A 55,539-nucleotide genomic window follows, 5' to 3' on the forward strand; every position below is an offset into this window, starting at 1 on the left:
GCCGATTGCAGGCACTGGCGCTGCCTCGGCGCAGGCAAGGCATGCAAGCAGGCTGAGCAGCTTGAGCATGGCAGGCTCCGACCTCGCCGGGATTCTTCCCGGCGATCGCGGCAAAATAAAGCTATTTCCTGGCGCGCGCGGCAGTTGGTGGCGGTTCGATCGCCCCGGCGCGGAGGCGGGCCGGCTTGAGCGCCGATCGGCCGCTGTCCTTGACGATGGTGAGCGCGCGCGGGAAGAACTGGTTGCTGTGCAGGCCGCGCCCGATATTGACGATGGCGGCGTCCGGCAGCCTGGCCTGCAGCATCGCCAGCACCCGTCGCAGCGTGGCGCCGTCGAACGTATCCAGCGCTTCGTCGATGATCACCCATTTCGGCTTCCTCAACGCCAGCCGGGCAAAGGCGAGCAGTCGCTGCTCGTCGTCCGCCAGTTCATGCTCCCAGCGCGCCGACCGGTCGAGCTGGGACGACAGACGCTCCAGGCCGACTTCGCCGAGCACCGAGGAAATCTCGGCGTCGTCGATCTTGGCGCCTTCGGCATGGTTGAGCACGTCGCGCAGCGTGCCGAGCGGGAAATAGGGCATGCGCGGCACGAAGAACGGCCTCTCCCCGGCCGGCATGCCGATGCGGCCACCTCCCCACGGCCAGAGGCCGGCGATGGCGCGGAAGAACAGCGTCTTGCCGGCGCGCGGATCGCCGGTGATCATGACGCGCTCGCCGGCCTTTATCTCTACGTCCGTCTCGGCAAGCCTGGTGCAGCCGTCGGGAGAGGCGACCTCGAGCTCCTCGAACGTCAGCTTGCCATTGGCGTTTTCGCCGAACGCGATGCGCCTTTCCTTTGCATGCAGGACGTCCGTTTCGCCGAGCGCGATGCGGAAGTCGGCGACGCGCATCAGCGTTGCCCGCCAATCGGCGATGGCGCCGATATTGTTGATGAACCAGCGCAGCGAGGAATTCACCTGGTTGAAGGCGCCGACCGCCATCATCAAGCCGCCGAAACTGATATCGCCCGCGAAATAGACCGGTGCCGCGACGAGGATCGGCGCCACCACGGTGATCCAGCCATAGGCATCGGTGACCCAGGACAGGTTGATCTGGGCGCCGTAGATGCGCCTCATGGCGCCGAGCACGCCGCCGAGGTCGAGCTCCAGCTGCCGCCTGGCGTCCGCCTCGCCATGGGCGAGCGCGATGGCGTCGACATTCTCGTTGACGCGGACCATTGAGGAGCGCAGCACCGCCTCGCGCGTGTAGCGATCGCTGTTGAAGCGGATCAGCGGCCGACCCACCAGCCAGCTCAGCCAAGAGGCGATGCCGGCATAGAGAATCGCCGCCCAGACCATGTAGCCGGGTATCGCCAGCGAATGGCCGCCAACTTGGAAGACGAAGCCGGAAGAGAGCTCCCACAGCACGCCGATGAAGGACACTAGCAGGATGAAGGATTGCAGCAGGCCGACGCCGAGATCGGTCGACAGGTCGGAGAGATGCCCGGCGTCCTGCTGCATGCGCTGGTCGGGGTTGACGCCGATGGCGCCCGCATGGGTGAGCCGGAAGGCGCGCGCCGGCCGCATCCATTCGTCGATGAGGTCGAGCGTCAGCGCCTCGCGCAATTTCAGCCGGATCGTCTGGTTGAGCCATGTCTGGCCGACATTGAGCACCAGGAGGCTGCCGGCGATGGCGGCAAACACCATCAGCTGATGCAGGAAGCCAGGCAGGTCGCGCCGCGCCAGGGCGTCGTAGAAAGGCTGGTTCCAGCGATTGAGCAGGACCTGCCCGATCGAGGTTGCGACGACGACGCCGACAATGCCGATCGAAACCCATAGGAGCTGCCTGCGCACCGGCGACGTCTTCAGCGCCAGCCTGATCGCCGCCAGCTGGTCGGAGAGGCTGCTCGACTCGACCGAGAACGCAGCCTGTTCGATACTTGGCGTGTCATCCATATGCGATATCCCTGATGCCGAGAATGATCCTCGGCGATGATGCCGCACCCCAACCTGCCCTGAGATAGGTGACGACCGCCAAGCGGCGCAAGCCTTGGCCTTGGCCTCGATCACGAACGCGTCATCCACCTGCCCGGCGGCATCGGGGCGGCTGCCTGGCGCCCGAGTGTTGTCGCACCCTGCGGCGAAAACACGGGAACGAAGACACGGCGCGAGGCGCGCTGCGCGACGGGCACACCCTGGTAGAGCCGCTTCTGCGCCTCGACGACGATGACGCCGGAAAAGATCGGCCACAAGCGCCGGCCGGCTCGCTCCAGCACATTGTGAAACTGCATCATAAAGCGCCGTGGCGACGGCGGGAAGAACAGCGCGTCGGACCATGCGGCCGGCGTGAAATTCGCTTCGCGCAGCAGTTCGGTGAGCTGGCCGCGCGAGAACGGCCGGCCGTTGCCGAAGGGCGTGTGCTCGAAGCGCGCCCAGACGCCGCGCCGGTTGGGCACCACAATGACGACCCTGCCCGCCGGCGACAGCACGCGCCAGATCTCGTTCAGCGTCTCGCGCGGATTCTCGACATGTTCGAGCGAGTGGACCAAAAGCATGCGGTCGATGCAGGAATCGACCAGCGGCAGCTCTTCGTCGAAGACCAGCGCGGTCGCCGTCGGCCCCGTCGCCGGCCACACCACCGCCCCTTGCGTCGCCGGCATGAAGGCAAAGACCCGCTCGGCGTCGGTGCCGAACCGCTCCAGCCAGGGCAGCGTGTAGCCGAGACCGACCAGGCGTTCGTTCGGAACGGTCGCCCATATCGACGACAGCGCCATGGTGATCGCGCGCTCGGCCAGGCGCCCGAGCGTGGTCGAATAGAAGGAGCGGAGGTCGACGATATCGGAATGCATGGCCGGGACGGTAGCCGCGATATCAGACGAGTTCAACAAAGGCGGATGACATCGGCGGCTGGGCGCCCTATGTCTGCGGCGACTCCTGCATCGGCCCGAAATCGGTTTCGATTTCGGAAAGCACGATGCAGCAGGTAACAAGTGTTGGAGCGTCCTTTTGTGCATCCACCAGGACGCACGACGCTCTAATGGAGAGCGCCGAGATGCCGGTCGAAATCGAACAGTTCATGTGCCGCACCGACAATTTCGGCGTGTTGGTTCACGACCCCGAAAGCGGCCAGACGGCGATCGTCGACGCTCCGGAGGAAGCCCCGATCCTGGCCGCGATCAAGCGCACCGGCTGGACGCCGACCATGATCCTGACCACGCATCACCATGGCGACCATGTCGAGGCCAATCTGGCCCTGAAGGACCGTTTCAAGCTCACCATCATCGGGCCGGAAGCCGAGAAGGCGAAAATCCCCGGCATCGACGAGACCGTCAGCCAAGGCTCCGTCATCCGCCTCGGCGATGAAAGGATCGAAGTCATCGAGACGCCCGGCCACACCGCCGGCCATGTTTCCTATTATCTGCCTGGATCGAAAGTAGCCTTCACCGCCGACACGCTGTTTGCGCTGGGCTGCGGCCGGTTGTTCGAAGGCAAGCCGCCGGTGATGCACGAATCGCTGAAGAAACTTGCCGCCCTTCCGGCCGAGACCGTCATCTATTGCGGCCACGAATACACTTTGGCCAATGCCCGCTTCGCGCTGACCGTCGACCCCAGCAATTCGGCGCTCAAGGAACGCGCCGCCAGGATCGAGGCGCTGCGCGCCGACAACAAGCCGACCCTGCCGACGACGATTGGCGAGGAACTGTCGACCAACCCGTTCCTGCGCTGGCACGATCCGGCGATCCGCAGGCATCTTGGCATGGAGAAGGCAAGCGACGTGGAAGTGTTCGCCGAAATCCGCAAGCGCAAGGACAATTTCTGAGCGCGCCCAGATGACCAGCGCCGCCGAAATCATCGCAACGCTGGGTCTCCAGCCGCATCCCGAAGGCGGCTGGTATGCCGAGACTTTTCGCGATGCTTCGGGAGGCCCGCGCGGCCATTCCACCGCGATCTATTTCCTTTTGGAGAAAGGCCAGCTTTCGGCCTGGCACCGGGTCAAGGATGCGGCGGAGGTCTGGCATTTCCACGCCGGCGCGCCGCTGGCGCTCGCCATGCATGAGGAAGGCTCCGGGGCCGTCATCGAACAGGTGCTGGGCGCGGCACTTGCTGCAGGCGAGCGGCCGCAGATCGTCGTGCCGGCCGGCTGGTGGCAGTCGGCGCGCAGCCTCGGCGAATGGACGCTGGTCGGCTGCACGGTGGCGCCGGGCTTCGACTTCGCCGCCTTCGAGCTGGCCGAGCCGGGGTGGCAGCCGAAAACCTTAGGTTAACAAGAAGCCCAAAGTGATCGCCAACTGGGCGGCATAGTAGAGCACCCAGACCGCGTAGCGCATCCAGACGCGATGCGGCGAGATCGCGGCAAGCAGGAAACGCTCCGCTGCCAGCAAGCCGTCCGAGGCGATGAACAGCACGGCGCCGATGACAACCCAGGGATGGAAGGTCGTCAGCGCCGAGATGCCCATGGCCAGGATCGCCGCGACATAGACGGCGATCGGGATACGCAGCGGTGGACCGACGCGTCGCCAAAGGGCTGCGAGCATCACGATAACGAAGACCGCCAGCGCCAGTGCGATGACGCCGCGCCAGGATTCGCCGGTGAGCAGCCCGATCCCGCCGCCTGCCTCCAGGAACAGGGCGACATAGGCGATATGCGCGGCAAGAAAGCTTACCAGGCCGCCAAGAAAGGCCTTTTCGCCGTCGCCCGACAGGAACGCATCGCCGGCGGCGCTGAGCGCAAGCGCTGCGACGAGCAGAAGCGGCCCGCCCTGCATGACGGCGAGCGCCGCCAGCAGGCCGACGGCCAGCGTCTTTGCGGCGGAACGGGCCAGCCGCGGCGAAAGCTCGAGCGCAAGGACGTAAATCGCGGCTGCGGCGATCGAGAACAAAAGCGTCGCGTTCGGGTTGGCCTCGATGCCGCCCGGAAACGGCATCATGCGCTTGCTCCGCCGGTCGCCGCCTTGCGCAGCAGGAGCGATTTCGCGGCGAGCGCCGCCCCGCCGGTGATGAGCACGCAGGCCAAAAGGATGCGGAGCGACGGCTCGGCCACGCCGGCCGCGATCAGCACCAGCGTCGACAAAAGCGGCGCGGCATAGCTTGCCGCCCCCAGCACCTGGATGTTGCCGCGCTTGACCCCGATATCCCAGGCGTAGAAGGCGGCTCCGACAGGCATCAGGCCGAGCCCGACGACCGCCAGCCACTGGCCCGGGCCGTCGGGCAGCACGGTCTTTTCGAGCAGCAGGTGGCAGGCGAGCGAAAGCACCGACGTCGCGGCGCAGAACCATGTGACGATCGAGGTCGGCACCGACGGGAAGCGCCGCGACAGGAGCGAATAGGACGACCACAGCAGCGCGCAGACGCCCGCCATCGCATAGCCGAAGGCGTAGCGCGCGTCGAAGGCGAGCCCGCCGCCCTTGGTGACGATGAGGAAAGTCCCGGCAAGGCCGAGCAGCGCGCCGACGACATGGTTCCAGGCGAGCCGCTCGCCCGGCATCAGCGCCGAACCGAGCACGATGAACAGCGGCCACAGGTAGGCGATCAGGCTCGCCTCGACGGCCGGCGCGTTGCGCAGCGCCGTGAAGTAGAAGAAATGGTAGCCGAACAGCCCGGCAATCCCGATCAGCCACACCTGCGGCGGAATCTTCCGGCTCTTGTCCGGAGCCGGCATCACCAGCCTGGCGGCGAGCCCGACGCAGGTGCCGATGGCGAAGGTGATGGCCGACAAAAGGAACGGCGGCACCTGCCCGGAAGCGTCGGTGAGCAGGGCAAGCAGCGCCCACATGGCGACCGCCGAGAAGCCGATCAGTGTTGCGCGCCCCATACCTGCCCCCGGCGGCGCGCCGTGGCGCCCTTAGCAATTCCAGGAAAAGTGCCTAGCGGTTTTCCGTCCGGAATTGCGTAAAAACAAACTAGTTCACTGCTTCGAATCGCCTCGCGCTGATGGTCAGCGGACCGATCTGGGTCCCGACCGTGGCGCGGATCGGCGCATATACGCCGGTTTGGCCGAGCGGTGCAAATGTCACCATCATGCGGCTCTTGTTCTTGAGGAACTCCAGCGCCTTGCGGCCCTTGCGATAACCCGCCACCGGCTCGAAGCCCATCTTGCAGGTGACGGTGTCGCCCTTGTAGCCCGGCACCGAGATCGAGCCTTTCGAGGCATAGGTCAGCGACAGGTCGGCGCGCATCTCGCCATCGTAGAATTTGACGGTCCGGCCGCAGACCTTGTCCAGGCTGTCGGCATGGATGACCGTGGCCGCCATCGGGTCGAGCACCGATTTCAGGTCGCCGTCGCCGACGGGCACCCAGCTCTTGGGATCGCGCTTGCCGGGCTCGGGAACGACTTTCGTCGAGGCGACCCCGCCATTGGCGAAGCGTATGTCGACCACGGAGGCCTTCTTGCCGGAGGTGTAGTCGGCCCGGAAGGCCTGCGGCCGCATCTGCTGGCCCGAAATCGTGCCTTTCGACGAGATCGTGCCCTTGGTGTCGTCGAACAGCTTGGCGATGCCTGCGGCGGAGACGGTTCCGTTGATTGCGTAGTTGTCGCCGTCGTAACGGCTCGAAAACGTCGCTCTGGCGACCGAAAGGCCAAGGAACGACACCGTATATTCGCCCTTGAAGGACTGCGGCGAGGCTGCGGCGAAGCCCGTCGTCGGCACGGTGACGGCAAGCAGGGCGGCTAAGGCTTGGGATGATCGAAGCATGGCGGGCGGCAAGTCCTTGATACGGGCCGGAAACGCAAGGGTTTCAGCCTGGCAATCCCTTCGCGAAGGGCTTATAGGGCGAAATCCGGCCTTTATATGGAGCGCGCTTCGCTATCGCGCACCCGCCGGAGCTTGACGCCGTAGCGAAATGCAACTATGGAACGCCAACTTTTTCCAAAGGCCGCCTGATCGAGACCGCGCGCCGCCTGGCGCGGGCAGAATGGTTTCGCAGGTTTAGAACTGAAGGTTTAGACAAGATGTCCCGTACCTGCGAGCTCACTGCCAAGGCAGTCCAGACCGGCAACAATGTGAGCCATGCCAACAACAAGACCAAGCGTCGCTTCCTGCCGAATCTGGTCAATGTGACGCTGATTTCCGAAGTGCTGAACCAGAATGTTCGCCTGCGCATTTCGGCCAACGCGCTGCGTTCGGTCGAGCATCGCGGTGGCCTCGACGCCTTCCTGGCCAAGGCCGACGCCAAGGAGCTGTCGCAGCGCGCCCGCCTCCTGAAGAAGCAGATCGCCAAGAAGCTGGCCGAGCAGTCGGCCGCCTAAAGCGGCTTCAGGCGGGCACGACCGCCTCGAGCACCGGCCCCAAACCGGTGCTCTGAATGAGCGAGCGTCGACGTGACGCTCAGCTGGTTCCATTACCCAGGATAAAAAAATGAGCTTCCTCACGCGATACTTGCCCTTCGTGGTCGCGATGGCGTTCGTCGTCGTGGCGTCGAACATCCTTGTCCAGTTCCCGATGCAGGGCCAGATCGGCGGCCTGTCGCTGGCCGACCTGCTGACCTGGGGTGCCTTCACCTATCCTTTCTCCTTCCTGGTCACCGACCTCGCCAACCGCCGCTATGGCCCGGCCGTGGCTCGTAAAGTGGTGTTCGTCGGCTTCATGACGGCGGTGATCTGCTCGATCCTCGTTCCGCCCTTCCTGTTCCGCCACGGCCTGATCGAATTCGAGACCGCCGCCGACCGGCTGGTGCGCATAGCGGCCGCTTCCGGCGCCGCCTTCCTCACCGCGCAATTGCTCGACGTGACCGTGTTCAACCGGCTGCGCCGGCAGAGCTGGTGGCGCGCGCCGATCGTCGGCACGCTGGTCGGCTCTATCTTCGACACGGTCGTCTTCTTCGGCGTCGCCTTCTCCGCCGCCTTCGCCTTTGTCGGGCCGAACGACGGCTTCGCGCTGGAGACGGCGCCGCTGATGGGCGTGCTGCCTGTCGAGACGATGCGCTGGGTCTCCTGGGCGCTGGGCGATCTCTCGGTCAAGCTGATCATCGCGGTGGTGGCGCTGATCCCCTACCGGCTGATCGCCGCCCGCTGGATGCAGCCGGCAGTCGCGGTCTAACCCGTGATCCCCTGGGTTCAGCTCGATTCAGCCCTCACGCCCGACGGCGCACAGGAACTTCGCCTGAAGCGGCGCGGCGATGAATTCTCGATCATGCTGGGCACCAATGAGCTGATGAACAGCCGTCTCAGCGGCTCCGAGGAGGCACTGGCAAAGCTTTCCTGCGAGAGGATCGCTGGCCGCAGGCGGCCAGGGATCCTCATCGGCGGGCTCGGCATGGGCTTCACCTTGCGCGCCGCTCTCGCCGCGCTCGATGGCGACGCTGCCGTCACTGTTGCCGAACTCGTCCCCGCGGTCGTCGCCTGGGCGCGCGGCCCGATGTCCACGATCTTCGCCGGCTGCCTCGACGATCCCCGCGTCACCATTCGCGAGGTTGATGTCGGTCAACTGATAAGGGCGGAGGCAGCCGCTTGGGACGCCATCCTGCTCGACGTCGACAATGGTCCCGAAGGCATAGTCTACAAGGGCAATGACTCGCTCTACGGCGCGGCCGGCCTCGCAGCCGCGCGTGCCGCATTGAAACCCGGCGGCGTGCTGGCGGTCTGGTCGCAGGGACCGGACAGCGGCTTCACCCGGCGGCTGAAGCAGGCCGGCTTCGCGGTCGAGGAGATCAACACGCGGGCGCACGGCAAGCGCGGCGCCCGCCACGTGATCTGGGTTGCGACCAACGGGCAGTGATCCCTACCGGCCGCGCGCCGCCGGAGCCAGCCCGCCATCGCCTCACGTCTTCAACCGCCGGAGATACCCAGGCGGCTTTACGCTTTGTTACGGCCGTTGGTGCAGGATCGCGAAAACGATCCAGGACATCGCCGCCAGCATGACCATCCAGGGCACCGGTTGGAAACATGATCTCCTGCTTGCGCTCTGCGCGACGCTGGTCGTGCTGGCGATCAATGCAGTCTCCGGCTTCCCGACGATCGCGGATCTCGGCGCAGACAACGACAGCATGCTTCGGCTGGTCGAGGTTCGCGACCTGCTGGCGGGACAGAGCTGGTTCGACCTTCACCAATACAGGATGGGCCTGGCCGGCGGCTTTGTCATGCACTGGTCGCGGCTGGTCGACGCGCCGATCGCGCTGATCATCCTCGCCTTCCAATCGCTGGGCACCGGCACGGCTGCCGCTGAAAGGGCCGCGCAGATCATCTGGCCGCTCTTCCTTTATGGGCTCACCATATTCGTCATCCTGCGCGCCTCGCGGCGCTTTGCCAGCGCGGACGTGGCGATGCCGTCGCTGGTGCTCGCGACCGCAGCTCTCTTCTTTCTCGGCATTTTCAACCCGGGCACGCTCGACCATCACAATGTCCAGCTCCTGCTGACGGCGGCCAGTCTCTGGTTGCTGATGGAGGCTCCGCTCTGGCGGCCTGCAGCCCTTCTGTCCGGCCTGTGCGCGGGCCTGACGCTCGCCGTCGGCATGGAGACCGCGCCTTACGTGGCCGCGCTTGGCGCCTGTGCCGCGGTGCTCTTCATCCTCCATCAACGGGAGCGCCAGACCGCGCGCGGTTTCGGCATCGGATTTGCGGCAACAGCCTCGCTGGTCCATATCGCCACAATACCGCCTTCGGCTTGGGGCGTGGCCCAATGCGACGCCTTCTCGGCCTTCCAGTTCGTCATCGCGGCGCTGTCGGGCTTCGGCCTGGCGGCGATTGCCACTCTGTCCGGGAAATCGACGGCGCGGACACGGTTCGTCTCAATGTCCGTCTTGGCGCTGGCGGTCGCGGCTGTTGCGATCCTGTTCTTCCCGCAATGCCTGGCATCGCCCTATGCCGGCATCGACGAGCGCGTTCGCACCTATTGGCTGAACGATGTTGTCGAGGCGCAGCCCTTCCTCAGCGTGGCCGTCAACCAGCCGAAGCTGATGGCGGCGCGCTATGTGACGCCCTTCATCGCGATCCTGTTGATCGGCCTTCGGCTGCGCAGCCGCCGCCTGCGTCGCGAGGAAGCCCTTGCCGCCGTGCTGCTGATCGTCGCTTTCGTCGTCAGCCTCTGGCAGGTGCGCGGCTCGACCTTCTCGGTCGCCTTGGCTGTGCTGCCGCTTTCGACGTGGATCGCCGGGATCCGCCTGCAGGCAAGCGCCTCGCAGTCATGGCACGTCTCCACCCGCATCGCGGCGGCATGGCTGGTGTCGCTCAACGCGACCTGGGCCGGCGTTGCGGTCGCTGCGCAGTCCGTGGTCCAAAAGGTGCCGACGGAAATCAACTCCGATGCGGACCATGCGCTGACCTGCGGCAAGGCTGCAGACTTCAGCGACCTGGCCGCCATGCCGGCAACGACGGTGCTTGCGTCTTCCAATCTGGGCTCCGCCATAGTGTTGTTTACCGGCCACAGGGCGCTGGCCGGCCCCTACCATCGCAATGTCGGCGGCAACCTCGCCATGCTCGACGCCTTCATGGGAACGCCGGACGCAGCCCGCGCCATCGTCGAGCGCGAACATGTCGGGCTGGTCGCCATATGCCGCGGCAATTCGGAAGAGCTGTCGCTCGCCGCCGAGGCCCCGACGGGCCTGGCCGCGCGGCTGTTGAAGCGGGACGTTCCCGACTGGCTGGAATTGGTGAGCCCTTCGGCGAACAAGCCGGTCGAGATCTACAGGGTCCGCTGAGGGTTACGGGCAATTCCAGCGAATGTGTGCGGCGGTTTTCCGACCGGAATTGCTGAACACCAAGCCCTGCTCAATCCTGATGGAGAATGAACTCCAGGTAGAGGTTTCGCTGCAGGATAGAGTGGTTGTCGTCCGACACCAGCGACACCATCAGCGCGCCGTCGTCGCGGGTCCAGACGTCGAGCCCTTCCATATTGTCGATCTGGTAGCCCATGTCGGCTTCCATCAGCACCGGGCCGTCGGCGACCGCGCCCTTCTCGATGCTCTCGCCATAGATGCGCCGCAGCCGCATCTTCACCCCGCGCGCCATCGAGAAGCTGCGTTCCAGCAGAAGCATGTCGCCATCCGGCAGGAAGGCGCCGTCGGTGATATCGAAATCGCCGTTGCGCTTGACGGTGAAGACGCCCTTCCTCGGCCCTTCGATGATGGCGGCATAGATATTGCCGGCCTTGTCGAGGCTCTTTTCCGAAACCACGACCAAGCCGCCTTCGTGCTGGCCATGGGGATTGGCATGGGTGACCGTCTCGAAGCCGCGGTTCTGGCGCAGCTCCCTGGCTGGGACAAGATAGTCGAGCGTCTTGAACGGCGCCTTCATATCGTCCGGGTCGATCCTGAACTGGACGACGCGCTGTTCGCGCTCGAAGCCGACGGTGGCGATGCCGTCCTTCACCGCCAGGCCTTCTGCGTCGACCTCCCATTTCTTGTCGATCGGCTGGCCCGAAGCGTCGACCATTTGCTGCATGCGGAAACTCGACACGCCCGAGGGGCGCTTGTCGGCATCGCGGGTGATTGTGCCGAAGAACCAGAAGCCGGTGTCGGCGACGCCGATGAAATCGCTGCCGGGCTTGAGGAAACGGAAAGCCGACAGCGCGCCGAAATCGCGCGAGGGCGAGGTCATCTCCAGCCCGCCGACGAATTCGAGCGGCCCGAACAGCTTCTGGTCACGGCCGATGTGGAACTCGGCGATCGGCCGCGCCGCGACCTCGATCGTCTCGACCGGAGCGCCTCCCTCGGCGAAGACCGGAGAGGCGGCCGCGCAGGCCAGCGCGCAAGCGAAAATGGTCCGCCGCAGTCCGCCCGGCGAGAAAATCATCCGGCGCGCCGCAAGCCGCCGCGCCGCGTGTCGCGCGCGCTCTCCTCGCCGAACAGCGATGCCAATTGCTCGGTCATGGCGCCCGCAAGTTCCTCGGCATCGACGATGGTGACGGCGCGGCGATAGTAGCGGGTGACATCGTGGCCGATGCCGATGGCCAAAAGTTCCACCGGCGAGCGCGTCTCGATCAGCTCGATGACCGCGCGCAGATGCCGCTCCAGGTAGTTGCCGGGATTGACCGAGAGCGTCGAATCGTCGACCGGCGCGCCGTCCGAGATCATCATCAGGATCTTGCGCTGTTCCGGCCGGCCGATCAGCCGGTTATGCGCCCAAAGCAGCGCCTCGCCATCGATGTTTTCCTTGAGCAGGCCCTCGCGCATCATCAGCCCGAGATTGCGGCGCGCGCGCCGCCACGGATGGTCGGCGGATTTGTAGATGATGTGGCGCAGGTCGTTGAGACGGCCGGGATTCGGCGGCTTGCCGTCCTTCAGCCATTTCTCGCGCGCCTGCCCGCCTTTCCAGGCGCGGGTGGTGAAGCCGAGGATCTCCACCGAAACGCCGCAGCGCTCCAGCGTGCGCGCCAGGATGTCCGCACAGGTCGCGGCGACCGTGATCGGCCGGCCGCGCATCGAGCCCGAATTGTCGAGCACCAGCGACACCACCGTGTCGCGGAACTTGGTGTCGCGCTCCTGCTTGAAGGACAGCGGCTGCATCGGATCGATGACGACGCGCACCAGCCGCGCCGGATCGAGATAGCCTTCCTCCAGGTCGAAATCCCAGGAGCGGTTCTGCTGTGCCATCAGGCGGCGCTGCAGCCGGTTGGCCAGGCGACCGACGACGCCCGAGAGATTGGCGAGCTGCTTGTCGAGGAAGGCGCGCAGCCGGTCGAGCTCCTCTTCCTCGCAAAGGTCCTCGGCGCCGACCGTCTCGTCGAAAGCGGTGGTGAAGACCTTGTAGTCAATTTCCTTCGGCAGGTTGAGGAACGGATTGTCGTTGCGGCGCGCCTCGCCCGGCGTCTCGGCGTCGGAATCGTCCTCGTCGGAAAGGTCGTCCGATGTGGCGTCGGTCGCCTCCGTCTCGGCAGAGTCTTCCTCGTCGGCGGAGGCCTCGGCATCTTCGGACTGCGACTGCTCGGAGCCGGAATCGTCCTCGCCACCTTCCTCGCTCTGCTCCTCGCCCTGCTGCTCGTTCTCTTCGTTGTCCTCGGAGTCCTCCGTCTCCTGGTCGTCGCCGAGCTCCTCGGCCATTTCCATGGAGACGAGCATGTCGCGCACGATGCGGGCGAAGGCCTGCTGGTCGTCGAGCTTGGACGACAGGCCGTCGAGGTCGGCGCTGGCCTTTTCCTCGACCCAGGGCCGCCACAGATCGACCAGTCGCTGGCCGCTCTTCGGGACAGTGCGGCCGGTGAGCTTTTCGCGCACCATCAGCGCCACTGCCTCCTCGAGCGGGGCGTCGGCCTTGTCCTTGACGTCGACCAGGTTTGCCTTGGCGTATTTGTCCTCGAGCATCGAGCCGATATTGTCGGCCACGCCCTGCATGGCGCGGCTGCCGATCGCCTCCACGCGCGCCTGCTCGACGGCGTCGAAAATAGCCCGCGCAAGCTTGCCTTCCGGTGCCAGCTTCGTGTGGATGCGCTGATCGTGGCAGGCGCGCTTCAGCGCCATGGAATCGCCGATGCCGCGGGTGATCGCGATGTCGTTGCGGGAAGCCTTCTTGGGCAGTTCGGGCAGGCGGGCGCGGTTGCCGGCGAGCGCCGGCCTGTCCTTGGCGAAACCGACCTCGAGGTCCTTGTCGCCGGCGACGGCGCGCATGCAGACGGTAACGGCGCGCTTGAAGCTGTCCGCTTCAGACCCGTTCTTCGGCTTGTTGCGCGTGTTGTCGCCCGGACCAGCCATCGATCATTCCCTGCGCGTTCTGGCCCGAAAGGCCAAGCCTTCCGGCACGCGCTACCCCAGCACCACGTTGGCGGCGCTCTCCGGCAGATCCTCGCCGAAGGCGCGCTGATAGAATTCGGCCACCACCGAACGCTCCAGCTCGTCGCACTTGTTGAGGAAGGTCAGCCGGAACGCCATGCCGATATCGCCGAAGATCTCGGCGTTCTCGGCCCAGGTGATGACGGTACGCGGGCTCATCACGGTCGACAGATCGCCATTGATGAAGGCCGAGCGCGTCATGTCGGCGACGCGGACCATCTTGTTGACGATCTCCCTGCCCTTGTTGTCGCGATAGTGCTTGGCCTTGGCCAGGACGATCGAGACCTCGTTGTCGTGCGGCAGGTAGTTGAGCGTGGTGACGATCGACCAGCGGTCCATCTGCGCCTGGTTGATCTGCTGCGTGCCGTGATAGAGGCCGGTGGTGTCGCCGAGACCGACCGTGTTGGCGGTGGCGAACAGCCGGAAGGCCGGATGCGGACGGATGACCCGGCTCTGGTCGAGCAGCGTCAGCCGGCCCGACGATTCCAGCACGCGCTGGATGACGAACATCACGTCCGGCCGGCCGGCATCGTATTCGTCGAAGCAGAGCGCCACATTGTGCTGATAGGCCCAGGGCAGGATGCCGTCGCGGAATTCGGTGATCTGCAGGCCTTCCTTGACGACGATGGCGTCCTTGCCGACGAGGTCGATGCGGCTGACATGGCTGTCGAGGTTGACGCGCACGCAGGGCCAGTTGAGCCTCGCGGCGACCTGTTCGACATGGGTCGACTTGCCAGTGCCGTGATAGCCCGACACCATGACGCGGCGGTTGTAGGCGAAGCCGGCGAGGATCGCCAGTGTCGTCGCGCGGTCGAAGAGGTAGTCCGGATCGATGTCGGGCACATGCTCGGACGACACCGAATAGGCGGGGACCACCATCTTGGAGTCGAAGCCGAATTTCTCCTTCACCCACACCGTCGTATCGGGCAGGTTGGCGATGTCGCGATCGACCTTGTTCATCACTATCAACGTCTCCACGGGCGAAACGCCGCGTTTCGCCGGCAATCGATTTTGTTCGGGGGCGGTCTTAGAGCCTTTTCCAACCTTATGAAAGTTGGAAAACGACACGGACCGTAGGGCCGCTCAGCACAATCCAGCTTGCTTGAGCACGCGATAGGCCTGCAGCACGTCGCGGAACCGGTCTTCCGAACCTCTGTCGCCGCCATTCGCATCCGGATGGTGGCGTTTAACCAGTTCCTTATAGCGCGCCTTGATATCCTTGCCAGTCGCCTTTGTATCAAGGCCAAGCGTTTCCAGCGCCTTGGCCTCAAGCGGCTTTGCCTTGCGCTCGCGCACTTCCCGCGTTCCGCCGCCGAACAGATTGAAGGGGTCGCGCATGCGGTTGTAGTAGCCGGCGCGCCCCGAACGCTGTTGCGCGAAATCGGGCGCCGAACGCATGCCGCCGCCATTGGCGCCCATGCGCCAGGTCGGCCGGTGGCCGGTCAGCGCCTCCTTCTGGAAGCGAGCGATCTCGCTGTCCGACACGCCCGAGAAATAGTTGAAGCTCTTGTTGTATTCGCGCACGTGCTCGAAGCAGAAGCGGAAATATTCGCCCTCCTTCAGGCGCCCGACCGGCGCGCGATGGGTGCCGGCCTCGCTGCAACCGTCCCACTGGCAGATCGGGGCGCGCGACTTCAGCTCCGCGTCCTTCTCCGGCCGGATGCGGATTTTCTCGAAATATTTGGGATACGGTTTCATCTCACCCATTTATGGGCTGTTCGCTGGTGCGAAACAAGAATTGACATTTCGCCGATGATCGCCCTAACCGCTGAATCACGGCTTAAAAGCGGTCGAAAGTGCAGATTTTGCGGCGGTGCCGCAGATGTGGTGAAGGGAAGCCCCGATGTCCATACAGTCGACGATGGAAAACAAGCTGAAGGCGGCATTTTCGCCCGAAAGGCTCGCCGTCATCAACGAAAGCCACCTTCACGCCGGCCATCATCACGTCGAGCACGGTCACGAGGCCGTCTTCGACGGCACCGGCGAGACGCATTTCCGTGTCCGCATCGTCTCGCCGGATTTTGCCGGCATGAGCCGCATCGACCGCCACCGCGCCGTCAACCAGCTGCTTGCCGACGAACTGAAGGCTGGCGTGCACGCGCTGGCGATCGAGCCGGCTGCGCCCGGCGAAAAGACGCGCTGGTAGGTGCCGCGGTTTCCCAGCACCTGCTTGGAGCAATTCCAGGAAAAGTGTGAAACGGTTGGGCTCGGCGATGTCGCCGTAGCCTTCCGTCCGGAATTGCGTCAAAAGCAAAGGCTTAGATCGGTTCAGCGTTTCCGTGAAACGCTGAACCGATCTAAACCACCGCTTCGATGAGGAACGGCCCCGGGCGCGAAAGCGCGCTGTCGAGCAGCGCCTCGAAGCGCTCGCATGTGTCGGCACGGGCCGCTTCCACCCCCATGCCGCTTGCCAGCGAGACCCAGTCCAGCGTCGGCTGATCCAGATCGAGCATGCGCCTGGCATTCTCGCCGATCGCGTTCACCCCGACATTGCGCATTTCGGCGTGCAGGATGGCATAGGTCCGGTTGGAAAAGACGATCGTCACAACGTCGAGCTTTTCCCGCGCCTGGGTCCACAACCCCTGCACCGTGTACATGCCGCTGCCGTCCGCCTCCAGGTTGATCACCTTGCGGCCGGGACAGGCGATTGCGGCACCGATCGCCATCGGAATGCCGCCGCCGATCGATCCGCCTGTGCCCATCATGTAATCGTGCGGCGCGGCAAAAGCCGAGAGCGCAAAATAGCGCCGCGCCGAGGTGACGGCCTCGTCGCAGACGATCGCATTCTCAGGAAGTTTCCGCGCGACCGAAACTGCTATGGCATCGTCCGTCAGCGTGCCGCGCGGGGTCGGCTCGTCGGGAAATGCCGTGGCGACGGACACCGGCTGTAACGGCTTGATGCCGAGCTCATCGCCAAGCGCCGCAAGCGCGGCCTCAAGGTCTTCGCCATGCTTGGCCAGCGTCATCACTTCACAGCCTTCGCATACGAGCCGACCCGGCTTGCCCGGATAGGCAAAGAACGCCACCGGTTCCTTCGCGCCGACGAGGATCAGCACGTCGATATCGGCAAGCAGCGCTCTTGCCGCGTCGATCGGGTATGGAATGCGGGTCGGCGCGACGCGCCCGCGGCCGCGCTGCATCCGGGCCACCAGAACCTCGCTGAACAGCCGGACATCCAAGGCAGCCGATATCCGGCCGGCGATTTCCAAAGCATCCTGACGCGCGGCGCGCCCGCGCAGGACCATGCCGACGCGACCATGTGAGGCGCGAACGGCCTCGGCGATCTTGCGCACGACATCCATGTCGAACGCAGGTGGCGGCGCAGGCACCGCCCTGGCCGATGGCACGGGGCCGGCACCGCCCCATGCGGCGTCCGCCGGCAGGATCAGCGTCGCGATGCCGGGAGGCGTCAGCGATGCGCGGACGGCTGCTTGCGCGGACGGCGCGACGTCGGCCGGACCTGCGATGCGGCGGACCCAGTTCGACATCGGCGCCGCCAGGCTTTCGATGTCGCTGGTGAGCGGCGCGTCGAGCGGCAGATGGTAGGAGGCGTGGTCGCCGACGATGTTGATCATCGGCACGCGGGCGCGCCGCGCGTTGTGGATGTTGGCTAGGCCATTGGCCAGTCCGGGGCCGGTGTGGAGCAGCGTTGCGGCCGGCCGGTCGGTCATTCTCGCGTAGCCGTCGGCGGCACCGGTCACCACGCCCTCGAAAAGCCCGAGCACGCAGCGCATTTCCGGCTTGCGGTCCAGCGCGGCGACGAAATGCATTTCCGAGGTACCGGGATTGGCGAAGCAGACGTTCACGTCATTCGCCAGCAGCACGTCGCAAAGTACGTCGGCGCCATTCATCGCGTTCCCTCTTGTCCGATGGTCCCCGGACAATTGAGCCGACAAGTGTCCGCGCCGCAATGTCCGGCCCTCGACTTTGACGTGATCCAGCCGGCAATCAGGTGACCGTCGTCTTCAGGAAAGCCATGACCGCGGCGGTCAGCGCGTCGCCGTCCTCGCCGAAGCGGCGGTTGATCGCCATATGCGAATAGGCGCTGCCGTCGAACAGCGTGACCTTGGTGCCCCCTGCGCGCAGCCGGTCCGCGAGGTCGCGGGCTGCGGCCGCGCGGATCGGCGCGTTCGAATAGGCGACGAACACGGGCGGATGCCTTGCCGTCCCGATATAGGTCGCGGGCGACAGCGCCCGCCACTGGCCTGGATCCGGAAACGCTTGCGCATAGACCGGACGCAGCTTGCCGCCCTGCGCCTTGGCCAGGGCCTCGATGTCATAGGCCTCGGTATCATCGAGCACCAGCGCGGCAACGCCGGGCAAGCCGCCGCGAAAGCCTGTCAGCGCCGCGAGGTGGCAACCGGCCGAGTGGCCCATCACCGCGATACGGTCGGGATCGCCGCCATATTTGGCGATGTTGGCCCGCACATAGCCGTAAGCCTTCTCGACGTCGCTTGCCTGGGTGGCGACGTCGGCCGCGGGCAGCATGCGGTAGTCGATCGAGACGAACAGGAAGCCGTTGGCAAGCAGGAAGCCCGGCTTGGCATTGACACTGTTGCGGCTGCCGAGCCGCCAGGCGCCGCCGTGGATGAAGAAGACGACCGGATCGCCCTTGGCGCCGGCGCGCGCGTAGACGTCGAGCTTGGCCGGCCCGTAGTCGAGCGTCCGCGGCACCGGCTGGCGCGGGCGCCAGGCCGAGGACGCAGCTGTCGGCAACAGCGCGGCAACGGACGCAAGGACAAAATGTCGTCGATCGATCATGATCATCTCCTCACCGCGCTCGCCCGGACCGCCCTTGCGCCCCGACCCGCCTTCCGCAAGGAATGCATGCGAGCTCGGCGGGCGTCCAGTTAAGGATTGTTCACCGGCCGCGCGGCTGGCTCACCAACGGCGAGCCGGCAACCCCTTTCGCGCCGGCAAATACGCCGGCGCACAACGCTGCCGCGTGAGGAGGACCATGGAACATTTCCCCGGTCTGGCAGTTTGACCGAAGGCCCGGCCCTGGAGGAAGCCCTTGTTCATCCGGGCGGATTGCTAGTCAGACCGGAGAGCCCTCGGCCGGCGCCTCCGAAGGGTGACCACCAATGACGAAGACGTATCGAGCTCCAGCCGCGCGTGCCAACGGGTGCTCAGGCCGTTTGCAGCCTCTGCGCCTGTTCCCGGCAATTGCGCTGGCGGCCTTCCTTTCGGCTCCGGCCGCCGCGCATCAGGCGCCCAAGGGCTGGCAGTATGACAGCTCATGCTGCTCGGGAATGGACTGCTATCAGGCACCCACGGCCGACGTGAAGGAAACGAAATATGGATACCAGCTCTCCACGGGAGAGCTCATTCCCTACTCCGACAGTCGGATCAAGCGCTCGCGTGACGAGTTCTTTCACGAGTGCAAGCCCGGCGGCGACTCGAACTCTCAGCACTCATTCTGCCTCTATGTTCCCGACCACGACATGTAAGTGGGGGAAAAACCAAGATTCTCCTTGAAGCTCTCCCGGCTATCACCACCTAAATAACATAGGTGAGCATGCCGTCTGAGTCGGGTGCTTTGAGACGTCGATGCCCGATTGCAGACGCTCTCCTTCATGTGAGGGAACCACAATGCTTTCCGGCAGTTGAATACGAGACGAGCCGACTTGGCCGACTGGAAGCCAGAGCGGCTCTGAGGGCAGAATATCATGCGAGAGAACCAATCCGACGTCTTCGATCTGTTTTCGGAGATTTACGCCAACGCGGCCCAGGAAGAGATCAGCCTTCAGCAATATCTGCTAGCCTGCCGCGAGGACAAATCGATGTATGCCTCCGCGCCTGAGCGGATGGTCGAGGCAATAGGCGAGCCGAACCTGGTCGACACCAGCAAGGATGAGCGGCTCGGGCGCATCTTCTCGAACCGCACCATCAAGGTGTACCCCTCCTTCTCCGATTTCTACGGCATGGAGGATACGATCGAGCGCATTGCCGGATATTTCCGCTATGCCTCGCAGGGTCTCGAGGAGCGCAAGCAGATCCTGTATTTGCTCGGGCCGGTCGGCGGCGGCAAGTCCTCGCTTGCCGAACGGCTGAAGAAGCTCATGGAGCAGCGCCCGATCTACACGCTGAAGGTCGGCAATCAGATCAGCCCGATTTTCGAATCGCCGCTTGGCCTGTTCCATCCCGATCGGATGGGCGATCTTCTGGAAGACAAATACGGGATAGCCCGTCGTCGCCTGAATGGGCTCATCTCGCCCTGGGCGGCCAAACGGCTCGACGAATTGTCCGGCGACATTTCCAAATTCAGCGTGGTCAAGCTGTCGCCGTCGCGTCTGCGTCAGATCGCCATCGCCAAGACCGAACCCGGCGACGAGAACAACCAGGACGTCTCGGCCCTGGTCGGCAAGGTCGACATCAGACAATTGGAAAATTTCAGCCAATCCGATCCGGATGCCTATTCCTACAGCGGCGGCTTGAACCGGACCACGCAGGGCCTGCTCGAATTCGTCGAAATGTTCAAGGCGCCCATCAAGGTCCTGCACCCGTTGCTGACGGCAACCCAGGAAGGCAGCTACAACGGCACCGAGAATTTCGGCGCCTTCCCCTACCAGGGCATCGTCGTTGCCCATTCCAACGAATCGGAATGGCAGCAATTCAAGAACAACAAGAACAATGAGGCCTTCCTCGACCGCATCCTCGTGGTCAAGGTTCCGTATTGCCTTCGCATCACCGAGGAAAGGCAAATCTACGAGAAGCTGCTGCGCGAAAGCGATCTGGCGAACAGCCCCTGCGCGCCCGAGGTGCTGGACATTCTCAGCCGTTTCACGGTCTCGACCCGCCTTGCCGAGCACGAGAATTCGCCGCTCTACACCAAGATGCGCGCCTATGACGGCGAGAACCTCAAGGAAATCGACCCGAAGGCGAAATCGGTCCAGGAATATCGCGATGCCGCGGGCGTCGACGAAGGCATGACCGGGGTCAGCACGCGCTTCGCCTTCAAGATCCTGTCGCAGACTTTCAACTACGACACCAAGGAGGTCGCCGCCGATCCCGTGCACCTGATGTACATCCTCGAGGAGGCGATCAAGCGCGAGCAATTCCCGAAGGAAACGGAAGCCGCCTACCTCGAATTCATCAAATCGGAACTTGCGACGCGCTACGCCGAGTTCATCGGCCACGAGATCCAGAAGGCCTATCTGGAATCGTATAGCGAGTACGGCCAGAACCTTTTCGACCGCTACATCGCCTACGCCGATGCCTGGATCGAAGACCAGGACTACAAGGACCCCGATACCGGGCAGATCCTCAACCGCGAGGTCCTGGACAAGGAACTGTCGCAGGTCGAGAAGCCGGCCGGCATAGCCAATCCCAAGGATTTCCGCAACGAAGTGGTCAAGTTCACCTTGCGCGCCCGCGCCCGCAATCATGGCCGCAACCCGTCCTGGACGAGCTACGAAAAGCTTCGCGAGGTGATCGAGAAGCGCATGTTCGGCCAGGTCGAGGATCTGTTGCCGGTGATCAGCTTCGGCTCCAAGCAGGACAGCGTCACGGAGAAGCGGCACAACGAATTCGTGCAGCGGATGGTGGAGCGCGGCTATACCCAGCGGCAGGTGCGCCGGCTGGTCGACTGGTACATGCGCGTGAACAAGGCTGGCTGAGCAAAGCCCGGACGGTTCCATGCCGATCTTCATCGACCGCCGCCTGAATCCGAAGGACAAGAGCCTGAGCAATCGTCAGCGCTTCCTCAGGCGCGCCCGCGAAGAGCTCAAGCGCAGCATTCGCGACCACGTCCGGACAGGCCGCATCGCCGAGGTCGACCGCGAACTTGCCGTGCCGATGCCGCGGAAAGGCACAAGCGAACCGACCTTCAGCGACGCCAAGGACAGCGGACAGCGCCAGCACATCCTGCCTGGCAACAAATCGTTCAGCCCCGGTGATCTGATCCCCAAGCCTGGCGGTGGCGGCGCGGGCTCTTCGGCGCCGGGAACCACGGAATCCGAAGACGATTTTCGCTTCGTGCTGTCACGCGAGGAGGTGCTCGACCTCTTTTTCGAAGACCTCGAACTGCCCGATCTGGTCAAGCTCAATCTCAAGCAGATACTGAGCTTCAAGCCAAGGCGGGCAGGCTTCACGGCGAGCGGAGCGCCGACCAACATCAATGTCGGACGCACGATGCGAAACAGCCACGGGCGCCGCATCGCGCTCAGGCGTCCCAAGCTGACGGAAGTGGACGCGATCGCCGAGCAGATTGCCGAGCTGGAATCGAAGCCGGCAAGCCCGGCAATAGGCGAGCGCATCGCGGCGCTACGCAAGGAGCTTGACCGGCTTGAGCGCCGGCGCAAGCGAATTGCCTATGTCGATCCGGTCGATATCCGTTTCAATCGCTTCGACCCCCAGCCGGTGCCGAATGCGAGCGCGGTCATGTTCTGCCTGATGGACGTCTCCGGATCGATGGGAGAGCGCGAGAAGGATCTGGCCAAACGCTTCTTCGTGCTGCTGCATCTGTTCCTGACGCGACGTTATGAACGCACCGAGATCGTCTTCATTCGCCACACCCACGAGGCCAAGGAGGTGGACGAGCATACATTCTTCTACCACACCCAAAGCGGCGGCACCGTCGTCTCGACGGCGCTCGAGGAAATGCATCGCATCATCGAGCAGCGCTATCCGGTCGCGGAATGGAACATCTATGCCGCCCAGGCCTCCGACGGCGACAATTTCGCCACCGATTCCGAGCGCTGCATAGAACTCCTCGACCGCAAGCTCATGCGCCTTTGCCAATACTTCGCCTATGTGGAAATCATAGACGAGCGCGAAAGCCACATTTTCGGCTCGACCGAGAACGGGACGTCGCTCTGGCGCGCCTACAACGCCGTCGACGGGAAATGGCCGAATTTCCAGATGAGGCGCATCGCCGCCCCGGCCGATATCTATCCGGTCTTTCGCGAGCTCTTCGCCAGACAGCCTGCTCTGCGCAAGAGTGCGTGAGGACACGGGGAGTGGATGGGACATAGGCCGATGGTCAGTCAGGCGCGCAAATCCGAACTGCTGTTTTCCGGGTCGGACTGGGATTTTGCGAAACTGTCGCGCGTCTATAACGAGATCGAGGCGATAGGCGTCGAAGAGCTTCACCTCGACATCTATCCGGTGCAGATGGAGGTCATTTCCTCCGAGCAGATGCTCGACGCCTATTCCTCGGTCGGTATGCCGCTGATGTATCGGCATTGGTCGTTCGGCAAGCGTTTCCTCTATGACGAACTTCTCTACCGCAAGGGCGCTCGCGGGTTGGCCTATGAACTGGTCATCAATTCCAATCCCTGCATCGTCTACCTCATGGAAGAGAACACCATGGCCTTGCAGGCCCTGGTGACGGCCCATGCAGCACTGGGTCACAACCATTTCTTCAAGAACAATCATCTTTTCCGGCAATGGACAGACGCCGGAGGCATCCTGAGCTATCTCGATTTTGCGAAGAGCTACATCGCCAGATGCGAGGAACGGCATGGCCTGGCCGCCGTGGAGGCGATCCTCGATTCCGCCCATGCTCTGATGGAACAGGGCGTGTTCCGATACCGTCGACCACCGAAGCTGTCGTCGGAGCAGCAGCGCGAAGGGCTTCGCGAGCGCCTCGAATATGAGGAGCGCTCCTACAATGATTTGTGGCGCACGCTGCCGCCAACACAGGGCAGGAACAAGCCGGAGGCAGAAGACGAAAGCCTTGCCGAGCGGAAGAAATCGCTCAAGCTGCCCGAGGAGAACCTGCTCTACTTCCTCGAGAAGAACAGTCTGGTGCTCGAGCCCTGGCAGCGCGAGATCGTCAGGATCGTGCGCGTGATTGCGCAATATTTTTACCCGCAGCGGCAAACCCAGGTGATGAACGAAGGCTGCGCCACCTTCGTGCACTATACGCTCATGAACATGCTTTTCGATCGTGGCCGCATCAGCGAAGGCGCCATGCTCGAGATCTTGCGCAACCATTCGAACGTGGTTTTCCAGCCGGCCTTCGACGATCCGCGTTATTCCGGCATCAATCCCTATGCACTGGGTCTCGGCATGATGCAGGACATCCAGCGCATCTCGACCGAGCCGACCGCGGAGGACCGCGACTGGTTTCCCGACATCGCTGGCCGCGGCGACTGGCGCGACACCTTGCTCGATGCCTGGGCCAACCACCGTGACGAATCCTTCATCCGCCAGTATCTGAGCCCCGCTTTGATCCGGAAATGGCGGCTCTTTGTGCTGGCCGACGGCGCGGACGAGCCGCACTACGAAGTCGCCTCGATCCACAACGAGCGCGGCTACAGCAAGATACGGTCCGCGCTCGCCCAAAGCTACGACGTGGGGGCGAGCCGGCCCGACATCCAGGTGGTCGACGTCGACCTTTTGGGAGACCGGCATCTGCGGCTGCAGCACAAAGTCAAGGACGGCATCCTGCTCGAGGACGAAAGCCGCGACGCCACCCTGCGCCATATCCGACGGCTATGGGGCTACGACGTCAGCCTGGCGGCAACGGATGCTGAAACCGGCGCGATGCTCGGCGAGCGCTCGACAAAGGAACTTTGAGATCGAACGCCCAGCCTGCCCGAGGAACGTCGAGAATCAGGTCAGGCCGCGCCGGGGTCGAGACATGCGAGAAGCGACCAAGCCGGGTGTGATCGGGCACGCAGGCGACGCCGCAACCCTCTAAAGGCCGAACGGATAGGTATCCGGAACGCCCGCCGCTGCATGCTCCGGTCCAAGCGGCGTCACCGCTTCTGTTTCGTCGAACCAGACGAAGGCATCGAACTGCTGTGCAAGCGACACATCCGCATAATGGCTGCGCAATTCCGTTTCCGGCCGATAGATCACGCCAATGAAGCGCTCCAGAAGCCGGCTCCGCAAGGGTTCATCGCGCCTTAGGTCGAGCAGGAAGCGCGAGACACCGCAATCGTGGCAGAGCCGTTCGTAGCTGTCGCTGTGCGAAGGCCGCACTGCTTTCACTTCCATTTCGCCGTCCCAGTCCGAGGCTGCGGCAACAGTCCCGGAATGAGTGCCGAAGCCGATCAGGGCCACCTCGCTGCCGAATTGTTGCCGGCAGAGCTGTCCGATGTTCACCTCGTCCCGTACGATGCCCATTTCGGTGTAGCGGGCATCGCCGATGTGCGAATTGTGTGCCCACACCACCGCCCTGGCATCCGGGCCACGCGCCGCCAGCAGATGCTCCAGCGTCTCGAACATATGCGTATCACGCAGGTTCCACGATTGCGGGCCACCATAGTACATGATGCGATAGTAACGCTCGGCCGAAGCGATGAGCCGGGCGTTTTGCGTAGCGTCGAACAGATCGGCGCCATCCCGCTCGGCGTGTTCGAGCTGCCTTGCCAGCAGGTCGCGGCACTGTTGCAGCACGGCCTCTTCGCATTTCTGATAGCCTTCGGTCAGCGCGGCGCGACCATAAGTGGAAGGTTCACTCTGCCACGGCGTCAGGCAGCCATAGCGTTCACGGGCGATGCCTGCCGCTTGCGGATCGACGCGATCGAGGTATTTCAGGACCGCTGCGATGGATCCGCTCATGTTGTAGATGTCGAGGCCATAGAAGCCCGCCTGACGGGACGATAGCCTGACGCGGCCGTTGTATTCTCGCTGCCACGCGACAAAGGCCGCAACATCTGTGTTACGCCACATCCACGTGGGAAATCTCTGGAATGGCGTATCTGGGCTGTCTGAAGCGGCGCGGTGGCGGACATAACGGTCGATCGCCGCGGCATCGGGCCAGTCGGCCTCTACCGCCACAACAGTGAAGCCGTGCTTTTCAATGAGTCTGCGGGTAATCGCGGCGCGGGCCCGGTAGAACTCGGACGTACCGTGGCTGGCCTCGCCCAGCAGCACAACGCGCCGATCGGCAAACCGGTCGAACAACGCGCCGAATGCCGGATCATCGAATTCCGGGAGCGGCTCGGCCGCTGCGGCGATCATCTCCGGGAGGCTCCGGGCGCGAGCACGGGCGAAGTTGCTGCGTTCAGGCCAGCCCTGCTCGCCGATCAGGGGAACAAATCGTACGCCGCCGAAATCCTCTTCGCTGTAGGTCGCTGCCCCGGTTCGCACGACCTTCAGAAGCCGCTGCTCATTCGGCTCGTCGCCGATTGGAATGACCAGCCTGCCGCCGACGTCGAGCTGTTCCTGCAGCGCAAGCGGCGCGCCTGGCGCGCCCGCCGCGACCAGGATGGCATCGAAAGGAGCTGCTTCGGGCCAGCCCTTGGTGCCGTCGCCGGTCCGCACCTCGATATTGCCGTAACCCAGCTTTTTGAACCGTTGCCTCGCCGTTTCGGCCAGGCCGGGGTGACGCTCGATCGTGTAGACACGGTCGACGATGCGGCTCATCACGGCAGCCGCATAGCCGGAGCCCGTACCGACCTCAAGGACATGGTCCCCCGGCTCGAGCCCGGCCATCTCGATCATGAAGGCGACAATATAGGGCTGCGATATCGTCTGGCCGTCGGCGATCGGCAATGGCCCGTCTTCATAGGCGAATTCTTCGAAGCCAGGCTCGACGAACGCTTCACGCGGAACCTCGCGCATCGCGTGCAGGATCTCCCGGTCGTGGATGCCACGGCGGCTGATGTGGACGTCGACCATTCGATTGCGTTCACGAGAAAGATCGAGCATTTTTCGCCTCCTTGGGAACATCGAGGCACTTGACGCCATGTTTCCCGGGCTTGCGGCGGCGTCTTGAACACGCTTCTCACGGATTGCCTCCCCAACTCATGCGAGGCCTCATGGTTCCGCGGCGGAGCCAGCGCTTGCGGCACACCAAATCCGTTGTCGGCTCAATTCGAGGGACGCCGTGGAGGCCCGATGATCCTAGCCGGTCGTCAAGGAGCTCGTCGTCCTTCGGCAGACTTTCCGGAAAATGCCGTAACACAAGGCGAAGATCGCCATTGCAAGCCGGCATCAGCTGAATATCGATAGAACCCTTAGCCTTCGTCGGCGGGCCGTATCCTCAACCGCGCAATGCGGTTCTTGTCGCGCTTCATCACGACGAAGCGCTTGCCGTGGAAGGTGAAGGCCTGCTTCTCCTCGGGGATCGTCTGCGTCTCGTGGATGACAAGGCCGGCGATCGTCGTCGCCTCCTCGTCCGGCAGATCCCAGTCGAGCGCCCGGTTGAGGTCGCGGATCGGCACCGTGCCGTCGACGACGACCGAGCCGTCGGCCTCCTGCTTGACGCCCTGCATGTCTACATCGTGCTCGTCGGCGATCTCGCCGACGATCTCCTCGATGATGTCTTCCAGCGTCACCAGCCCTTCCATCTCGCCATATTCGTCGACGACGATGGCGAAATGCGCCTTGCGGCGCAGGAAGGCGTTGAGCTGATCCTGCAAGGTGGTGGTGTCGGGCACGAACCACGGCTTCGACGCGATTTTTGTCACGTCGATCTTGGAAAAATCGTTGCCGACCTCGTTGAGCGCCCGCAGCAGATCCTTGGCGTGCAGCACGCCGACGATGTTGTCGAGCGAACCTTTCCAGAGCGGCATGCGTGTGTGCGGGCTTTGCAGGATCTCGCGCACCACCATTTCCGGCGGATCGTCGGCGTTGACCGAGCGCATGTTGGTGCGATGGACCATCACGTCCGAAACCTCGAGCTCCTCGAGATCGAAAAGCGCGCCCAGCCGGCTGCGGTCCTCGCGCGCCTGCCCGTTGCGGCGGGTGTCGTCGCCGTTGTCGTCCGGCTCATCGTCCTCGGGCTCCGCCGGCTCGATCGGCTGCAGACTGTAGCCGAGCGCCGCGAAGAGCCGCGTGCGCAACAGAAGCGCCAGCACGACGATGGCGGCAAGGACGGCTGCGACGATCCAGCCGGCGTCGATCATCCGGGATGGCTCATCTTGAGCCATTCGGGATGGCTCGCCTTGAGGAAGGACAGCACTTCCGAGGGCGGCACATCCTTGGCGATGAAGGCCTGGCCGACGCCGCGCGTCAGGATGAAGGTGAGTGCGCCGCGCGACACCTTCTTGTCCTGGGTAATGAAGCCAAGCAGCGCCTCGGCATCCGGCAGGTCGCCGGGTATGTCGGCCATCCGCCAGGGCAGGCCGACGGCGCGAAGATGCGCCTCCACGCGCTCGGCATCGTCCGGACTCGCCAGATTGAGGCGCGCCGAGAAGCGATGCGCCAGCGCCATGCCGATGGCGACGCCCTCGCCATGGACGAGGCGGGCGCCGTCGTAATCCGTAGCGGCTTCGAGCGCATGGCCGAACGTGTGGCCGAGGTTGAGCAGCGCGCGGTCGCCGGTCTCGAACTCGTCGCGGGCGACGACATCGGCCTTGGCGCGGCAGGCCTCGGCGATGGCTTCGGTCCGCTCCCGGCCGCCGGCGAACACCTTTTGCCAGTTCTCCTCCAGCCAGGCGAAGAAGGCGGGACGGTCGATCAGCCCGTATTTGGCAAGCTCGGCATAGCCGGCGCGGAACTCGCGGACCGGCAGCGTGTCGAGCACGCCGGTATCGGCCAGCACAAGCCTGGGCTGGTTGAACACCCCGACCAGGTTCTTGCCGCGCGCGCTGTTGATGCCAGTCTTGCCGCCGACAGAAGAATCGACCTGCGCCAGCAGCGAGGTCGGCACCTGCACGAAATTCATCCCGCGCCGCACGATGCCGGCGGCGAAGCCGGCAAGATCGCCGATCACGCCGCCGCCAAGCGCCACCACGACATCGCGCCGTTCGAGCTTGGCGGCAAGCACGCCGTCGACGACCTCCTCGAGGTGAGCGAAGCTCTTGGTCTTTTCGCCGGCGGGCAACGTGATGACGGCCGCCTGGATGCCGCCTTTTTCCAGGCCGGCCTTCAGCGTTTCGAGATGCGCCGCGGCGACATTCTCGTCGGTGACGATGGCCGCGCGCGTGCCGGGAAGGCGGCCCGCGATTTCGGTTCCGGCGCCTGAGAGCAAGCCGGGCCCGATCAGTATGTCATAGGCACGGTCGCCGAGCCCGACCTCGACCTTCACCGGTTCGGCATGGCTCACGGCTCTACCTCGTCGTCGCTGGTGGCGATTGCCGCGATCCCGAGATAGGTGCAAAGCGCGCACACCACCTCGCCGGCGATGACTTCCTTACGGTCGTCGCGGGTCGGAACCGTGATGTCCGCCATGGCATAGACCGGGTAGCGCTCGCCCATCAGCTTCTCCAGCACGCCGCGCGGATCGGGATTCTTCAACAGCGGCCGGTTCTGCTTCTTCGAGACCCGCTCCATCAAAAGATCGAGATCGGCCTTCAGCCAGACCGAGACGCCGTGGCCGGCGATCGCCTCGCGCGTCTGCGCGTTCATGAAGGCGCCGCCGCCGGTCGACAGCACCTGCGGGCCGTTCTCGAGCAGACGCAGGATCACCCGCTGCTCCAGCGCCCGGAACTCAGGTTCGCCATAGCGCTCGAACAGCTCCGGCACGGTCATGCGCGATACGCTCTCGATCTCCTGGTCGCTGTCGATGAAGGGCAGCGAAAGCATCGTCGCCACCTTGCGGCCGATCGCCGTCTTGCCGGCGCCCATCAGGCCGACAAAGACGATGGAGCGGCTGCCGAGGCGCTCGAGCAGCGCGACACGGCCTTCGTCCGGCGGATTTGCTGGTAGCGCGTTCATGCGGAACCCTCTTTGCGCCGTATCGACATCAAAAGCCTGTTTGCGTCAAGCAGGGCGCCGCAGGCGGGCCCGATCATGCCGCTTTCCGTCGAGAACCTTCGTCGACGAAATCCTTCGTCCTTGAATTGGCCGGATTGGCGTCCCATAAGGGCACAGGGTTTGGAATCGCAGAACAAGAAGACGGGCGAAGACTGAATGCCGACATTGTTTCGCTTTGTCGTGACGCTGGCGGTTCTTGCAGGAGTCGCCTATGGCGCCATGTTCGCGCTGGCGATGTTCGTGGAGCCGAAGAAGGCGGAAATGAGCGTGCGCATTCCCGCCGAAAAGCTCAATCCGAAGAAGAACTGACCGCGGCCAGATGAACAGCGCGGCTCGCATCGAAGCCTTTCTTGAGATGATGAGTGCCGAGCGGGGTGCGGCCGAGAATACGCTGTCCTCCTACCGCCGTGACCTGGAAGACGCCTCCGAAGCCATCGGCGGCGGACTGGCGAGAGCGGGCGCCGCCGATATCCGCGCCTATCTCGACGACATCGCCGCGCGTGGCTTCGCCCCGACCTCGCAGGCGCGCAAATTGTCGGCGATCCGCCAGTTCTTCAAATTCCTTTACGCCGAAGGCCTGCGCGGCGACGACCCGACCGGCACGCTGGACAGCCCGAGGAAGGGCCGGCCGCTGCCGAAGACCATGACCGAAGCCGAGACCGGCCGCCTGCTCGACCGCGCGGCCGAGGAGGCGGGCGGTGCCGCGCCGGACGGCGACCGGCTGGCGGCGCTGCGTCTGCATGCGCTGGTCGAGGTGGTCTATGCCACCGGCCTGCGCGTTTCCGAGTTGGTCGGCCTGCCGGTGACGGTGGCGCAGCGCGACGACCGCTTCTTCATGGTGCGCGGCAAGGGCGACAAGGAGCGCATGGTGCCGCTGTCGGCCAAGGCGCGCGCCGCGATGCGGGCATGGCTTTCGGAGCGGGCAACCAGGCCGGCTTTTGCCGACAGCCCGTACCTGTTTCCCGCCTCATCCGACAGCGGCCATCTCTCCCGCCAGGTTTTCGCGCGCGATCTCAAAGGCTTGGCGGCGCGGGCCGGCATCGCCTCGGCCAAGATCTCGCCGCATGTCCTGCGCCACGCCTTCGCCAGCCACCTCCTGCAGAACGGCGCCGATCTCAGAGCCGTGCAGCAGCTGCTTGGCCATGCCGATATCTCCACCACACAGATCTACACCCATGTGCTGGAGGAGCGGCTGGTGCGGCTGGTCAACGACCATCACCCGCTTGCCGACTAGGCCTCATATCGCTATGTGAGGGCGACGTTCCACCGCCCGGGGCCAGCATTTCCATGGTTCCGCCTGCCATTGCCTTCCGACGGATCGGTCCGCCCAAGCATGTACAACTACCTCGATTTCGAAAAGCCGGTGCAGGATCTGGAGCTCAAGATCCTTGAGCTGAAGAAGCTCGCGGAGAACGGCGAGGCGGTCGACGTCGCCGACGAGATCAGCAGGCTGGAGAAGCGTTCGCGCGACGCGCTGCGCGACCTCTATAAGGCGCTCACCCCGTGGCAGAAGGTGCAGGTGGCCCGCCATCCGGACCGGCCGCACTGCCTCGACTATATCAAGGGCCTGTTCAGCGATTTCACGCCTTTGGCCGGCGACCGCAATTTCGGCGACGACCAGGCGATCGTCGGCGGTTTCGCGCGCTTCCGCGGCGAGCCGGTGGCGGTGATCGGCCAGGAGAAGGGCTCCGACACGGCAAGCCGCATCAAGCACAATTTCGGCTCGGTGCGGCCTGAAGGCTACCGTAAGGCGGTGCGATTGATGGAGCTTGCCGACCGCTTCAACATCCCGCTCCTGACGCTGGTGGACACCGCCGGCGCCTATCCCGGCGTCGGCGCCGAGGAGCGCGGCCAGGCCGAAGCCATCGCGCGCTCGACTTCGGCCTGCCTGGCGCTGAAGGTGCCGTCGATCTCGGTCGTCATCGGCGAAGGCGGCTCGGGCGGCGCCATCGCCATCGCCACCGCCAACCGCGTCTACATGCTGGAGCACGCCATCTATTCGGTGATTTCGCCCGAGGGCGCGGCCTCGATTCTCTGGCGCGACACCACCCGCTCCAAGGACGCGGCGACCAACATGAAGATCACCGCCCAGGATCTTCTCGAGATGAAGATCATCGACGCCATCGTTCCCGAGCCGATGGGCGGCGCGCAGCGTGCGCCGGAAACGGTGATTGCCGCCACCGGCGACCTGATCGCCAAGACGATGAAGGACTTTGCTGGCGCCAACGCCGACTTCCGCGAGCAGCGCCGCGAGAAGTATCTGGCGATGGGCCGCAGCCTTTAGTGCATGTCGCCCAAAAGTGCGCAGCGGTTTTGGGAGAACGACATCCATCAAGACAAGAACTCAAAGCGCGTCGCCTGAATCCGTTTCAACGCGACGCGCTTTAACCGGGCCGCTCGTGGTAAACTGTGGCGGTAAAGAACAATTTCGCCACAAAAATGCCGCCGGATTCGGCTCAATGAAATTCGCCGTGAGGGGTTTGTCGAAGCTTGCGGTAAGAAATTTTCAAGGTTAACGGGCTTACGGTCCATTGGTGTTCAGCCTGTGGGCCCGGCCATGCCGAAGCCGTTGGCCCGAGAGAAAAGACATAGCCGTATCGATGTTTTCCAAGCTTGCCCGCACCGGAGTCCTGATCGCCGCGATAGGCGTCGCCGGCTGCAATGATTCGTCGATGAAGGATTTCGCGCCGGAGGCCAACAAGCCGCTGCCGGACAAGATCCTTGCCGACATGAAGGCGAAGGGCATGGTGCGCACCTCCTCGGTGATGGCGCGCATCTTCAAGGAAGAAGGCAAGCTGGAGATCTGGAAGGCCAAGACCAACGGCCGCTACGACCTCGTCGCCAGCTACGACATCTGCAAATGGTCGGGCAAGCTCGGCCCCAAATACACAGAGGGCGACCGCCAGGCGCCGGAAGGCTTCTATACCGTGCGGCCTTCGCAGATGAATCCGCGCTCGAACTACCACCTGTCCTTCAACATCGGCTTTCCCAACGCCTATGATCGCGCCAACGGCCGCACCGGCGCCAATCTGATGGTGCACGGCGCCTGTTCCTCGTCGGGCTGCTATTCGATGACCGACGCGCAGATCGAGCAGATCTACGCCTTCGGCCGTGACGCCTTCCAGGGCGGCCAGACCGAGTTCCAGATCCAGGCCTTCCCGTTCCGCATGACCGCCGCCAACATGGCGCGCTACCGCAACGACCCGAACTACGGGTTCTGGAAGATGCTGAAGGTCGGCTACGACAATTTCGAGATCACCAAGGTGCCGCCAAAGGTCGACGTCTGCGAGAAGCGCTACGTCTTCAACCAGGTGGCGCCCGAAGGCACGACCTTCGACCCGACCGGACCCTGCCCGGCATCCACCCAGCCGGACTCGCTGAAGACGGCCTATGCCGACTACGAGAAGCGTTACGATGCGGCCTTCAATTCGGCGGTGAACTCGAGCACCCCGGCGCCCAAGCCGACCATTGCCGGGATCAAGGAAGCCAGCATCGTCTCCGACTGGTCGAAGCGCCGCGCCCGCGGCGAGCGCGTGCCGATCGATCCGCCGTCGATGAATTCCGACGGCTCGGTGACCGAGACGACGCGCATGGGCCGCATCGATTCTCCGCTCGGCCGCAAGATGGCGGCGCTCGACGCGGAGAAGGAAGCCAAGCGCAAGGCCGAGGAGCAGCGGCTGGCCGCGATCGAGGCGGCCAAGGCCGCCAAGGAACAGGCCAAGGCGCAGGCTCTGGCCGAGAAGGAAGCCGCCAAGCAGGCAGCTCAGCAGCCGGTGGTCACCGCAGGCGTCGAGGCAGCGCCGGCCCAGCCTGCGGTCGAGACCCAGGCGGCAAGCGCCGATGAGGGCACGGTCTCGAAGCTGAAGAAGAAGCTGCTCGGCATGTTCGGCGGCTGAGATTTTTCGATCTTGGCCAGATCAACCGCTATTTACGATTTGAAGGGGCTGAACTGCCCGTTGCCGGTGCTCAAGGCGCGCAAACGGCTGGCCGCGATGCGGCCGGGCAGCCGCCTGTGGCTGGAAACCACCGACCCGCTGGCCGTGATCGACATTCCGGCCTTCTGCGCCGATGCCGGCCACCAATTGATCGAGACTGCCGCGGTCGCCGGCGGCCATCGTTTCCTGGTCGAGCGGGGCACGACGGCCTGAACCAGGCCTTTCGACTTACAGTCCAGCGATCGCCAGCGGATTGGCCTCTAGCGCCGCCCGGTCGGGCGTGTCGATCGACGGCTTGTTGGTGAAAGCCGAAAACAGCCGCTGGATATAATCTTGCGGCATATCGAGCGTGATCAGCACCAGCCGCGTGCCGCGCTGCCCGTCCGGCCACGCCGGCAGCCTTGCCGGCGGATGCAGGATCTTCTGCACGCCGTGGATGACCAGCGGCCGTGACGGGTCTTCCATCAGTTCGATGACGCCCTTCATGCGCAGCAGCTTCTCACCATGCGTCGAGCGCAACAGGTCGAGGAACATCTCGATGGCCGAGAACGGCACCGGCCCGTCGTGGACGAGCGCGTGGGAGCACACGCGGCTGTCGTGGCGGTGGTCGTTATGATGGTGATCATGGTCATCGTCGTGGTGATGATGATCGTGATCATGCGCTGCCTCTTCGCCGAGCCAGCGCCGCACGTCGGCGCTTTTGGTTTCGGGATTGTAGAGGCCGCAATCGAACAGGGACGTCGCCCCGGTGGCGGGATCATTGACGTCGAGCAGCACGGCGCTTGGATTGATCTGCCTGAGCCGCGCCCGCAGGGCCTCGACATCGCTTGCCTCGGCGAGATCGGTTTTGGTCAGCACGATGCGGTCGGCGACCGCCGCCTGCTTCACCGCCTCGACATGGCCATCGAGCGCGGCCTCGCCGTTGACGGCATCGACCAGCGTGATGACGCCGTCGAGCCGGAAAGCCTGCACCAGCGCCGGATGCGCCATGATCGACTGCAGCACCGGCGCGGGGTCGGCAAGCCCTGTGGTCTCGACGACGACACGCGCCAGCCGGGCAATGCGGCCGGTCTGCAGCCGGTCGACGAGGTCGGCCAGCGTGTCGACGAGGTCGCCCCGCACGGTGCAGCAGAGGCAGCCGTCGGAAAGCTGGATGATGCCGTCGGAAGCCTGCTCGACGAGCAGATGGTCGATCGCCACCTCGCCGAACTCGTTGATGATGACGGCCGTGTCGGCAAGCGCCGGATCCTTGAGCAGCCGGTTGAGCAGCGTCGTCTTGCCGGCGCCGAGAAAGCCGGTGACCACCGAGACGGGAATGGGAAAGTCGCCGCGCATCTGCCCGGTCATTGCTAGTTCGCCGCCTTGGCCGATTGATCCCCCTGCGCCGCGGCGGAAGCGGTGGCGGCGGGTACGGCGCCGGCCGGCAGCGGCTTGTCGGGCCGCCAGGTCGGCAGCGGCGCATCGGCATAGTTCTGATCGGCCTGGTCGACGAAGGCCTTGGGCGCCGGTCCGGTCGCGCCGCCGAGGCCGACAGCGATCAGCGTCGGGTGGTCGAGCTTCACCTGGTAAGGCGATTTCGGCTTGTCCTTGGCGTTGACGACGGGTGCAGCCTCGGATTGCTCTTCCTTCGTCTTCTTCTTGCAGATCTCGTCATGCAAATCGTTGGGCGACAGCGTATCGCCGTAAGGCTTGAGCGTCGTGAGCGTCGTCGAGCCGGCGGCCGTCGTGTCAAAACCCTGGTCGAGCAGCTTCGCCGCGGCTTCGGCTCGGCTGATGGCGGATTTTTCGCCAAGCACCACCGCAACCAGCGTGCGGCCATTACGCGTCGCCGAGCCGATCATGTTGAAGCCCGACGAGCAGACGAAGCCCGTCTTCATGCCGTCGGCGCCGGGATACCGGCCAATCAGCAGGTTATAGTTTGGGAGCGCCTTCTTGCCGACGGCAAGTCCCTCGATGGAGAACCACGGCGCGTATTGCGGAAAATCGTTGCGAAGCGCCGTCACCAGGACGGCAAGGTCGCGCGCGGTCGTGTACTGGTCCGGCGAATAGAGCCCATTCGGATTGACGAAATGCGTTCCGACCATGCCGAGCCTGGCAGCCTCGGCATTCATGCGGTCGGCGAAGGCCGCCTGCGATCCGCCGATGTTCTCGCCGACCGCCATGGCGATGTCGTTGGCCGATTTGACCAGCATCATCTTCAGCGCATTGTCGAGCCGCATCACCGAGCCGGGCTTGAAGCCCATCTTGCTCGGCGGCTCGCCGGCGGAATGTTTCGTCACCTTGATCGGCGAATCGAGAGCCACCTCGCCGGCGGCGATCGCCCGGAACGCGACATAGGCCGTCATCAGCTTGCTCAGCGAGGCCGGATACCAGCGCTTGAAGGCGTCCTGATGCTCCAGAACCTTGCCGCTGTTCAGGTCGAACAGCACAACCGGATTGGCGCGCGCAGCGCCGGAAAGCGCCGGCAGCGCCAGCGCGCCCGCAAGCAATAGGTTGAGGAAATGCCTTTGCCGCATGATCAAATCCGAAATCGCCTCTTGCCGTAGTTGCCGCTGGCTCCGTAAGATTTCGTTACGCGATGGCCAGCATGGTGCGGACCGACCCTCGACCCCGGGCCGCATTGTGCGGTGCTATTTATCCTATGTGACGCCAACATGGCAAAGCGCCAGACAATCGCAATTGCCGGGCAGCGGCCCTGAACCGCCTGCCCCAACAAAGAAATGGACCAATTATGCCAATTCTCAACCGTGCCGCGCAAATGCAGGAAGAAGTCGCCGGCTGGCGGCGCCATCTGCACCAGACGCCGGAACTGAATTTCGACGTGTTCCAGACCGCCGCTTTCGTCACCGACAAGCTGAAGGCTTTCGGCTGCGACGAGGTTGCGACAGGGCTCGGCAAGACCGGCGTCGTCGGCATCATCCGCGGCCGCAAGGGCGAAGGTCCGACCATCGGGCTGCGCGCCGACATGGACGCGCTGCCGATCAACGAGATCACCGGCAAGCCCTATGCGTCGACCGTTGCCGGCAAAATGCACGCCTGCGGCCATGACGGCCACACCGCCATGCTGCTCGGCGCAGCGAAGTATCTCGCCGAGACGCGCAATTTCGCCGGCTCCGTGGCGGTGATCTTCCAGCCGGCCGAGGAAGGCGGCGGCGGCGGCAACGAGATGGTCAAGGACGGCATGATGGAGCGCTTCGGCATCTCGAAGGTGTTCGGCATGCACAACATGCCCGGCCTTCCCGTCGGCGAGTTTGCCATCAAGCCCGGTCCGATCATGGCGGCGACCGCCGAATTCACTATCACCGTCAAGGGGCACGGCGGCCATGCGGCAATGCCGCACGGCACGATCGACCCGATCGTCATCACCAGCCAGCTGGTGAGCGCTTTGCAGACCATTGCCTCGCGCAGCACCGATCCGGTCGAGGCCGTCGTGGTGTCGGTGACCAAATTCCATGCCGGCGATGCCTACAACGTCATTCCCGAGAAAGCCGAGATCGCCGGCACGGTGCGCACGCTGAAGAAGGAAGTGGCCAGGAAGGCGGAAGAGCGCATCCGCGCCATCTGCGCCGGCCTGGCGTCGGCTTTCGGTGCGACGATCGAGGTCGACTACGATGCCAACTATCCCGTCACCTTCAACCACGCGGAAGAGACGGTCTTTGCCAGCGATGTCGCCGCCGACGTCGCCGGCGACGCGCATGTCCACCGCGCCATCCAGCCGGTGATGGGCGGCGAGGATTTTTCCTACATGCTGGAAGCGCGCCCCGGCGCCTTCATCTTCATCGGCAACGGCGACTCGGCCGGCCTCCACCATCCGGCCTACGATTTCAACGACGAGGTCATCCCGCACGGCATGAGCTACTGGGTGCGGCTGGCCGAGACGGCGCTGGCCGCCTGAGCAGCCTCCACGGTGCGGCGGCGAATTCACCTCGCCGCCCACTCGGCCGGCGCCACGGAGCAAAGTGCTGCCCGGCACGCCAGCGACGCCTCTTGGCGAACCGGCCCGAAGCGTTTATGTGTCGGGCCGCGTGGTCCCGTAGCTCAGTAGGATAGAGCGGCAGATTCCTAATCTGTAGGTCACAGGTTCGATTCCTGTCGGGATCACCACTCTTTTCAAATGGTTGGCGCGATCCGCCTCCCCGTTGTGCTGCAGCTGGGTCGATCACAGCTTCGCGATGCTCGGGATGAGCGATGGCCCGAAGAGCGTTTTACCCTTAGTTCGCCGGGTGCTCAAAAGACCCGAGCGCCCCAAAATCAAAACGCTGTTGGGAGAACAACCATGAAACTTCTCCTCACTTCGACGATGCTCGGAGCTTCGCTGCTCATAGGTTCCACTGGCATCGCCCTGGCCACCAACGTCCATAACGTAACAGGCACGAAGGGCCAGCCCAACCAAACCATTGGCACCCCTGAGACAGGAAATGCCACCCCTGGCCACGCCGCCTCTGCTCCCGGCTCGGCCTTCAACCCCGATGGGAATGCGGGAACGCACTATGCAGGCGAGCAGCCGCAGAACTCGAAGAATCCGAAGAGCGTATCGCAGTACGATGTTGCCGGGTTCCAGCAGTCGCATAACCATTAGGTGACTGCGGCGGTCGTCGAGCTCACAGGTTCGATTCCTGTCGGGTCACCATTCGGCAAGCTGTTGAAAAAATGCGGGCCGACGGTGCCGCGCCGGTCCCGCACTCGGCGCATCGGTCTGGAGGGGCCGATACGCGGCAATGGGCTGTTATCCTCAGGCGACCTTGCGATCGGGCTGGCCCGCGAAGATCTCCTCGACCTTGGCTGCAATGGCCTTGCCGAGGTCGCGATTGTTCTGAGCGGTGAAGTGGATGCCGTCGCAGCCGTCGGTGGTGATGAAATCGCCGGCATTGAGGAAATCGACCTTCATGAAGTCGGCCATGGCGCGATACTCGGCCGCGAGCGCGGCCGTCTTTTCATGGCCGCCGGCGAACATGCCCTGGAAGAAGGGATGCGGCATCGGGGTCAGCGGCGGCGGCGCGACCACCAGCGCCTGCGGGGCCGGATAGGGCGTGCCGACGCCGCCGGCGCTGGTGAGGATCTGGCCGACGAGCTTGGCCATGCCGTTGGCGATCTCATAGGGCGTGCGGCGGAAGAACGACTTGGTGTCGTTGGTGCCGAGCATGACGATGACGAGATCGAGCGGCAGGTGGCTGGCGATGGCCGAGGGCAGATAGGCGCTGCCGTTGAGGCGCGGATCGTTGGGATCGTCGAGGCTGGTGGTGCGCGCGCTCAAGCCTTCCTCGATCACGTGATAGCCGTCGCCAAGATGCGAGGCCATCGCGCCAGGCCAGCGGTCCTGATAGGCGTAGCGATGCGTCGGCGATCCCTCCATGACCGGAATCCAGCCCCAGGTCAGCGAGTCTCCAAAACACAAAATCGATCTTTTGGTCATGTCTCCAATCCGTTTTCCCGTATGCGATTGATCATTGGCCGTTCCCGCCGCGCGCCCCGAAAATGCGGTCACGTCGACCTGTTCCTGATCCCGTAGAGGATCGCCGCGAGCAGGATGATGAGCCCCTGCGCGATGAGCTTGCCGGGCTCGTCGACGCCGAAGGTGGTCATCACCACGAACAGCAGCGCGAATGAGAGGACCCCGAAGAAGGGACCCCAGACGCCGCCTTCCCCGCGGCCGAAGACAACGCCGCCGAGGATGGTGGCTGCGACCGCAAGGATCGGCAGGTCGAGACCCACCCTGACGCTGCCGACGGCAATCGAGGCCGTCTGGACCAGCGCCGCGACACCCGCGAACAGGCCCGCCAGCGTATGCGCAAGCACCACGGTGCGGGCGACCGGCACACCGGAGAAATGCGCCGCCTGGACGCTCTCGCCGACCGAGGTCACGTAGCGGCCGAAGACCGTGCGCGACAGAAACAGCGACATCCCCGCCGAGACCGCGACCCAGAAGATCACCGGCGTCGGCAGCGAGCCGAGCTTGGTGTTGTAGATGTCGGCGAACATGCCGGGCACGTCGCCGGGCGGCTTGCCGCTGGACAGATATTGGACGATCCCGACGAGCACGATCCCGACCGCAAGCGTGACGATGACGGCCGAGGCGCGCCTGACGCCGACCATCAGGCCGTTGAAGAGCCCAACGGCGAGGCCGATGGCCAGCGCCAGGACAATGAAGAAGGTCATCGAGGCGCCGGGAAAGACGCCGGAAGAGATCGTATAGTTGATGAGCAGGATGACGCCGCCGCCCGACAGGTCGATGCTTCGCACCCGCATCACCAGAAGCTGGCCGAGCACCAATATGCCGAGCGGCACCATTTGGCGCACGAATATGCCCATGACGTTGGGATTGAGCATGTTCGGCCGCGCGATCCACAGAACCAGGAGCAACACGGCAAAGACGTAGTAGGCCGGCGGGATGCGCAGGAAACGGCGCATGACGGGATTGGCGAGCGCGGCAGCCACTTACAACCCCATCTTCTTGCGCGATTGCAGGGCGACCACCAGAAGCAGGATCGCTCCTTTGACGGTGGTCTGGATGAAGGGCGACACGTTCGTCAGGTTCATGCCGTTGGCGAGCAGCGCCATGACGAGTGCGCCGATGACCGTGCCATGCAGGCTGCCGATGCCGCCCGAAAGCTGGCTGCCGCCGATGGCGACGGCGGTGATGGCGTCGAGCTCGAACAGCAGCCCGACATTCGGGTCGCCCGAGACGATGCGCCCGGCGAGGAAGACGCCGGCAAGCGCCGCGAAGCAGGCGCAAATCACATAGGCCAGGACGATGTTGCGCCGGTCGGCGATGCCGAAATTATGCGCCGCATCCTCGACGCCAGACGACACGCCGCCGCCGATCGCGAAAAGGTGCAGCCCGAAGCGGGAGCCGTAGAGCAGCTTCCAGGCGACCGCGAGGGTGAAGATCCCCCAGAATACCGGCATGGGCACTCCGAGGAAGGAACCGGCCACGATGCTGATGACGACATCCGGCACGGTGCCGCCCGAAACCGGCCGCAGCACCCGCGTGATGCCGAGCAATATGTACTGCATCGACAGCGTCGCGATGATCGGATGCACGTTGAAGCGCGTGATGATGAAGCCGTTGGTGAAGCCCACCAAGGCCGCCAGCACGAACACGGCCGGGATCAGCACCCAGCCGGGTCCGCCAAGCGCAAGCACCGCCGTCGTGAAGCTGATCATCGACCCGACGGAAAGGTCGAGCCCGCCGAGCAGGATGACGAACATCTGGCCGACCGCTGTGATGATCAGCGGCATGGCCTGCGGCACCAGATTGAGCAGGTTCTCCCCGTTAAGGAACTGCGCGGTCTCAAAACTCAGCCAGAGCGCGATCGCCAGCGCGATCAGCAAGGGCAGCATCCACATGCCCTGCCGCGATCCTCTCGCGCCTGTCAGGCGTCTGCTCAAGGCTGTCATCGGTGCTCACCTCTCGCCCCGTGGGCCTCCCCGTTGGCGCTGAGAGCGGCGTCGAGGATGTTGTGCTCGGTGGCGTCGGCCGCCGGCATTTCCTTCACGATCGTATCGTTGTGGACGACGCATATGCGGTCGCAGAGGCCGATCAGCTCGACCGTCTCGCGCGACAGCACCAGCACCGCGCCGCCTTTGCCCGCAAAGTCGCGCAGCAGGCGGTAGATCTCGGATTTTGCGCCGATGTCGACGCCGCGCGTCGGCTCCTCGACGAGCAGGATGTCAATGTCGGCGCAGAGGTAGCGGCCGAGCAGCACCTTCTGCTGATTGCCGCCGGAGAGCGTGCCGACGGCGGCGTTCGGGCTGCCGGCCTTCACGGCAAGGCTCGACATCGTCTCGGCAATCAGGCGCTGATAGCCGGCGGCCAGTGCCAGTTCCGGCCGTTTCGAATGAAGCGCGGCGGCGATGTTGTGCGCAACCGAGAGCCCGAGGAACAGCCCGTCCTCCTTGCGATCCTCCGGCACGAAGCCGACGCCCATCGCCTGCAGCCGGCGCACGCCGCCGCCGGGCGGCACGGGAAGCGGCAACGGCTTGCCCTTGATCGTCGCATGGCCGGCGAAAGGATGGTATTGTCCGACCAGCGACCGCAGGAAGCGCTGCTGGCCCTGCCCTTCCAGGCCGGCCAGCGCCACGATTTCGCCGCGGCTGAGCGACAGCGAGAACGGCCTGGAGCGCTCGGTGATGCGGAAATCCTCGACCGCGAGCACCACGGGTCCCGGAGCATCGCCGCGTTGCGGGAAGAGGTCGGCAAGCTCGCGGCCGACCATCATCGCGATCAGCGACGCCGGCGTCATCGCGGCGACCGGCCTGGTGCTGACGAGTTCGCCATCCTTGAGGACGGTTACGGTGTCGCAAATGGCGAAGATCTCGTCCATGCGGTGGGAAATGTAGACCACCGCCTTGCCCTCATCCTTCAGCCTGCGGATGTGGCGGTTCAGCACCTCGACATCGGCGGCGTTAAGCGCCGCCGTCGGCTCGTCGAGGATAAACACGCTGGCCTCGGTCATGATGCCGTGCGCGATCTCGACGAATTGCCGTTCGGCGATGCTGAGCCTCGAGACCAGCGTGCCCGGATCGAGCGCGAGGCCGAGCTCGGCAAGCGCCTTGCCGGCCTCGCGCCGCATGCGCCGGTGGTCGACGCCGCCAAAGGCCGTGACCGGCTCGCGGCCGAGAAACATGTTCTCGGCAATCGTCAGGTTGGGCAGCAGCGACAATTCCTGGAACACGGTCGAGATGCCGGCTTCCAGCGCATCCTTCGGCTTGTGGAAGACGACCTGGCGCCCCTCGCGCTGGATAGAGCCGCTGTCCGGCTGATGGACGCCCGCGAGGATCTTCATCAGCGTCGATTTGCCGGCGCCGTTCTCGCCCATCAATGCATGGACGGAGCCGGATTGGAGCGTGATCGAGACACCTTTCAGCGCCGCCGTGCCGGCGAACGCCTTGCGGATATCGGACATTTCGACGAGGGTTTTCACGAAACAATCACCGCTGCATCAAGGAGATTTCCGTGACGCGGGCAACGGTCGCCGCCGCCCGCGTCACGATGGCGCCACCCTTATTTCTTCGCGTAGAACTCCTTGAGCTTGTCTTCCGGCAGATCCGACGGCCACCAGACATTGGCCGAGAGATCATCGCGATAGTATTTCTTGACCTTTTCCAGGTCCCAGCCGGGCGGATTGTAGTCGTAGTGCTTCTTCAACTCCTTGCCTTCGAGCAGGGCGACGGCCGCGCGGATGCCGGCAGCGCCCTGGGCCGGGCTGTATTCGGCCGAGATCGACTTGAAGCCGTCGGCGATCCATTGGCCGAAGAAGCCGTTGTTGCCTTCGCCGGTGATCGGCGGGATCTTGGCGCCGAACTGCTTGAAAACGTCGACGCAAGCACGCGTCATGTCGGCTCCGGAAGACCAGATGCCGTCGATCTCGGGGTTGTTCAGGTAAAGCGTCTCGCAGAGCTTCTTGGCCTTGTCGTACTGCCAGTCGCCATGCTCCTCGGCGATGATCTTGACGTCGGTTCCCTTCAGCGCCTGCAGCAGGCCGTTATACCGGTTGGTGTCCTCCGGATGGCCGGCGAGCCCGCGCAGCACCCAGATGTTGCCCTTGCCGCCAAGGTCCTTGACCAGGAAGTCGCCCATCACCTTGCCGAAATGCTCGGCACCGCCCTGGATCTCGGTGGTGAAGGCGTCGGATTCGATCCGGCCGGTGTGCACGATGACCGGGATTCCGGCCGCGACGGCCTTGGCGATGCTGGCGTCCGCCGAGGTGGATGTGACCGGCTGGACAATGATGGCGTCGACCTTCTGGGCGATCAGATCCTCGATGTCGGCGACCTGCTTCTTCTGGTCGAAGCCGGCATCGAGCAGGATGAATTTGCTGATGCGCTTGTCCTTGGCGGCGGCCGCCTCGGCCTCATGCGCGACCTGAACGGTCCAGGTGTTCGCGTTGACACCGAAATGGCTCATGCCGATGACCCAGGGCGCGTCCTTCTTGAATTTCCCGGCTTCGACCGTCGGGTTGTCGCCCGCGCGGGCCGTCACGCCATCCAGCAGCGATACCTCGTCGGCAAACGAGGGAGCGCACAACATTGTGGTTGCGATCACCGCCGCTGCGATTGATTGGATTATCCGTCTCACTGAGCCATCCTCCTTCTCAAGCTCCACGAACCCTGGATGCCAGGGTCACGACTTCCCCATCGGTGTCCGGCCCATGGCCAGACACCGCACCTGCCGGGCGATCCCGGCAATGCTTCAGCTCATTGCTCAACCCGCGCGCACGGCCGCTGAGACATGGTCCAGCGTTGCCGCCATGGGTCATGGCAGCCAGTCGGCGCAAAAGGTTCGGGGCATTCCTCCCAGGCTCACTTCAACCATCGATCTGAACGGTTGTCAATAATTATTCAGAGTGATGGATTATCTTTGCGGCTTGCGCTACCTTTCCCCCGGATGGCAGGGTCGCGGCATGGCGGACGACCAAACTTCGTCCGATAACCTCTGCAAATCAGAACCTTGGCTGGATCGGGGGAGGAGCATGCGATCGATCTTGTGCTACGGCGACTCCAACACGCATGGGCAGATACCCGGCGGCACGCCGCTGGATCGCTATGGTCCGGCCGAGCGCTGGCCCGGCGTCATGGCAAGGGAGCTGGGTGCTGCCTGGCATGTCATCGAGGAAGGCCTGAGCGGCCGCACGACGGTGCGCGACGACCCGATCGAGGGAGCCCACAAAAACGGGCGCACCTATCTGAGGCCCTGCCTGCAGAGCCATGCCGTTCTCGACCTCGTCATCATCATGCTGGGCACCAATGACCTCAAGGCGCGCTTCAACCAGCCTGCCTCGGAAGTGGCGATGGCCATGGGCTGCCTTGTCTACGACATCAAGGAGCTGAAGCCCGGCCCGCGCGGCAGCGTGCCCGAGATCATGATCGTCTCTCCGCCGCCCATGCTGGACGACATCAAGGAATGGCGGTCGATCTTTGCCGGCGCACCGGAGAAGTCGCGGCAGCTGGCGCTCGAATTCGAGATCATCGCCGATTCGCTCGAGGTGCATTTCTTCGACGCGGGTTCGGTCGTCACCTGCGACTCGCTGGACGGGTTCCACATCAACGGACGGGCGCATGCGCTGCTGGGCAGCGCGCTGGCCCGCGAGGTCGAAGCAATCGGGTGGCCGGATGAGAAGTGACCGCGGCATAAGGGTGTCCCCCACGACCGGCTGCGAGAGGACACACCATGCCTGACATGCGCTTTGCGCCGCCCAATCCGCTCCGCATCGCGGACCGCGCCAGCGGCCTCAACGCCGTCAGCGTGCGCAGCTACAACGAGCGCCTCGTGCTGTCGCTGCTGCTTCAGAGCAAGGACATCACCCGGCTCGAGATCGGCGAGCGGACCGGCCTGTCGGCGCAGACGGTTTCCGTCATCGTCCGCTCGCTCGAGCAGGAAGGGCTGATCGCCAAGGGCGAGGCCCAGCGCGGCCGCGTCGGACCGCCAACGGTGCCGCTCTCGCTCAATCCGGAGGGCGCCTATTCCGTCGGCATCAGCGTCGGCCACCGCCAGGTCGAGGTCGTGCTCGTCGACTTCGTCGGCTCGATCCGCTCGCACACGGTGCTGCCGTTCTCGGCGACCGCGCAGGACACCAACCATCCGCAATTCATGAGCGCCATCGCCAAGGCCATCGCCGATCTGCCGCCGCACCTCCACGCGCGCATCGCTGGCATCGGCCTTGCCTTGCCGGGCGACCAGGCCGAGCTCGAGCTGACGCCGAAGGCGGCCCGCGAACGGTTCGACGCTCTGCAGGAGGAGGTCGAGCGGGAAATCGGCTACCCCGTCTACGTCCAGAACGACATCACCGCCGCCGCGGGCGGCGAGAGCATGTTCGGCGTCGCGAAGCATCTCTCGGACTATCTCTTCTTCTATCTCGGCGCGCGCCTGCACAGCCGCCTGATCCTCAACCACCAGATCTACAACACCACCGCGGCGGTAAGCTTCGACGTCGGCATCCTGCGCCTGGAGGAGGAGATCAGGAAGACAGGCAGTTCGCCCTCCGATCTCTGGGAACGAGGCGCGGATTGGCCTTCGTTCGGCGATGCCGAGACCGCGTGGCAACACCACCTGGTGGAGCAGATGAAGTCGTCGATCGCAGCGTTGAAGCCGTTCGTTCCGGTGGCTTCGGTCGTCCTTTCTTCTTACGCGCCGCAGGCGGTGTGCAAGGCAATCTGCCGGGAGCTGGAGCAGGCGATGCCGGGCACAACCGCGATCGCAGGCAACATCGAGCGCTCGCCCAAGGCAGTGGGGGCGGCAAGCCTTCCCTTCAGCTCGCGGTTCATGGTCGAATAGAGGCTCGAAGCGGTTCGGCGATTTTCCTGGAGTTGCTCGGCCGGGGCTGCCCGCCGCCGGATTGGCGATGATCCCCGCCCGGAAAGCGGGCGACGAAATCGTCGAGTGCTGGGCGCTCGGCGTCCGAGATCGCCCAGTAGGAGAACGCGCCGTCGGTCCGTGGACCAGCAGGAACCCGCCCGCCGCGACGCGTGGAAGCTAATGGTTTCACGGAAACGGAAGAGCCCGACATCAACAGCCTTGGCATTGGATAGTCAGAAAATGTCGTTAAGCTCTGGCATCAACAATTTGCCTGTTAGTCGCGCCCGCAGCGCTTTCCATTGAATGACGCCCGTAGGTCGCCATGATCGACATAAGCCTGGCCGTGTCGATCGCCGGGCAGACCTCGCCCCTCGGTTTGAACATCGCCACGTCTTCGCCTGCAACAATGGCGTTGATCACGCTCTCGTCGACGGCCTCGACCGCAGCCTGATAAAGCGGATCAAGCTCCTCCCAGTTCAGGGAATGGCGTGTGATCACGGGGCCCGCATGGAGCGGGTTCGGCATGTCATCGGCCACGGAGAAGGCAAGGAAGATGTCGCCCGATGCGTTGCCGCCCGGCGAACCTGAGCGTCCTATTCCGATGGAGGCGCGCTTGGCCAGTTGCCGCAAAATCGCATCAGAAAGCGGCGCGTCGGTCGCGATGATGACAATGATCGAGCCGGTTTCCTTTTTCCGGGAGCGGCCGCCCGGCATTTCACGACCGACAGGCACGCCCAAAACCGAAAACCACGGGCGAACCCCGTAGTTTGCCTGCACCAGCACCCCGACCGTGTAGGTCTTGCCACCGATGCTGATCTGACGCGATGCGGTGCCGGTGCCGCCCTTGAAGTCATAGGCGATCATGCCGTTGCCGCCGCCGATCGACCCTTCGGCGACCGGGCCGGATTTCGCGGCATCCAATCCCGCGACCACATGTTCGGGTTTGACGAACATCGCGTTGATGTCGTTCAGGCAGCCGTCATAGGTTTCCGCCACAATGGGCAACGCCCAGGCATGTTCTCCCTGAAAGTGCTTGGCGTAGGTGCGGATCATCCACTCGGTGGCTCCGGTATGGGCCGCGCCTATGCCGTGGGTGTTGGTGATGCAGATCGGGCCGACGAAATACCCCGCATCATTGACCCAGTGAACGCCGGTCATCTCCCCGTTGCCGTTCAGACTGTGAAAGCCGGCCCAGACGGGTCTGGGCGTGTCTTGTTCGGCGCGTGGAATGATCGCCGTCACGCCGGTGCGCATGTTCTTGCCTGGGTCGGTCAGCGTCGTGAAGCCAACCAGAACACCCGGCACGTCGGTGATCGCATTATAGGGGCCGGTCTTGCCGGGAAAGGGCAGGCCAAGGTCACGGCCGCGCGGTTTCGTCATGGTTCTCATTGTCATGGTTGCCATTCATCAGTTTCGGGACGGCATTCAGCAGCGCCTGGGTGTAGTCAGTCTGCGGATTGCGGAGCACGTCGGCGCTGCGGCCATATTCGACGAGCTTGCCATGGCGCATCACCGCCGCCTCTTCGCAAAGGTGCCTCACGACGGCGAGGTCATGCGAAATCAGGATTAGCGTGAGGCACAGCTCTTTCTGGAGGCGCTTGAAAAGTTCCAATATCTGCGCCTGGATCGACACGTCGAGCGCCGATGTCACTTCATCGGCGATCAGGATGGCGGGCGACATGGCAAGGGCACGCGCGATGCCGACACGCTGGCGCTGGCCGCCGGACAACTGGTTGGTCTTGCGGTGCAACAGCTCTTCCGGCAGTTCGACCATGCGCATCAGCTGCTTCAGCCGCTCCGGAACCTCGGACAGAGCGCAAAGCCTGTGAGCAACGAAGGGCTCCGAAAGGGTCTGCTTGATTGTGTAGGCGGGGTTCAGGGATAAGTAGGGGTCCTGAAAAGCCATCTGCACGACGCGGCCGCGATCCTTTCCGCGCTCCAACCCTGCGATATGAATGGAGCCTGACGACGGCTTCAGCAGGCCGACCAGCGCCCGGGCCAGCGTGCTTTTGCCGGACCCGGATTCGCCCACGACGCCAAGGCATCCGCCCCGGCGCAAGGAGAAGGTGACCTTGTCCACCGCCCGAACCACATAGGCGGGCTTGCCACGAACCACGTCGGCCAGGCTTCTCGGGACGGTGAATTTGATCGACAGGTCCCTGACCGCCATGATCTCGCTCTGGTCCGGCACGGAAAGATCTGCGCGGTCGGGCAGAAGGGACGGCTGGGACTGGATCAAGCGACGCGTATATTCGGCCTTTGGCCGGATCAGGATTTCTTCCCTGGTGCCTGCTTCGACGATCTGGCCGTCCTTCATTACGATGATGCGATCGCACACCTCGCCGATCACGCCGAGATCATGCGTCACCAGAACCATAGTCAGGCCGCGTTCTTCACGGATGTTCCGGATCAGCGCGAGGATTTGGGCAGGAAGCCGCCGGCCGACAGATCGTCCTCCACCGGCACCGATTTGGCTTCGTTCTGCCGCGGCGCCGCCACCAGGGTGGTGGCCTCCAGCACGATCACAGTGCCAAGGATGCCCGGGCCGGTCACAGTTCCCGACCTGCGGCCTCAGCGAACTGGATACCTTCCGGCAGCGGCAGCGCCAGCGGTGCGGCCGCTTGAAGTCGTTCGCGGCTAACGAGCCCGGCCGGGTCAGCCAGAGACAATCTCGTAGTGAAGGATCTGGGCGTCGCCGAGGGATGACCTCCGCCCAGGCGAGATGACGCCGGAGCCGAAGAGGACAATATCTTCGCGGCGCACGAATACTTCATGGCCGGGTCCCATCGACACAAACGTGCCCGACGAGCTTCGCTCGATAAGCCGGGCCTTGCCATTCGAAATGGTGAAGGTCGCGTGGTGCCTCGAGACCCATGGCCGCTGGACGACGATATTGCATTCCGGAGATCGGCCGATCGTCACGAATTCGTTGTTTCGGCAGGATCCCAACTGATCTCCATAGCGGATGACCAGATTGATCTGCCGCGGCGGCGCGGAGCGCCTTTCGATGATGGTGCCCCGGCTGGCGACGTGGGTATCGAGGGCCACATCGTCGCTCCCCAGGGTATAGACATCGAAGAGTTCCTGCTTTCCCTTGAAGGCCATTTTGTCGAGGAGCCGCAAGGCACCGCGGCTACCCGCGGAAAGCGCTTCGAAGAAGCTCTGGCTGATCAGCACCTCCCCCGGGTTGGCCGTGGTGGACAGCCTTGCGGTGACATTGACAACGTCGCCGAATACCGCGCCCCGCGCGCGAATGACCGCCCCGAAATGCAATCCGATCCGGGCGCTCAACGGCGCTCTCGTCATCTGGCTGTTGATTTGGCAGACGGCCCTCAGCGCCGCCTCCGGTCTCTCGAACAGGCTGAGCACGTCATCGCCTTTCGAGTAGATGAAGTCACCGCCGTGCTGGGCGACGATCTCGCGTATCGCGTCGAGGCAATCCGAGACCTGCCGCAGAGCGGCATCGTCGCCGATGCGCTCATAGAGCGGTGTGCTGCCCACGACATCAGCCAAGAGGACTGCGGCTAGAAGTCTTTCCTGATCCATCGCCTCGTATCCGCCCCGAGAACGCAGCGTTTATAACATACCAAAGCCGACCTTGACTTAATCTACTTGCGCGCCAAGGGGCCGGCGCATGGGGCGAGTGCTTTGGCGTGACTATCTCGGACGGAGAGGCATCTGCCTTTCCGCCAGACGGGTTATCGGCCTCAAATAGCGGCGACAAAGAAGTTTCGTTTCCCTAACCCGGGCTGCCAGCCGCCGGATTGGCGATGATGGCGGCCCGGAAGCGGGCGACGAAATCGTCGAGCGCGGGCCGTTCGGCGTCCGAAATCGCCCAGTAGGAGAAGGCGCCGTCGGTCCAGTGGACCAGCAGGAAGCCGCCCGCCGAGAGATCGTCCGCCACCGGCACCGATTTGGCTTCGTCCTGCCGCGGTGCCGCCACCAGGGTGATCAGATGCTCGTGGTGGCGGTAGACCAGCGCCGGCATCGGCCTGTCGCCGATGACCTCGACGCGGCCGCCGAGCAGCGCGTAGCCATCCTTGGCCATGTCCGGCGCCGGCGGCGACACGCCGATCCGGCCATCGAGCCACGGCTTCACCGTATGCCGGTCGGACGAGACGATGTCGACCGGCGTCGCCGCGAGCAGGCTGCGGCGATGGCCGTTGGCGACGGCGACCGCGAAACTGTCGGGCGCATTCTCCACCATCAGCCACTGCGTCGCGCCGCTGGCGAGAAACGCCGTCAGCACGATCGAGGCCGCCATCTGGCGCCAGTCGAAGGAGTTGAACCAGCGTGCCGAAGCGCGCGGCCGCATCTCGATGACCTTGCCCCGTTGTTGTTGCGCCTGTGCTGACGACCGCGACTCCGCCCGCACGATTTCAGCCGCGGCGTCCTCGGGAACTCTGGCATCGGCGATAGCCGCGATACGTGCCAGAAAATCGTCGCTGACGGCAGGCCGCGGCACGCCGGTGACGGCCGTGCGCAGCGCGAGGATGCGCGCATGTTCGGCCGCAAGTTCTGGATCGGCGGCGATGCGTCGCTCGACGGCAAGGGCCGCCGCGGCATCGAGCTCGCCATCGACAAGGGCATGGATCATCAGCTTCATATCCTGCGGGTCTTGCGGCAATCCGTCATCATGCGGGCGATTTTCATGCGGGCTCATGGTGGCGCCCTCCAATATCCGTCATCAGCAGGCTGCGCGCCCGCGCCAGCCGCGACATCACCGTGCCCTGCGGCACGCCCAGCATCGCCGCGATCTCGCGATAGCTGAGCCCGTTTATGTCGCGCAGCACCAGCGTTTCGCGAAACGCCTCTGGCAGCCTCGCGATCGCCGCTTCCACCGCCGCCGAATTCGCCTTGGCGATCAGCGCCGCCTCCGGGCTGTCGGCGTCATTGTCGGGCGGCGGCGACACGTCGTCCAGGTCGGCGAGGTCGCCGACGGCGACCACGCCGCGCGGACGGTTGCGCGCCATCCAGGTGTAGGAGGCATTGCGCACGATGGTGAGCAGCCAGGCGCGCGCATTGCCGCCGGCAAAGCCGGCAATGCCGGCATGCGCCTTGAGGCAAGCCTCCTGCACCACATCCTCGGCGTCGGCGGCGTTGCCGGTCAGCCAGCGGGCGAGCGACAGCGCATCGCCGAGATGCGGCAGCACCACTTCGGCAAAACGCGCGGCCAGCATTCTTTCGCTCAACACAGTCCCACCGTCAGGCACCTCCGCCTGGGCTTTGCGGCCACCCTCAGCGGTTGGCGCCGATCCGTCCCTGCTCGCGCGGGTGAAGATCGCGATCGCAGGCGAAGTGGCCTGCTTTGGTGGAGGTGAAGGCATAGGTGTCACCGGAGTCAAGCGCCTCGCAAGCGAACGGCGCATCGCTGGTCGCGACGAGATGCGGGATGCCGCCGTCATTGTCGTGGATCTCTTTTGTTGCGGGTCGCACGGTCAGCGCCGGCGGCGGAACGGCGACGCCCGGAGCACACCGCTCCAGCCCATGCGCTCCAAGGGCTGGCGGCGGCTCTTGCCCGCAAGCTGCCGCCTGGCGTTCGTATTGTCATGATAGGCCATGTCGATCTCCTGCAACGCCGTTGGCGGCGCATGCCCGGAAGACCAGCGGAACCGGCGGTTTATTCCCAAAAGGATCATTGGTTTCGATCACGCTGATGTGATCGATTGTCGCCAGGAGCTCAACGGGTTACCCAGGGTCGAGCCACGTTCGCCTTGAAGGCGGTCCGAAAGGAAGGCGCCGTCGCTGCTGATGGTGAGCGCCGACAGCGGCGCTCAGATACGCCGGCCGGTCTTGGCGTCGAACAGATGCGCCGAGGCGCGGTCGATCTCGAGCGGCACACTCTCGCCTTGCTTCAGCGCAAGCCGCTCGCGGAAAAGGCAGGAGATCGCCTCCCCGCCGCAGTCGACAGTGGCGAAGATTTCCGAACCGGTCGCCTCCAGAAGCGTGACGGTGCCGGAGAGACCCTGGCCGCTCGCCCGGATATGTTCGGGACGAATGCCGTAGACCAGTTCCCTTCCCGCGGCTTCGGCCGGTTGAATGCCTTCCGGCAGCGGCAGCGTCAGCCCGCCGGCGCTGCGGAAGATGCCTTCCTCGACGCGGCCGTGGATGAAATTCATGGCGGGCGATCCGATGAAGCCGGCAACGAACAGATTGGCCGGGCGGTCGTAGAGATCGAGCGGTGCGCCGATCTGCTCGACCAGGCCGTCATGCAGCACGACGATCTTGTCGGCCATGGTCATGGCCTCGATCTGGTCATGCGTGACATAGATGGTGGTGGTGCCGAGCCGCTGATGCAGCGCCTTGATCTCGCCGCGCATCTGGACGCGCAATTTGGCGTCGAGATTGGAGAGCGGCTCGTCGAACAGGAAGACCTGCGGGTCGCGCACGATGGCGCGGCCCATGGCGACGCGCTGGCGCTGGCCGCCCGAGAGCTGGCGCGGATAGCGGTCGAGCAGCTTTTCGAGGCCGAGAATGCTTGCTGCCCGCTTCACGCGGCTCGCGGTGTCGGCCGGATCGGCCTTCTTGATCCTGAGCGCGAAGCCCATATTGTCGGCCACCGTCATATGCGGGTAGAGCGCGTAGTTCTGGAACACCATCGCGATGTTGCGGTCGCGCGCCCTGAGGTTGTTCACGGTGCGCTCGCCAATGGCGATCTTGCCGGCCGAGATCGTTTCGAGCCCCGCGATCATGCGCAGCAGGGTCGACTTTCCGCAGCCCGACGGCCCGACCAGGATGACGAACTCGCCATCGGCGATATCGACGCTGACGTCGTGGATGATCTTGGCGCTCCCGAAGGCCTTCTGCACATTGTTGATGGTTACCGATGCCATTGGGTTCCTCCACAAAGACTGATGTCTATTCGGGCCGTGCTCAGCCGCCCTTGACCGCACCGGCGGTCAGTCCCGCGACGATCTGCCGTTGCGCGAACATGGTCAGCACCAGCACCGGCAGCGTCACCACCAGCGCCGCGGCCGCCAGCGGCCCCCAGCTCACCTGCTCGTAGGACAGCATATTGTAGACGGCGACCGGCAAAGTCCGCGTCTCGCGGCTGGCGAGCACCACGCCGAAGACGAAATTGTTCCACGAGAAGATGATCGACAGGATGAAGGCAACGACGATACCGGGCTTGGCGATCGGCAGCGCCACCAGCCGGAACACCTGCCAGGACGAAGCGCCGTCGATATTGGCCGCCTCTTCCAGCTCCATCGGCGTCGTCTCGAAATAGCCGATCATCACCCAGACCACGATCGGCACCGTCACCACCAGATGGATGATGATCTGCGGCCAGAGCGTGCCGAGGATGCCCAGCCACTGGAACAAAAGAAACAGCGGGATGAGATAGGAAAGCCCCGGCGTCATGCGTGCGATCATGATGACGATCGCCGAACGCTCCGCCTTGAGCCGGGCGATGCCGTAGCCGGCAGGCACGCCGATCAGCAGCGCAAGCATCGTTGCAGTACCTGTCACCAGCACCGAGTTCCAGAGATAGAGCAGGAAATTGTTCTCCTCGAACACTTTCGCGTAGTTCGACCAGGCGAAGCGCTCGGGGATCAGGATCGGCGGGTAGGCGCCGTTGTCGATCTCGAATTTCAGCGACAGCGAGATCATCCAGAGGAAGAACAGGATCGCCGGCGAGACCAGCACTAGCGCCGCGGAGAACAATCCCAGCTTATTCAGCAGCCGCGAGCCCATCTACTTGCCCTCCGCGTCGGCCCATTGCGCTCGCTGGCGCAGCATCAGGAGGATGAAGGACAGCGCCACGATGACGATGAAGAACACGACGGCCATGGCCGAGCCATAACCCATGTCGTAGTAGGAGAAGGCGGTGTTGTAGAGATAGATGTTGATGGTCTCCGACGCCGTCCCCGGGCCGCCCTGGGTCATCGCGTAGATGATGTCGAAGCTCTTCAGCGCATCGATCGTGCGGATGATCACCGCGATCATCAGGAACGGCGCGATCATCGGCAAGGTGAGATAGCGAAACTGCTGCCAGGCATTGGCGCCGTCGATTTCGGCGCTCTCGAACGGTTCGCGCGGCACGGATGCAAGGCCGCCCAGCACGATCAGCATCACCAGCGGCGTCCACTGCCAAGTCTCGACCGCGACCAGCGAAGGAATGACCGTGTTGGCGTTGAAGATCCACTCTTGCGCCGGAATGCCGGCCAGCGACAAGAGATAGTTGAGCACGCCGAGCTGCGGATGGAACATCATCGTCCAAACCAGCGCCACGGCCACCGGGGTCGCCATCATCGGCATCACGAACAGCCCACGCAGCAGGCCCCGCAATGGGAACCTGGCGTCGAAGATCAGCGCCGCGACGGTGCCGAAGAACATCGGCGCGGCCACCGATAGAAACGTGTAGGTCAAGGTGTGCCAGAGCGATTCCCAGAAGCGCGGATCGCTCGCCAGGCGCAGGTAATTTTCCATCCCGGCAAAGCTTCGCGACTGGCCGAGCGTCCAGCTGTTGACGCTCATCCACAGCGTGAAGGCCCAGGGAAAGATGATCACGGCGCCGACGACGACGAGCGCCGGAATGACGAAAGGCCAGTAGTTGGGAGCCAGCCGAAGCGGCTGGCTCTCTTCGATGGCTTGCGTCGTCACCCCCGCGCGTTCTGGGGCGATGGCGGACATCAGCCTTGCTCGCTCCTGTCGAGAACCGGCTGGAACTGCTCGGTGGCCTTCTTCAGCTCGTCGGCGGGGTCGGCACCGGCAATCATGTTGGTCAGCGCCACGCCATAAATGTCGCGGAACTCGGTGACCGGGATGATGACTGGCAGCGCCAGCCGGCTGATGTTGCCGGAGCCAACCACGGCGTCCAACCAGCTCGGCGGCATGGTGACGCCCTCGCGCACCTTGGGGTCTTCCAGCACCGATTTGCGGAACGGCACGCCGGCACCGGCCTGCAGCAGCCGCGCGCCCATCGCAGGCGATACCGCCCACTGACAGAACAGATAGGCCGCTTCCTTCTTCGTGCTGGCGGACGTCACGCCGATGCCATCGCCGAACGTGCCCGAGGCATGCGCTTTCGGTCCCTTTGGCATGACGCCGTAGCCGACCTTGCCGACCACCCGCGATTTCTCTGGATTTTCCATGGGCGGCGCGAAGCCCACGCCGTCGAACCACATGCCGATCTTGCCCTGCAGGAAGGCGGACTGCGCCTCGGCCCAGTTGAAGCCGGTGACGCCCGGAGGCGCGGCCTTGGTCATCAGCCGCTGATAAAGGCTGGCCGCTTCGATCGCCTCCGGCGACGTGGTGCGCAGCTCGCCGTCGCTGCCGAGCGGCGTCATGTCGTAGCCGAGCATCAGCGAGGTCCACACCGGCGTGTTGGCGTTCTTGAGGCCGCGGGCGACGAAACCGAACGTGTTGCTCGCCGGGTCGGTCAGCGCTTCGGCCGCCGCCACCAGCTGCTCGAAACTTTCGGGATATTTCAGCCCCTTGGCGTCGAACAGCTCCTTGTTCCAGTAGAGGATCCAATAGTCGACCGAGAACGGCAGCGAGCGCAGCACGCCCTGGCCGTCCTTGGCGAACTGCATGCCGGCCTCGGCGAAGTCGCTTTCGACCAGGCCCGGATCTGTCAAGCCCGGATCGGCAAGGTAGCCGGAAATGTCGGCCAGCCAGCCGCCCTTCTCGAACTGCCGCTTCTGCACATGGTAGCTCAGATGCACCACGTCGAAGCTCGGCTTGCCGGAGCTGAGCTCGATCACCGTCTTCTGACGCTGCTGCTGCTCGGGCGTCGCCTCCGCATTGACCTTGATGCCGGTCAGCTCCTCGAACTCGGCGAGGTTCTTCAGGATGGTGTCGCTGCGCGGGCTCTTGACCAGATTGACGTCGAGCGTCGTGCCGGCAAAGCGCTTCCAGTCGACGCCCGCGGCGAAACTCGGACGAAGACCGGCGAAACCTGCGGCGGCAAGTGCAGCGGTTCCCTGGAGCAATTGCCTCCTGGTTGGATTGAACGGATTGGACGACATTTCTTCCTCCCGGGTTGCTGTCGTTGTCGATTGCGCCGCGACGATTGCGGCGCGGTCTTCCTCAAA

The 55,539-nt window shown here is 64.4% G+C and carries 56 protein-coding genes and 1 tRNA gene (2 of these 57 only partly in view); 21 read left to right on the forward strand and 36 right to left on the reverse strand.

Annotated elements, in window-relative coordinates:
• From RFN30_RS10005 to RFN30_RS10015, 3 genes are all read right to left on the reverse strand, one after another.
• Window positions 1–69, reverse strand: the beginning of a protein-coding gene (locus RFN30_RS10005; protein ID WP_320261912.1) for a DUF1194 domain-containing protein. The gene continues 729 nt to the left of window position 1, outside the view; only the first 69 of its 798 coding nucleotides appear in the window; it begins with the start codon at window positions 67–69; its stop codon lies off the left edge, out of view.
• A gap of 52 nt (window positions 70–121) precedes the next feature.
• Window positions 122–1,933, reverse strand: coding sequence for an ABC transporter ATP-binding protein/permease (locus tag RFN30_RS10010; protein WP_320261913.1), 1,812 nt, complete (start codon window positions 1,931–1,933; stop codon window positions 122–124).
• A 110-nt stretch (window positions 1,934–2,043) separates the two neighbouring features.
• Window positions 2,044–2,826, reverse strand: coding sequence for a class I SAM-dependent methyltransferase (locus RFN30_RS10015; protein WP_320261914.1), 783 nt, complete (start codon window positions 2,824–2,826; stop codon window positions 2,044–2,046).
• Window positions 2,827–3,029: 203 nt separating this feature from the next.
• Here RFN30_RS10015 and gloB point away from each other — a divergent pair, with 203 nt between their 5' ends.
• Window positions 3,030–3,797: a hydroxyacylglutathione hydrolase gene (gene gloB, locus RFN30_RS10020; protein WP_320261915.1), complete on the forward strand. Its 768-nt coding sequence runs from the start codon at window positions 3,030–3,032 to the stop codon at window positions 3,795–3,797.
• 10 nt (window positions 3,798–3,807) lie between these two features.
• Complete coding sequence (locus tag RFN30_RS10025; RefSeq protein WP_320261916.1) at window positions 3,808–4,242, forward strand: cupin domain-containing protein; 435 nt, start codon at window positions 3,808–3,810, stop codon at window positions 4,240–4,242.
• Here the strand turns inward: RFN30_RS10025 and RFN30_RS10030 are convergent.
• From RFN30_RS10030 to RFN30_RS10040, 3 genes are all read right to left on the reverse strand, one after another.
• Entirely contained in the window at window positions 4,234–4,905 is a 672-nt protein-coding gene (locus tag RFN30_RS10030; RefSeq protein ID WP_320261917.1) for a lysoplasmalogenase family protein, read from the reverse strand. The two genes, RFN30_RS10025 and RFN30_RS10030, sit on opposite strands and share 9 nt — an antisense overlap.
• Window positions 4,902–5,789: an aromatic amino acid exporter YddG gene (gene yddG / locus RFN30_RS10035; protein WP_320261918.1), complete on the reverse strand. Its 888-nt coding sequence runs from the start codon at window positions 5,787–5,789 to the stop codon at window positions 4,902–4,904. The genes RFN30_RS10030 and yddG overlap by 4 nt, the downstream gene beginning before the upstream one ends.
• Before the next feature lie 88 nt (window positions 5,790–5,877).
• The gene (locus tag RFN30_RS10040) at window positions 5,878–6,669 is read right to left on the reverse strand and encodes a DUF3108 domain-containing protein (RefSeq protein WP_320261919.1); all 792 of its coding nucleotides are present in this window, start codon (window positions 6,667–6,669) and stop codon (window positions 5,878–5,880) included.
• Between the two features lie 257 nt (window positions 6,670–6,926).
• Between RFN30_RS10040 and rpmB the strand changes: the two genes are divergently transcribed.
• From rpmB to RFN30_RS10060, 4 genes are all read left to right on the forward strand, one after another.
• Window positions 6,927–7,223 (forward strand): 50S ribosomal protein L28, encoded by a 297-nt coding sequence (gene rpmB, locus RFN30_RS10045; RefSeq protein WP_192251560.1) that lies wholly within the window; start codon window positions 6,927–6,929, stop codon window positions 7,221–7,223.
• Between the two features lie 109 nt (window positions 7,224–7,332).
• A complete protein-coding gene (locus RFN30_RS10050; RefSeq protein WP_320261920.1) occupies window positions 7,333–8,013 on the forward strand; it encodes a queuosine precursor transporter in 681 nt (226 codons plus the stop codon).
• A gap of 3 nt (window positions 8,014–8,016) precedes the next feature.
• Window positions 8,017–8,691 carry a spermidine synthase family protein gene (locus tag RFN30_RS10055; RefSeq protein ID WP_320261921.1) on the forward strand — a complete coding sequence of 225 codons (675 nt, stop codon included), beginning with the start codon at window positions 8,017–8,019 and terminating at the stop codon, window positions 8,689–8,691.
• A 139-nt stretch (window positions 8,692–8,830) separates the two neighbouring features.
• Entirely contained in the window at window positions 8,831–10,609 is a 1,779-nt protein-coding gene (locus RFN30_RS10060) for a GtrA family protein (protein WP_320261922.1), read from the forward strand.
• A gap of 70 nt (window positions 10,610–10,679) precedes the next feature.
• Here the strand turns inward: RFN30_RS10060 and RFN30_RS10065 are convergent, their stop codons facing one another.
• The 4 genes from RFN30_RS10065 to RFN30_RS10080 form a co-directional block, all read right to left on the reverse strand.
• Entirely contained in the window at window positions 10,680–11,702 is a 1,023-nt protein-coding gene (locus RFN30_RS10065; RefSeq protein ID WP_320261924.1) for an esterase-like activity of phytase family protein, read from the reverse strand.
• A complete protein-coding gene (gene cobT / locus RFN30_RS10070; protein ID WP_320261926.1) occupies window positions 11,699–13,597 on the reverse strand; it encodes a cobaltochelatase subunit CobT in 1,899 nt (632 codons plus the stop codon). The genes RFN30_RS10065 and cobT overlap by 4 nt, the downstream gene beginning before the upstream one ends.
• 51 nt (window positions 13,598–13,648) lie before the next feature.
• Window positions 13,649–14,635: a cobaltochelatase subunit CobS gene (gene cobS, locus RFN30_RS10075; protein WP_320261927.1), complete on the reverse strand. Its 987-nt coding sequence runs from the start codon at window positions 14,633–14,635 to the stop codon at window positions 13,649–13,651.
• A 123-nt stretch (window positions 14,636–14,758) separates the two neighbouring features.
• Complete coding sequence (locus tag RFN30_RS10080) at window positions 14,759–15,382, reverse strand: J domain-containing protein (RefSeq protein WP_126087380.1); 624 nt, start codon at window positions 15,380–15,382, stop codon at window positions 14,759–14,761.
• 136 nt (window positions 15,383–15,518) lie between these two features.
• Here RFN30_RS10080 and RFN30_RS10085 point away from each other — a divergent pair, with 136 nt between their 5' ends.
• Window positions 15,519–15,821, forward strand: coding sequence for a BolA family protein (locus RFN30_RS10085; protein ID WP_320261928.1), 303 nt, complete (start codon window positions 15,519–15,521; stop codon window positions 15,819–15,821).
• Between the two features lie 151 nt (window positions 15,822–15,972).
• Here RFN30_RS10085 and RFN30_RS10090 read toward each other — a convergent pair whose 3' ends face one another.
• Entirely contained in the window at window positions 15,973–17,526 is a 1,554-nt protein-coding gene (locus tag RFN30_RS10090; protein ID WP_320261929.1) for an acetolactate synthase large subunit, read from the reverse strand.
• A 97-nt stretch (window positions 17,527–17,623) separates the two neighbouring features.
• Entirely contained in the window at window positions 17,624–18,436 is an 813-nt protein-coding gene (locus RFN30_RS10095; RefSeq protein ID WP_320261930.1) for an alpha/beta hydrolase fold domain-containing protein, read from the reverse strand.
• 323 nt (window positions 18,437–18,759) lie between these two features.
• On the opposite strand from RFN30_RS10095, the gene RFN30_RS10100 reads away from it, so the two are divergent.
• The 4 genes from RFN30_RS10100 (at window position 18,760) to RFN30_RS10115 (ending at window position 24,199) form a co-directional block, all read left to right on the forward strand.
• Complete coding sequence (locus RFN30_RS10100) at window positions 18,760–19,125, forward strand: hypothetical protein (protein ID WP_320261931.1); 366 nt, start codon at window positions 18,760–18,762, stop codon at window positions 19,123–19,125.
• 219 nt (window positions 19,126–19,344) lie between these two features.
• A complete protein-coding gene (locus RFN30_RS10105; RefSeq protein WP_292323265.1) occupies window positions 19,345–21,294 on the forward strand; it encodes a PrkA family serine protein kinase in 1,950 nt (649 codons plus the stop codon).
• Between the two features lie 19 nt (window positions 21,295–21,313).
• Window positions 21,314–22,624, forward strand: a complete 1,311-nt coding sequence (locus tag RFN30_RS10110; protein ID WP_320261933.1) for a YeaH/YhbH family protein — start codon at window positions 21,314–21,316, stop codon at window positions 22,622–22,624.
• A 30-nt stretch (window positions 22,625–22,654) separates the two neighbouring features.
• Complete coding sequence (locus RFN30_RS10115; protein ID WP_320261934.1) at window positions 22,655–24,199, forward strand: SpoVR family protein; 1,545 nt, start codon at window positions 22,655–22,657, stop codon at window positions 24,197–24,199.
• Window positions 24,200–24,319: 120 nt separating this feature from the next.
• On the opposite strand, the gene RFN30_RS10120 is transcribed toward RFN30_RS10115, so the two are convergent.
• The 4 genes from RFN30_RS10120 to RFN30_RS10135 form a co-directional block, all read right to left on the reverse strand.
• The gene (locus RFN30_RS10120; RefSeq protein ID WP_320261935.1) at window positions 24,320–26,281 is read right to left on the reverse strand and encodes a protein-L-isoaspartate(D-aspartate) O-methyltransferase; all 1,962 of its coding nucleotides are present in this window, start codon (window positions 26,279–26,281) and stop codon (window positions 24,320–24,322) included.
• 308 nt (window positions 26,282–26,589) lie between these two features.
• Entirely contained in the window at window positions 26,590–27,480 is an 891-nt protein-coding gene (locus tag RFN30_RS10125) for an HlyC/CorC family transporter (protein ID WP_320261936.1), read from the reverse strand.
• Complete coding sequence (gene aroB, locus RFN30_RS10130; RefSeq protein ID WP_320261938.1) at window positions 27,477–28,622, reverse strand: 3-dehydroquinate synthase; 1,146 nt, start codon at window positions 28,620–28,622, stop codon at window positions 27,477–27,479. Before aroB ends, RFN30_RS10125 begins: the two co-directional genes overlap by 4 nt.
• Window positions 28,619–29,233, reverse strand: a complete 615-nt coding sequence (locus RFN30_RS10135) for a shikimate kinase (protein WP_320261939.1) — start codon at window positions 29,231–29,233, stop codon at window positions 28,619–28,621. Before RFN30_RS10135 ends, aroB begins: the two co-directional genes overlap by 4 nt.
• Before the next feature lie 195 nt (window positions 29,234–29,428).
• On the opposite strand from RFN30_RS10135, the gene RFN30_RS10140 reads away from it, so the two are divergent.
• From RFN30_RS10140 to RFN30_RS10160, 5 genes are all read left to right on the forward strand, one after another.
• The gene (locus RFN30_RS10140) at window positions 29,429–29,581 is read left to right on the forward strand and encodes a histidine kinase (protein ID WP_066990358.1); all 153 of its coding nucleotides are present in this window, start codon (window positions 29,429–29,431) and stop codon (window positions 29,579–29,581) included.
• A 10-nt stretch (window positions 29,582–29,591) separates the two neighbouring features.
• Entirely contained in the window at window positions 29,592–30,506 is a 915-nt protein-coding gene (locus RFN30_RS10145) for a site-specific tyrosine recombinase XerD (RefSeq protein ID WP_320261940.1), read from the forward strand.
• Between the two features lie 99 nt (window positions 30,507–30,605).
• Window positions 30,606–31,556: an acetyl-CoA carboxylase carboxyltransferase subunit alpha gene (locus tag RFN30_RS10150; RefSeq protein ID WP_320261941.1), complete on the forward strand. Its 951-nt coding sequence runs from the start codon at window positions 30,606–30,608 to the stop codon at window positions 31,554–31,556.
• A gap of 316 nt (window positions 31,557–31,872) precedes the next feature.
• Entirely contained in the window at window positions 31,873–33,168 is a 1,296-nt protein-coding gene (locus RFN30_RS10155; RefSeq protein WP_320261942.1) for a L,D-transpeptidase family protein, read from the forward strand.
• A 12-nt stretch (window positions 33,169–33,180) separates the two neighbouring features.
• Window positions 33,181–33,420: a sulfurtransferase TusA family protein gene (locus RFN30_RS10160; protein ID WP_320261943.1), complete on the forward strand. Its 240-nt coding sequence runs from the start codon at window positions 33,181–33,183 to the stop codon at window positions 33,418–33,420.
• 15 nt (window positions 33,421–33,435) lie between these two features.
• Here the strand turns inward: RFN30_RS10160 and RFN30_RS10165 are convergent, their stop codons facing one another.
• On the reverse strand, window positions 33,436–34,554 hold the full coding sequence (locus RFN30_RS10165) for a CobW family GTP-binding protein (RefSeq protein ID WP_430698854.1): 1,119 nt from the start codon (window positions 34,552–34,554) through the stop codon (window positions 33,436–33,438).
• A gap of 2 nt (window positions 34,555–34,556) precedes the next feature.
• A complete protein-coding gene (locus RFN30_RS10170) occupies window positions 34,557–35,723 on the reverse strand; it encodes a D-alanyl-D-alanine carboxypeptidase family protein (RefSeq protein ID WP_320261944.1) in 1,167 nt (388 codons plus the stop codon).
• 215 nt (window positions 35,724–35,938) lie between these two features.
• Here RFN30_RS10170 and RFN30_RS10175 point away from each other — a divergent pair, with 215 nt between their 5' ends.
• The 3 genes from RFN30_RS10175 (at window position 35,939) to RFN30_RS10185 (ending at window position 37,786) form a co-directional block, all read left to right on the forward strand.
• Window positions 35,939–37,102 (forward strand): M20 aminoacylase family protein, encoded by a 1,164-nt coding sequence (locus tag RFN30_RS10175; RefSeq protein ID WP_320261945.1) that lies wholly within the window; start codon window positions 35,939–35,941, stop codon window positions 37,100–37,102.
• 132 nt (window positions 37,103–37,234) lie between these two features.
• Window positions 37,235–37,311 (forward strand) — tRNA-Arg (locus RFN30_RS10180).
• Between the two features lie 172 nt (window positions 37,312–37,483).
• On the forward strand, window positions 37,484–37,786 hold the full coding sequence (locus tag RFN30_RS10185; protein ID WP_320261946.1) for an adenylate cyclase: 303 nt from the start codon (window positions 37,484–37,486) through the stop codon (window positions 37,784–37,786).
• A 153-nt stretch (window positions 37,787–37,939) separates the two neighbouring features.
• Here the strand turns inward: RFN30_RS10185 and RFN30_RS10190 are convergent, their stop codons facing one another.
• The 5 genes from RFN30_RS10190 to RFN30_RS10210 all read right to left on the reverse strand — a co-directional run bounded on the left by RFN30_RS10190 (window position 37,940) and on the right by RFN30_RS10210 (window position 43,237).
• On the reverse strand, window positions 37,940–38,620 hold the full coding sequence (locus RFN30_RS10190; RefSeq protein WP_320261947.1) for an SGNH/GDSL hydrolase family protein: 681 nt from the start codon (window positions 38,618–38,620) through the stop codon (window positions 37,940–37,942).
• A gap of 68 nt (window positions 38,621–38,688) precedes the next feature.
• Window positions 38,689–39,615 (reverse strand): ABC transporter permease, encoded by a 927-nt coding sequence (locus tag RFN30_RS10195; RefSeq protein WP_320262082.1) that lies wholly within the window; start codon window positions 39,613–39,615, stop codon window positions 38,689–38,691.
• Window positions 39,616–39,642: 27 nt separating this feature from the next.
• Window positions 39,643–40,605: an ABC transporter permease gene (locus RFN30_RS10200; RefSeq protein ID WP_320261948.1), complete on the reverse strand. Its 963-nt coding sequence runs from the start codon at window positions 40,603–40,605 to the stop codon at window positions 39,643–39,645.
• Window positions 40,602–42,131, reverse strand: coding sequence for a sugar ABC transporter ATP-binding protein (locus RFN30_RS10205; protein WP_320261949.1), 1,530 nt, complete (start codon window positions 42,129–42,131; stop codon window positions 40,602–40,604). Before RFN30_RS10205 ends, RFN30_RS10200 begins: the two co-directional genes overlap by 4 nt.
• 80 nt (window positions 42,132–42,211) lie before the next feature.
• A complete protein-coding gene (locus RFN30_RS10210) occupies window positions 42,212–43,237 on the reverse strand; it encodes an ABC transporter substrate-binding protein (protein ID WP_320262083.1) in 1,026 nt (341 codons plus the stop codon).
• A gap of 442 nt (window positions 43,238–43,679) precedes the next feature.
• Here RFN30_RS10210 and RFN30_RS10215 point away from each other — a divergent pair, with 442 nt between their 5' ends.
• Both RFN30_RS10215 and RFN30_RS10220 read left to right on the forward strand, forming a co-directional pair.
• A complete protein-coding gene (locus RFN30_RS10215; RefSeq protein ID WP_320261950.1) occupies window positions 43,680–44,330 on the forward strand; it encodes an SGNH/GDSL hydrolase family protein in 651 nt (216 codons plus the stop codon).
• Between the two features lie 47 nt (window positions 44,331–44,377).
• Window positions 44,378–45,481: an ROK family transcriptional regulator gene (locus tag RFN30_RS10220; protein WP_320261951.1), complete on the forward strand. Its 1,104-nt coding sequence runs from the start codon at window positions 44,378–44,380 to the stop codon at window positions 45,479–45,481.
• A gap of 267 nt (window positions 45,482–45,748) precedes the next feature.
• Here the strand turns inward: RFN30_RS10220 and RFN30_RS10225 are convergent, their stop codons facing one another.
• The 13 genes from RFN30_RS10225 to RFN30_RS10285 all read right to left on the reverse strand — a co-directional run.
• Entirely contained in the window at window positions 45,749–46,906 is a 1,158-nt protein-coding gene (locus RFN30_RS10225) for a DmpA family aminopeptidase (protein ID WP_320261952.1), read from the reverse strand.
• Window positions 46,860–47,879: an ABC transporter ATP-binding protein gene (locus RFN30_RS10230; RefSeq protein WP_320261953.1), complete on the reverse strand. Its 1,020-nt coding sequence runs from the start codon at window positions 47,877–47,879 to the stop codon at window positions 46,860–46,862. The genes RFN30_RS10225 and RFN30_RS10230 overlap by 47 nt, the downstream gene beginning before the upstream one ends.
• 32 nt (window positions 47,880–47,911) lie before the next feature.
• Window positions 47,912–48,055, reverse strand: coding sequence for a hypothetical protein (locus RFN30_RS10235; protein WP_320261954.1), 144 nt, complete (start codon window positions 48,053–48,055; stop codon window positions 47,912–47,914).
• 102 nt (window positions 48,056–48,157) lie between these two features.
• Entirely contained in the window at window positions 48,158–49,048 is an 891-nt protein-coding gene (locus RFN30_RS10240; RefSeq protein ID WP_320261955.1) for an adenylate/guanylate cyclase domain-containing protein, read from the reverse strand.
• 193 nt (window positions 49,049–49,241) lie between these two features.
• A complete protein-coding gene (locus RFN30_RS10245) occupies window positions 49,242–50,165 on the reverse strand; it encodes an anti-sigma factor family protein (protein WP_320261956.1) in 924 nt (307 codons plus the stop codon).
• Entirely contained in the window at window positions 50,152–50,682 is a 531-nt protein-coding gene (locus RFN30_RS10250) for a sigma-70 family RNA polymerase sigma factor (RefSeq protein WP_320261957.1), read from the reverse strand. Before RFN30_RS10250 ends, RFN30_RS10245 begins: the two co-directional genes overlap by 14 nt.
• 58 nt (window positions 50,683–50,740) lie before the next feature.
• Entirely contained in the window at window positions 50,741–50,938 is a 198-nt protein-coding gene (locus tag RFN30_RS10255) for a cupredoxin domain-containing protein (protein ID WP_320261958.1), read from the reverse strand.
• Between the two features lie 2 nt (window positions 50,939–50,940).
• Window positions 50,941–51,063, reverse strand: a complete 123-nt coding sequence (locus tag RFN30_RS10260) for a hypothetical protein (RefSeq protein WP_320261959.1) — start codon at window positions 51,061–51,063, stop codon at window positions 50,941–50,943.
• A 213-nt stretch (window positions 51,064–51,276) separates the two neighbouring features.
• A complete protein-coding gene (locus RFN30_RS10265) occupies window positions 51,277–52,335 on the reverse strand; it encodes an ABC transporter ATP-binding protein (RefSeq protein ID WP_320261960.1) in 1,059 nt (352 codons plus the stop codon).
• A gap of 40 nt (window positions 52,336–52,375) precedes the next feature.
• Window positions 52,376–53,197, reverse strand: coding sequence for a carbohydrate ABC transporter permease (locus RFN30_RS10270; RefSeq protein WP_320261961.1), 822 nt, complete (start codon window positions 53,195–53,197; stop codon window positions 52,376–52,378).
• Complete coding sequence (locus RFN30_RS10275; protein WP_320261962.1) at window positions 53,198–54,136, reverse strand: carbohydrate ABC transporter permease; 939 nt, start codon at window positions 54,134–54,136, stop codon at window positions 53,198–53,200.
• Window positions 54,136–55,473: an ABC transporter substrate-binding protein gene (locus RFN30_RS10280; RefSeq protein ID WP_320261963.1), complete on the reverse strand. Its 1,338-nt coding sequence runs from the start codon at window positions 55,471–55,473 to the stop codon at window positions 54,136–54,138. Before RFN30_RS10280 ends, RFN30_RS10275 begins: the two co-directional genes overlap by 1 nt.
• Before the next feature lie 61 nt (window positions 55,474–55,534).
• Window positions 55,535–55,539, reverse strand: the 3' portion of a protein-coding gene (locus RFN30_RS10285; protein ID WP_320261964.1) for a GntR family transcriptional regulator. The gene runs 655 nt beyond the window's last position; 5 of the gene's 660 nt are visible here — the last part of the coding sequence; its start codon lies off the right edge, out of view — the gene reads right to left on this strand; it ends in the stop codon at window positions 55,535–55,537.

The sequence above is a fragment of the Mesorhizobium dulcispinae genome, from assembly GCF_033977345.1.
GTDB lineage: Bacteria > Pseudomonadota > Alphaproteobacteria > Rhizobiales > Rhizobiaceae > Mesorhizobium > Mesorhizobium dulcispinae.

What these genes read in the sequence shown, in the direction of transcription:
- RFN30_RS10025 (WP_320261916.1), top strand. Translation starts at nt 3,808, where the DNA reads ATGACCAGCGCCGCCGAAATCATCGCAACGCTGGGTCTCCAGCCGCAT.
- RFN30_RS10215 (WP_320261950.1), top strand. Translation starts at nt 43,680, where the DNA reads ATGCGATCGATCTTGTGCTACGGCGACTCCAACACGCATGGGCAGATA.
- cobS (WP_320261927.1), bottom strand. Translation starts at nt 14,635, where the DNA reads ATGAACAAGGTCGATCGCGACATCGCCAACCTGCCCGATACGACGGTG.
- RFN30_RS10105 (WP_292323265.1), top strand. Translation starts at nt 19,345, where the DNA reads ATGCGAGAGAACCAATCCGACGTCTTCGATCTGTTTTCGGAGATTTAC.
- RFN30_RS10135 (WP_320261939.1), bottom strand. Translation starts at nt 29,233, where the DNA reads ATGAACGCGCTACCAGCAAATCCGCCGGACGAAGGCCGTGTCGCGCTG.
- RFN30_RS10140 (WP_066990358.1), top strand. Translation starts at nt 29,429, where the DNA reads ATGCCGACATTGTTTCGCTTTGTCGTGACGCTGGCGGTTCTTGCAGGA.
- yddG (WP_320261918.1), bottom strand. Translation starts at nt 5,789, where the DNA reads ATGGGGCGCGCAACACTGATCGGCTTCTCGGCGGTCGCCATGTGGGCG.
- RFN30_RS10085 (WP_320261928.1), top strand. Translation starts at nt 15,519, where the DNA reads ATGTCCATACAGTCGACGATGGAAAACAAGCTGAAGGCGGCATTTTCG.
- RFN30_RS10165 (WP_430698854.1), bottom strand. Translation starts at nt 34,554, where the DNA reads ATGACCGGGCAGATGCGCGGCGACTTTCCCATTCCCGTCTCGGTGGTC.
- RFN30_RS10185 (WP_320261946.1), top strand. Translation starts at nt 37,484, where the DNA reads ATGAAACTTCTCCTCACTTCGACGATGCTCGGAGCTTCGCTGCTCATA.
- RFN30_RS10115 (WP_320261934.1), top strand. Translation starts at nt 22,655, where the DNA reads ATGGTCAGTCAGGCGCGCAAATCCGAACTGCTGTTTTCCGGGTCGGAC.
- RFN30_RS10190 (WP_320261947.1), bottom strand. Translation starts at nt 38,620, where the DNA reads ATGACCAAAAGATCGATTTTGTGTTTTGGAGACTCGCTGACCTGGGGC.
- RFN30_RS10225 (WP_320261952.1), bottom strand. Translation starts at nt 46,906, where the DNA reads ATGGCAACCATGACAATGAGAACCATGACGAAACCGCGCGGCCGTGAC.
- RFN30_RS10195 (WP_320262082.1), bottom strand. Translation starts at nt 39,615, where the DNA reads ATGCGCCGTTTCCTGCGCATCCCGCCGGCCTACTACGTCTTTGCCGTG.
- RFN30_RS10120 (WP_320261935.1), bottom strand. Translation starts at nt 26,281, where the DNA reads ATGCTCGATCTTTCTCGTGAACGCAATCGAATGGTCGACGTCCACATC.
- RFN30_RS10270 (WP_320261961.1), bottom strand. Translation starts at nt 53,197, where the DNA reads ATGGGCTCGCGGCTGCTGAATAAGCTGGGATTGTTCTCCGCGGCGCTA.
- RFN30_RS10110 (WP_320261933.1), top strand. Translation starts at nt 21,314, where the DNA reads ATGCCGATCTTCATCGACCGCCGCCTGAATCCGAAGGACAAGAGCCTG.
- RFN30_RS10260 (WP_320261959.1), bottom strand. Translation starts at nt 51,063, where the DNA reads ATGGCCTATCATGACAATACGAACGCCAGGCGGCAGCTTGCGGGCAAG.
- RFN30_RS10040 (WP_320261919.1), bottom strand. Translation starts at nt 6,669, where the DNA reads ATGCTTCGATCATCCCAAGCCTTAGCCGCCCTGCTTGCCGTCACCGTG.
- RFN30_RS10015 (WP_320261914.1), bottom strand. Translation starts at nt 2,826, where the DNA reads ATGCATTCCGATATCGTCGACCTCCGCTCCTTCTATTCGACCACGCTC.
- RFN30_RS10095 (WP_320261930.1), bottom strand. Translation starts at nt 18,436, where the DNA reads ATGATCGATCGACGACATTTTGTCCTTGCGTCCGTTGCCGCGCTGTTG.
- RFN30_RS10050 (WP_320261920.1), top strand. Translation starts at nt 7,333, where the DNA reads ATGAGCTTCCTCACGCGATACTTGCCCTTCGTGGTCGCGATGGCGTTC.
- cobT (WP_320261926.1), bottom strand. Translation starts at nt 13,597, where the DNA reads ATGGCTGGTCCGGGCGACAACACGCGCAACAAGCCGAAGAACGGGTCT.
- RFN30_RS10030 (WP_320261917.1), bottom strand. Translation starts at nt 4,905, where the DNA reads ATGATGCCGTTTCCGGGCGGCATCGAGGCCAACCCGAACGCGACGCTT.
- RFN30_RS10240 (WP_320261955.1), bottom strand. Translation starts at nt 49,048, where the DNA reads ATGGATCAGGAAAGACTTCTAGCCGCAGTCCTCTTGGCTGATGTCGTG.
- RFN30_RS10265 (WP_320261960.1), bottom strand. Translation starts at nt 52,335, where the DNA reads ATGGCATCGGTAACCATCAACAATGTGCAGAAGGCCTTCGGGAGCGCC.
- RFN30_RS10125 (WP_320261936.1), bottom strand. Translation starts at nt 27,480, where the DNA reads ATGATCGACGCCGGCTGGATCGTCGCAGCCGTCCTTGCCGCCATCGTC.
- RFN30_RS10170 (WP_320261944.1), bottom strand. Translation starts at nt 35,723, where the DNA reads ATGCGGCAAAGGCATTTCCTCAACCTATTGCTTGCGGGCGCGCTGGCG.
- RFN30_RS10175 (WP_320261945.1), top strand. Translation starts at nt 35,939, where the DNA reads ATGCCAATTCTCAACCGTGCCGCGCAAATGCAGGAAGAAGTCGCCGGC.
- RFN30_RS10250 (WP_320261957.1), bottom strand. Translation starts at nt 50,682, where the DNA reads ATGCTGGCCGCGCGTTTTGCCGAAGTGGTGCTGCCGCATCTCGGCGAT.
- RFN30_RS10275 (WP_320261962.1), bottom strand. Translation starts at nt 54,136, where the DNA reads ATGTCCGCCATCGCCCCAGAACGCGCGGGGGTGACGACGCAAGCCATC.
- RFN30_RS10150 (WP_320261941.1), top strand. Translation starts at nt 30,606, where the DNA reads ATGTACAACTACCTCGATTTCGAAAAGCCGGTGCAGGATCTGGAGCTC.
- RFN30_RS10100 (WP_320261931.1), top strand. Translation starts at nt 18,760, where the DNA reads ATGACGAAGACGTATCGAGCTCCAGCCGCGCGTGCCAACGGGTGCTCA.
- RFN30_RS10220 (WP_320261951.1), top strand. Translation starts at nt 44,378, where the DNA reads ATGCCTGACATGCGCTTTGCGCCGCCCAATCCGCTCCGCATCGCGGAC.
- RFN30_RS10230 (WP_320261953.1), bottom strand. Translation starts at nt 47,879, where the DNA reads ATGGTTCTGGTGACGCATGATCTCGGCGTGATCGGCGAGGTGTGCGAT.
- RFN30_RS10155 (WP_320261942.1), top strand. Translation starts at nt 31,873, where the DNA reads ATGTTTTCCAAGCTTGCCCGCACCGGAGTCCTGATCGCCGCGATAGGC.
- RFN30_RS10280 (WP_320261963.1), bottom strand. Translation starts at nt 55,473, where the DNA reads ATGTCGTCCAATCCGTTCAATCCAACCAGGAGGCAATTGCTCCAGGGA.
- RFN30_RS10210 (WP_320262083.1), bottom strand. Translation starts at nt 43,237, where the DNA reads ATGTTGTGCGCTCCCTCGTTTGCCGACGAGGTATCGCTGCTGGATGGC.
- RFN30_RS10145 (WP_320261940.1), top strand. Translation starts at nt 29,592, where the DNA reads ATGAACAGCGCGGCTCGCATCGAAGCCTTTCTTGAGATGATGAGTGCC.
- RFN30_RS10080 (WP_126087380.1), bottom strand. Translation starts at nt 15,382, where the DNA reads ATGGGTGAGATGAAACCGTATCCCAAATATTTCGAGAAAATCCGCATC.
- RFN30_RS10010 (WP_320261913.1), bottom strand. Translation starts at nt 1,933, where the DNA reads ATGGATGACACGCCAAGTATCGAACAGGCTGCGTTCTCGGTCGAGTCG.
- RFN30_RS10245 (WP_320261956.1), bottom strand. Translation starts at nt 50,165, where the DNA reads ATGAGCCCGCATGAAAATCGCCCGCATGATGACGGATTGCCGCAAGAC.
- RFN30_RS10090 (WP_320261929.1), bottom strand. Translation starts at nt 17,526, where the DNA reads ATGAATGGCGCCGACGTACTTTGCGACGTGCTGCTGGCGAATGACGTG.
- gloB (WP_320261915.1), top strand. Translation starts at nt 3,030, where the DNA reads ATGCCGGTCGAAATCGAACAGTTCATGTGCCGCACCGACAATTTCGGC.
- rpmB (WP_192251560.1), top strand. Translation starts at nt 6,927, where the DNA reads ATGTCCCGTACCTGCGAGCTCACTGCCAAGGCAGTCCAGACCGGCAAC.
- RFN30_RS10065 (WP_320261924.1), bottom strand. Translation starts at nt 11,702, where the DNA reads ATGATTTTCTCGCCGGGCGGACTGCGGCGGACCATTTTCGCTTGCGCG.
- RFN30_RS10060 (WP_320261922.1), top strand. Translation starts at nt 8,831, where the DNA reads ATGACCATCCAGGGCACCGGTTGGAAACATGATCTCCTGCTTGCGCTC.
- RFN30_RS10200 (WP_320261948.1), bottom strand. Translation starts at nt 40,605, where the DNA reads ATGACAGCCTTGAGCAGACGCCTGACAGGCGCGAGAGGATCGCGGCAG.